This is a genomic window from Streptomyces sp. NPDC059248, from assembly GCF_042753905.1.
Lineage (GTDB): Bacteria > Actinomycetota > Actinomycetes > Streptomycetales > Streptomycetaceae > Streptomyces.
The window spans coordinates 1-57,671 of record NZ_JBHYZV010000014.1 but is presented as its reverse complement, the minus strand read 5'-3'; the positions used below and the strand labels follow the sequence as shown (position 1 = coordinate 57,671).

47 protein-coding genes are annotated in these 57,671 nt (G+C 73.8%); 24 read left to right on the top strand and 23 right to left on the bottom strand.

The genetic code is table 11. The features are described 5' to 3' along the window. Positions 1–56: 56 nt before the first annotated feature. Together ACFXG1_RS08440 and ACFXG1_RS08435 are read left to right on the top strand one after the other, a co-directional pair. On the top strand, positions 57–932 hold the full coding sequence (locus ACFXG1_RS08440) for a GNAT family N-acetyltransferase (protein ID WP_384717841.1): 876 nt from the start codon (positions 57–59) through the stop codon (positions 930–932). A 228-nt stretch (positions 933–1,160) separates the two neighbouring features. Then, positions 1,161–2,435, top strand: a complete 1,275-nt coding sequence (locus ACFXG1_RS08435) for a streptophobe family protein (protein WP_384717843.1) — start codon at positions 1,161–1,163, stop codon at positions 2,433–2,435. A 323-nt stretch (positions 2,436–2,758) separates the two neighbouring features. Here ACFXG1_RS08435 and ACFXG1_RS08430 read toward each other — a convergent pair whose 3' ends face one another. From ACFXG1_RS08430 to ACFXG1_RS08410, 5 genes are all read right to left on the bottom strand, one after another. Next, positions 2,759–4,105 carry a 6-phospho-beta-glucosidase gene (locus ACFXG1_RS08430; RefSeq protein WP_384720497.1) on the bottom strand — a complete coding sequence of 449 codons (1,347 nt, stop codon included), beginning with the start codon at positions 4,103–4,105 and terminating at the stop codon, positions 2,759–2,761. A gap of 115 nt (positions 4,106–4,220) precedes the next feature. Next, positions 4,221–4,814, bottom strand: a complete 594-nt coding sequence (locus ACFXG1_RS08425; RefSeq protein ID WP_384720494.1) for a putative glycolipid-binding domain-containing protein — start codon at positions 4,812–4,814, stop codon at positions 4,221–4,223. 294 nt (positions 4,815–5,108) lie between these two features. Beyond that, positions 5,109–6,098 carry a methylmalonyl Co-A mutase-associated GTPase MeaB gene (gene meaB, locus ACFXG1_RS08420; RefSeq protein ID WP_384720491.1) on the bottom strand — a complete coding sequence of 330 codons (990 nt, stop codon included), beginning with the start codon at positions 6,096–6,098 and terminating at the stop codon, positions 5,109–5,111. A gap of 121 nt (positions 6,099–6,219) precedes the next feature. After that, positions 6,220–8,424, bottom strand: coding sequence for a methylmalonyl-CoA mutase (gene scpA, locus ACFXG1_RS08415; protein ID WP_384741725.1), 2,205 nt, complete (start codon positions 8,422–8,424; stop codon positions 6,220–6,222). Then, positions 8,421–10,322 carry a methylmalonyl-CoA mutase family protein gene (locus ACFXG1_RS08410; RefSeq protein ID WP_384741723.1) on the bottom strand — a complete coding sequence of 634 codons (1,902 nt, stop codon included), beginning with the start codon at positions 10,320–10,322 and terminating at the stop codon, positions 8,421–8,423. The genes scpA and ACFXG1_RS08410 overlap by 4 nt, the downstream gene beginning before the upstream one ends. Before the next feature lie 805 nt (positions 10,323–11,127). Here ACFXG1_RS08410 and ACFXG1_RS08405 point away from each other — a divergent pair. The 5 genes from ACFXG1_RS08405 to ACFXG1_RS08385 all read left to right on the top strand — a co-directional run bounded on the left by ACFXG1_RS08405 (position 11,128) and on the right by ACFXG1_RS08385 (position 15,176). After that, positions 11,128–11,511 (top strand): VOC family protein, encoded by a 384-nt coding sequence (locus tag ACFXG1_RS08405; RefSeq protein WP_384719925.1) that lies wholly within the window; start codon positions 11,128–11,130, stop codon positions 11,509–11,511. A gap of 143 nt (positions 11,512–11,654) precedes the next feature. Next, positions 11,655–12,449, top strand: a complete 795-nt coding sequence (locus ACFXG1_RS08400) for a carbon-nitrogen hydrolase family protein (protein WP_384719927.1) — start codon at positions 11,655–11,657, stop codon at positions 12,447–12,449. A 15-nt stretch (positions 12,450–12,464) separates the two neighbouring features. After that, positions 12,465–13,247 carry a DUF6629 family protein gene (locus ACFXG1_RS08395; protein WP_384741721.1) on the top strand — a complete coding sequence of 261 codons (783 nt, stop codon included), beginning with the start codon at positions 12,465–12,467 and terminating at the stop codon, positions 13,245–13,247. Continuing rightward, a complete protein-coding gene (locus ACFXG1_RS08390) occupies positions 13,244–13,618 on the top strand; it encodes a hypothetical protein (protein WP_384719931.1) in 375 nt (124 codons plus the stop codon). The genes ACFXG1_RS08395 and ACFXG1_RS08390 overlap by 4 nt, the downstream gene beginning before the upstream one ends. A gap of 163 nt (positions 13,619–13,781) precedes the next feature. Beyond that, complete coding sequence (locus ACFXG1_RS08385; protein ID WP_384741719.1) at positions 13,782–15,176, top strand: NADP-dependent succinic semialdehyde dehydrogenase; 1,395 nt, start codon at positions 13,782–13,784, stop codon at positions 15,174–15,176. Here ACFXG1_RS08385 and ACFXG1_RS08380 read toward each other — a convergent pair. From ACFXG1_RS08380 to ACFXG1_RS08365, 4 genes are all read right to left on the bottom strand, one after another. Further along, positions 15,148–16,653: a globin domain-containing protein gene (locus ACFXG1_RS08380; RefSeq protein WP_384741717.1), complete on the bottom strand. Its 1,506-nt coding sequence runs from the start codon at positions 16,651–16,653 to the stop codon at positions 15,148–15,150. The genes ACFXG1_RS08385 and ACFXG1_RS08380 overlap by 29 nt on opposite strands. A 246-nt stretch (positions 16,654–16,899) precedes the next feature. Further along, positions 16,900–17,682, bottom strand: a complete 783-nt coding sequence (nagB, locus tag ACFXG1_RS08375; protein ID WP_384721522.1) for a glucosamine-6-phosphate deaminase — start codon at positions 17,680–17,682, stop codon at positions 16,900–16,902. A 157-nt stretch (positions 17,683–17,839) separates the two neighbouring features. After that, entirely contained in the window at positions 17,840–18,355 is a 516-nt protein-coding gene (locus ACFXG1_RS08370; RefSeq protein ID WP_384741715.1) for an SRPBCC family protein, read from the bottom strand. Between the two features lie 117 nt (positions 18,356–18,472). Beyond that, positions 18,473–18,688, bottom strand: coding sequence for a hypothetical protein (locus ACFXG1_RS08365; RefSeq protein ID WP_384721517.1), 216 nt, complete (start codon positions 18,686–18,688; stop codon positions 18,473–18,475). Between the two features lie 471 nt (positions 18,689–19,159). On the opposite strand from ACFXG1_RS08365, the gene ACFXG1_RS08360 reads away from it, so the two are divergent. Next, positions 19,160–22,540 carry an ATP-binding protein gene (locus tag ACFXG1_RS08360; protein ID WP_384741713.1) on the top strand — a complete coding sequence of 1,127 codons (3,381 nt, stop codon included), beginning with the start codon at positions 19,160–19,162 and terminating at the stop codon, positions 22,538–22,540. A 52-nt stretch (positions 22,541–22,592) separates the two neighbouring features. Here ACFXG1_RS08360 and ACFXG1_RS08355 read toward each other — a convergent pair whose 3' ends face one another. The 6 genes from ACFXG1_RS08355 to ACFXG1_RS08330 all read right to left on the bottom strand — a co-directional run bounded on the left by ACFXG1_RS08355 (position 22,593) and on the right by ACFXG1_RS08330 (position 27,610). Further along, positions 22,593–23,282 carry a class F sortase gene (locus tag ACFXG1_RS08355; RefSeq protein ID WP_384713150.1) on the bottom strand — a complete coding sequence of 230 codons (690 nt, stop codon included), beginning with the start codon at positions 23,280–23,282 and terminating at the stop codon, positions 22,593–22,595. A 16-nt stretch (positions 23,283–23,298) separates the two neighbouring features. Beyond that, entirely contained in the window at positions 23,299–24,018 is a 720-nt protein-coding gene (locus tag ACFXG1_RS08350; protein ID WP_384741711.1) for a hypothetical protein, read from the bottom strand. Between the two features lie 175 nt (positions 24,019–24,193). Then, positions 24,194–24,622: a PTS-dependent dihydroxyacetone kinase phosphotransferase subunit DhaM gene (locus ACFXG1_RS08345; protein WP_384741709.1), complete on the bottom strand. Its 429-nt coding sequence runs from the start codon at positions 24,620–24,622 to the stop codon at positions 24,194–24,196. Beyond that, entirely contained in the window at positions 24,619–25,227 is a 609-nt protein-coding gene (gene dhaL, locus ACFXG1_RS08340) for a dihydroxyacetone kinase subunit DhaL (RefSeq protein WP_384717961.1), read from the bottom strand. Before dhaL ends, ACFXG1_RS08345 begins: the two co-directional genes overlap by 4 nt. A gap of 79 nt (positions 25,228–25,306) precedes the next feature. Beyond that, positions 25,307–26,293 carry a dihydroxyacetone kinase subunit DhaK gene (dhaK, locus tag ACFXG1_RS08335; RefSeq protein WP_384717971.1) on the bottom strand — a complete coding sequence of 329 codons (987 nt, stop codon included), beginning with the start codon at positions 26,291–26,293 and terminating at the stop codon, positions 25,307–25,309. Between the two features lie 402 nt (positions 26,294–26,695). Next, a complete protein-coding gene (locus ACFXG1_RS08330) occupies positions 26,696–27,610 on the bottom strand; it encodes an alpha/beta fold hydrolase (RefSeq protein WP_384717963.1) in 915 nt (304 codons plus the stop codon). Between the two features lie 105 nt (positions 27,611–27,715). Between ACFXG1_RS08330 and ACFXG1_RS08325 the strand changes: the two genes are divergently transcribed. Then, positions 27,716–28,195 (top strand): CGNR zinc finger domain-containing protein, encoded by a 480-nt coding sequence (locus ACFXG1_RS08325; RefSeq protein WP_384717965.1) that lies wholly within the window; start codon positions 27,716–27,718, stop codon positions 28,193–28,195. A gap of 39 nt (positions 28,196–28,234) precedes the next feature. Here the strand turns inward: ACFXG1_RS08325 and ACFXG1_RS08320 are convergent, their stop codons facing one another. After that, the gene (locus tag ACFXG1_RS08320) at positions 28,235–29,167 is read right to left on the bottom strand and encodes an RNA polymerase sigma-70 factor (RefSeq protein ID WP_384717967.1); all 933 of its coding nucleotides are present in this window, start codon (positions 29,165–29,167) and stop codon (positions 28,235–28,237) included. A 184-nt stretch (positions 29,168–29,351) separates the two neighbouring features. Here ACFXG1_RS08320 and ACFXG1_RS08315 point away from each other — a divergent pair, with 184 nt between their 5' ends. Further along, positions 29,352–29,831, top strand: a complete 480-nt coding sequence (locus ACFXG1_RS08315) for a carboxymuconolactone decarboxylase family protein (protein WP_384717969.1) — start codon at positions 29,352–29,354, stop codon at positions 29,829–29,831. A gap of 125 nt (positions 29,832–29,956) precedes the next feature. Then, entirely contained in the window at positions 29,957–31,225 is a 1,269-nt protein-coding gene (locus tag ACFXG1_RS08310) for a cytochrome P450 (protein WP_384741706.1), read from the top strand. A gap of 54 nt (positions 31,226–31,279) precedes the next feature. Here the strand turns inward: ACFXG1_RS08310 and kdpB are convergent, their stop codons facing one another. Beyond that, the gene (kdpB, locus tag ACFXG1_RS08305) at positions 31,280–33,442 is read right to left on the bottom strand and encodes a potassium-transporting ATPase subunit KdpB (RefSeq protein ID WP_384741704.1); all 2,163 of its coding nucleotides are present in this window, start codon (positions 33,440–33,442) and stop codon (positions 31,280–31,282) included. 840 nt (positions 33,443–34,282) lie between these two features. Further along, positions 34,283–34,669 (bottom strand): DUF4267 domain-containing protein, encoded by a 387-nt coding sequence (locus tag ACFXG1_RS08300; RefSeq protein WP_384720323.1) that lies wholly within the window; start codon positions 34,667–34,669, stop codon positions 34,283–34,285. Between the two features lie 112 nt (positions 34,670–34,781). Here ACFXG1_RS08300 and ACFXG1_RS08295 point away from each other — a divergent pair, with 112 nt between their 5' ends. The 4 genes from ACFXG1_RS08295 to ACFXG1_RS08280 all read left to right on the top strand — a co-directional run bounded on the left by ACFXG1_RS08295 (position 34,782) and on the right by ACFXG1_RS08280 (position 39,584). After that, a complete protein-coding gene (locus tag ACFXG1_RS08295; RefSeq protein ID WP_384720320.1) occupies positions 34,782–35,363 on the top strand; it encodes a TetR/AcrR family transcriptional regulator in 582 nt (193 codons plus the stop codon). A gap of 277 nt (positions 35,364–35,640) precedes the next feature. Further along, positions 35,641–37,035, top strand: a complete 1,395-nt coding sequence (locus ACFXG1_RS08290; protein WP_384720317.1) for a hypothetical protein — start codon at positions 35,641–35,643, stop codon at positions 37,033–37,035. 955 nt (positions 37,036–37,990) lie between these two features. After that, positions 37,991–38,299 (top strand): chaplin family protein, encoded by a 309-nt coding sequence (locus tag ACFXG1_RS08285; RefSeq protein WP_384721768.1) that lies wholly within the window; start codon positions 37,991–37,993, stop codon positions 38,297–38,299. A gap of 40 nt (positions 38,300–38,339) precedes the next feature. After that, complete coding sequence (locus ACFXG1_RS08280) at positions 38,340–39,584, top strand: hypothetical protein (protein ID WP_384741701.1); 1,245 nt, start codon at positions 38,340–38,342, stop codon at positions 39,582–39,584. 47 nt (positions 39,585–39,631) lie between these two features. Here ACFXG1_RS08280 and ACFXG1_RS08275 read toward each other — a convergent pair whose 3' ends face one another. The 3 genes from ACFXG1_RS08275 to ACFXG1_RS08265 form a co-directional block, all read right to left on the bottom strand. Next, entirely contained in the window at positions 39,632–41,164 is a 1,533-nt protein-coding gene (locus ACFXG1_RS08275; RefSeq protein WP_384741699.1) for an MFS transporter, read from the bottom strand. A 239-nt stretch (positions 41,165–41,403) separates the two neighbouring features. Further along, entirely contained in the window at positions 41,404–42,312 is a 909-nt protein-coding gene (locus ACFXG1_RS08270) for a 3-hydroxyacyl-CoA dehydrogenase family protein (protein WP_384741698.1), read from the bottom strand. 82 nt (positions 42,313–42,394) lie between these two features. After that, positions 42,395–43,618, bottom strand: a complete 1,224-nt coding sequence (locus ACFXG1_RS08265) for a thiolase family protein (RefSeq protein ID WP_384741696.1) — start codon at positions 43,616–43,618, stop codon at positions 42,395–42,397. Positions 43,619–43,862: 244 nt separating this feature from the next. Between ACFXG1_RS08265 and paaI the strand changes: the two genes are divergently transcribed. From paaI to ACFXG1_RS08250, 3 genes are all read left to right on the top strand, one after another. After that, entirely contained in the window at positions 43,863–44,351 is a 489-nt protein-coding gene (gene paaI, locus ACFXG1_RS08260) for a hydroxyphenylacetyl-CoA thioesterase PaaI (protein WP_384716288.1), read from the top strand. Continuing rightward, positions 44,351–45,727 (top strand): phenylacetate--CoA ligase PaaK, encoded by a 1,377-nt coding sequence (paaK, locus tag ACFXG1_RS08255; protein ID WP_384716279.1) that lies wholly within the window; start codon positions 44,351–44,353, stop codon positions 45,725–45,727. Before paaI ends, paaK begins: the two co-directional genes overlap by 1 nt. Before the next feature lie 151 nt (positions 45,728–45,878). Beyond that, complete coding sequence (locus ACFXG1_RS08250; RefSeq protein WP_384716282.1) at positions 45,879–46,853, top strand: helix-turn-helix domain-containing protein; 975 nt, start codon at positions 45,879–45,881, stop codon at positions 46,851–46,853. 103 nt (positions 46,854–46,956) lie between these two features. On the opposite strand, the gene ACFXG1_RS08245 is transcribed toward ACFXG1_RS08250, so the two are convergent. Together ACFXG1_RS08245 and ACFXG1_RS08240 are read right to left on the bottom strand one after the other, a co-directional pair. Next, complete coding sequence (locus ACFXG1_RS08245) at positions 46,957–48,216, bottom strand: acyl-CoA dehydrogenase family protein (protein ID WP_384741693.1); 1,260 nt, start codon at positions 48,214–48,216, stop codon at positions 46,957–46,959. Between the two features lie 129 nt (positions 48,217–48,345). Further along, on the bottom strand, positions 48,346–49,788 hold the full coding sequence (locus ACFXG1_RS08240) for an aldehyde dehydrogenase family protein (RefSeq protein ID WP_384723684.1): 1,443 nt from the start codon (positions 49,786–49,788) through the stop codon (positions 48,346–48,348). Positions 49,789–50,158: 370 nt separating this feature from the next. Between ACFXG1_RS08240 and ACFXG1_RS08235 the strand changes: the two genes are divergently transcribed. The 6 genes from ACFXG1_RS08235 to ACFXG1_RS08210 all read left to right on the top strand — a co-directional run. Beyond that, entirely contained in the window at positions 50,159–50,983 is an 825-nt protein-coding gene (locus tag ACFXG1_RS08235; RefSeq protein ID WP_384741691.1) for an IclR family transcriptional regulator, read from the top strand. A gap of 605 nt (positions 50,984–51,588) precedes the next feature. Further along, positions 51,589–52,311 carry an aspartate/glutamate racemase family protein gene (locus ACFXG1_RS08230; RefSeq protein ID WP_384717286.1) on the top strand — a complete coding sequence of 241 codons (723 nt, stop codon included), beginning with the start codon at positions 51,589–51,591 and terminating at the stop codon, positions 52,309–52,311. Positions 52,312–52,375: 64 nt separating this feature from the next. Continuing rightward, a complete protein-coding gene (locus tag ACFXG1_RS08225) occupies positions 52,376–53,359 on the top strand; it encodes a dipeptidase (RefSeq protein ID WP_384717289.1) in 984 nt (327 codons plus the stop codon). A 36-nt stretch (positions 53,360–53,395) separates the two neighbouring features. Continuing rightward, positions 53,396–55,003 (top strand): phytoene desaturase family protein, encoded by a 1,608-nt coding sequence (locus ACFXG1_RS08220; RefSeq protein WP_384741689.1) that lies wholly within the window; start codon positions 53,396–53,398, stop codon positions 55,001–55,003. Then, positions 55,000–56,643 carry an ABC transporter substrate-binding protein gene (locus tag ACFXG1_RS08215; RefSeq protein ID WP_384717298.1) on the top strand — a complete coding sequence of 548 codons (1,644 nt, stop codon included), beginning with the start codon at positions 55,000–55,002 and terminating at the stop codon, positions 56,641–56,643. Before ACFXG1_RS08220 ends, ACFXG1_RS08215 begins: the two co-directional genes overlap by 4 nt. 13 nt (positions 56,644–56,656) lie before the next feature. After that, on the top strand, positions 56,657–57,671 hold a 1,015-nt coding region (locus ACFXG1_RS08210; RefSeq protein ID WP_384741687.1), incomplete at its 3' end, for an ABC transporter permease.

Here is a 57,671-nt window from a genome sequence, read left to right as displayed (position 1 = left end):
GCCCCGACGCCCGCGTATCCCCCCGACACCGACCTCCTTGAAGGGACGCATCCCCCATGACCCACCCCCTCACCGGCACCCAGGACACCACCGGCCTCACCGTCGCCCCGGCGACCCTGGAGGAATGGCGCCGGATCGCCGAATGGTGCGCCGCCGAAGGCTGGAACCCCGGCGACGGCGACCCGGCCTGCTTCCATCCCACCGACCCCGAGGGCTTCTTCACCGGCCGGCTCGACGGCGAGCTGGTCTCCGCCGTCTCCATCGTCCGCTACGGCACCGACTACGCCTTCCTCGGCCACTACCTCGTCCGGCCCGATCTGCGGGGCCGCGGTATCGGCCTGGCGACTTGGCGCGCCGCCCTCCCGCACGCCGGAACCCGGCTGATCGGCCTCGACGCCGTCCCCGCCCAGCAAGGCAACTACGAGCGCTCCGGCTTCGGCGCCGCGCACAACACCCTCCGCTACGGCGGCGTGCCCCGGCGGACCGGCGGCGTCGCGCCCGGCGTCGTCCCCGTCACCGCCGATCTGCTCACCGCGATCGGCGCGTACGACCGCACCTGCTTCCCCGCCGAACGGGACGCCTTCGTCGCCCGCTGGCTCACCGCCCCCGGGCACACCGCGTACGCCCGGCTCGACCGGGGCCGGGTCACCGGCTACGGGGCGATCCGGCCCGGACACGACGGCCACCGGATCGGCCCCCTGTTCGCCGATACCACCGACGACGCCGAGGCCCTCTTCGACAGCCTGACCGCCGGGCTCGACGACGGGGACGCCGTCGCCGTCGACGTGCCCGAACCCCACCGGGAGGGCGCGGCGCTCGCCATGAGCCGAGGACTGACCGCCCAGTTCCCCACCACCCGGATGTACACGGGCCCCGCGCCCGCCGTACGGACCGAACGGGTCTTCGGCGTCACCAGCCTCGAACTGGGCTGACCCGCCACCGGCCGCCCCGGCTCACGGCGCCGAAGCCACCGGCGCCGTGCCGGGCGACCGCCCGGCGAACAGGGCTGCTCGGGTGGCCGCGGCGGTTCAAGCGCTCACGGACTCTCCTCATCGTGGGCTTTCGCGGAGACACATCCGCGAGCCGGTACGGACCGTCGGCCGTACGCGGTCGGACCTTCCCGGCGGGCGGTCCGCGCTGGCGCTGCGTAGCGTGACGGAGTGACCCAGCAGCCGGCCCCCGGGCGCCGCCACCCGCCCCCCTTCCCCGCGGGCCGTACCCCGTACGGCTGGATCCAGGCGTTCCTCGCCGTGGCCGCCGGACTGGTGGCGCTCGTCGTCACCGCCGCGCTCGGCCTGTGGGCCGCCGGCGCCACCGACCTCCCCGACGGCGCGTTCCCCGGTGTCGTCGCCGCGGTCGCCGTCCTCGGCGCCGGCGGTACCGTCGAACTCACCGGCTCCGCCGGACCACTCGCCGTCGGGGGCGGCGTCGTCGATGTCGTCCCCCTCTCCGTCACCCTCGCGGGCGCGCTCGTCCTCGCCCACGGCTTTCTGCGCCCCCTGCGCCGCCACGCGGTCGTCGGCACCCGCGAACTCGCCGGGTGGGCCGCCCGGCTGGCCCTGCTGTGGGCCGTCGTCCTCGTCGGACTCGCCGCCGCCGCACGGCACACCTTCGACGTCACCCCCGACGGCACCATCGGCGACCTCTTCGGACTCGGCGCCTCCGCCGGATTCGCCGCCGACGTACCGCCGAGCCTGCTGTACGGGCTCCTCTGGCTGGCGGCCCTGCTGCTGGTGGCCCTGCTCGCCTCGTACGGCGCCGCGCTCCCCGCCCGGCTGGTGCGCCCGCTCGCATCCGTCCGGCCCTTCGCCCACGCCATGGTGGTCCTGCTGCTGGCGTACGTCGCCCTGGCCCTGGTCGCCGGGCTCGTCACCGCCGCGACCCGGGGCCACGCCGCGGAGACCTTCGCCGTGATCCTGCTCGGGCTGCCCAACCTCGCCTGGCTCGCGCTCACCCTCGGCCTCGGCGCCGTCTGGGACGGCGCTGTCGCCGGCCCCTTCGGGCTGCCCGTGCCCCGGGTCCTGGACACGGTCCTGCGCGAACCCGGCGGTACGACCCTCGATCTGCGGACCCTCGCGGCGGAGGAGAGCGGTGCGTGGTGGCTGCCGGTCGCGGCGGCCGTCGGGGTGACCGTCGCGGCGGCGCTCGCCCGGCGGCGCTCCCCGGCGGGTACGCGCCCCTGGCAGCACGCCCTGCGGACTGCCGCGGCCCTGGTCCTCACGGTCCTGACGGTCTGTCTGCTCTGCCGGATCGACGCCCGCTACGGCCTCTCCCTCCTCGGCCTCGGCGACATCGGCGGCGACCTGTCCACCCGGGTCCACCTGTCTCCCCGCTGGTGGACGGCGCTCCTCGCGGCCGCGGCATGGGGCGCGGCCACGGGCCTCCTCACGGGCGCCCTGACCAGGCGCCGCACCACCGGCGTCCCGCGCCTCTGAAAGCCCTTGAGCCGACCGTTCATGTCCGTCGTCGTGAGGAGGGGGGTTTCGGGGTTGCCCCCGCAGCCGTCGGCGGGGTGCAGCGGTGACCGCTTCCGAGGGCCCGAGTTCCGCCGATGGCGAGGAGGCAACCCCGGAGACGCCCGACCAACCCGCGCACAGCAAGGACCCGCAGGGTCCAGAGCAGCGGTCTGCCGACAAGACACACAAGACCCCGCGCCCCACCCACAACGTGAACCACGGAATCCAGGGGCGAGAGGAACCGCGCGAGCAACCACCCACCACCCCGCACCCGACAACGAGACGCGGCGGGCCGCCGAACGTCAGGGCCGGAGGTACGCCAGCCCCGGATGGGCGGCCCTGTACGCGTCCACCAGGCGACGGGCCACCGTCACCGAGTCCACCAGGGGATGCGTCGCGAACGCCGCCACGGCCCGGTCGCGGGCCCCGGACTCCGCCGCCGCCAGCACCTCCCGCTCCACCGCCTTGACCGCGCCCACCAGGGCCGCCGCATGGCCCGTCAGCGGGGAGACGGCGACCGGATGCGCTCCGTTGCCGTCGACCAGACACGGTACCTCCACCACCGCGTCGTCGTCCAGCGACGGCAGGGTGCCCCGGTTGCGGACGTTGAGGATCAGGGTGGCGCGCTCGTCCCGGGCGACGGCCCGCATCAGCGCCAGCGCCACCCGTTCGTAGCCGCCGGACTCCAGATCGGCGGCCTCCCGTTCGCCCGCGCCCGCCGCCTCCCGGTTGTGCGCCATATAGGTCGCCTCCCGTTCGGCCCGGGTACGGTCCCAGGCCGCCAGCGCCGGTACGCCCCCGGGCCCGGCCATCGCCGCGTAGAACCGGGACTGCTGCTCGTGGAGGAACGCCCCCCGGGTCCGTTCGGCGCTCCGGTAGGCGGCCACCGCCTCCCGGTTGAAGTAGTAGTAGTGCAGATACTCGTTCGGGATCGCCCCCAGCGACCGCAGCCATTCCGGCCCGAACAGCCGGCCCTCCTCGAAGGAGCCCAGCAGCTCCGGATCGGCCAGCAGCCGGGGCAGCACATCCCGCCCCCCGACCCGGAGTCCGCGCAGCCAGCCCAGATGGTTGAGCCCCGCGTAGTCGGCGAAGGCCGTCCCGGGATCGGCACCCAGCACCCGGGCCACCCGCCGCCCGAGACCGACCGGCGAATCGCAGATCCCCACCACCCGGTCGCCCAGCACCCCGGCCATCGCCTCGGTGACCAGGCCCGCGGGATTGGTGAAGTTGATGACCCAGGCGTCCGGCGCGAGGCGCGCGGTCCGCCGCGCGATCTCCACGGCGACGGGCACGGTCCGCAGCCCGTACGCGATCCCGCCCGCGCCCACGGTCTCCTGGCCGAGCACACCCTCCGCGAGCGCGATCCGCTCGTCCGCCGCGCGCCCCTCCAGACCACCCACCCGGATCGCCGAGAAGACGAAGTCCGCCCCGCGCAGCGCCTCGTCGAGATCGGTCGTCACCCGGACGGCGGGCGCGTCCGGCACCCCGGCGGCCTGGTCGGCGAGCACCCGGGCCACGGCGGCGAGCCGGCCGGCGTCCACGTCGTGGAGGACGACCTCGGTGATCCGCCCCTCCGCCCGGTCGCCGAGCAGCGCGCCGTACACCAGTGGCACCCGGAACCCGCCGCCGCCGAGGATCACGAGCCTCATACGACCACCCCCGGGGTGCGGGCCGCGCGCGGGGCGCGGCGGTGACACGGGGACCGGAGGTCGGATCGTCGCTCACTCAGCACACCGCGCACGCTACCCGCCGCGTTTCGCGTCTTCACCCCCGGGAGCCGCGGCCGATCAGATACGCCAGATCCGGGTAGTCCACGACGAAGCCGTCCGCGTCGAACTCGATGTCGCGGCGGAAGTCCCCCGCCTCGTACCGGACGAGCGCGCCGCCGTCCTCCGTCGGCCCCAGCGGGGTGTACGTCTGCTCCGAAGCCCGCACCGTCAGATCGGGCACCGACACCCAGGCCATGGTGAAGGCCCGCTCGTCGTCCCCGGCCCGGTGCAGCCCGTGCCGGAGCACCGGCATGGTGTTGGTCAGCGGACAGAGCCCCAGATCGCAGTCGAGCGCGCCGTCGAGATCGTGCCTCGGCTCCCCGTCCACGGTCCACGCGCCCGCCCCGTCGTGCGCCAGGACCAGCTCCCGGACCCCGTCCGCGGTCTCGGCGGTCACCCGCAGCTCCCGGGTCACCCAGTCGTCCCCCGTCCTCAGGGCATAGGTGATCCAGTACGGCTCCGGCGCGATCCCCACGGCCCGCCCCCGGGCCTCCAGCACCCCGTCCCCGAGCCCCACCCAGGCGGTCTCGTACCCCTGGTTCTCGACGATTTCCCAGGTCAGGACGTGCGGTACGGGGGAGTGGCTCATAGCGGCAGGCTAACGCGGAACACCACACATCGCCCGTGAGGGTGACCCGTACGGACGCATGTTGACGACGTGTCGGGCGCGCGCCGAGGACCTTCTGGTCCGGATCGCGTGGAAGCTGGGGAGGTGGTTGAAGGGCTGATCTGAGCCCCCAGATAAGAGGCTCAGATCACGCTCGCTTCACCGCGTGGGCTCCCGCCCTATGGATTCCTGGTCCTGGGCGGGGGCTCACCTCATTACTTACTACACCTCCGGGCGCCGGGCAAACATCCCCGGGGCGGCGAAGCGTTCCGCCCCTCAGCGCGGCTTCTCGAACGCGTCCAGGATTCGCCGTGCCGCCAGGGTCGCCGTCAGTTCGCCGTCGCGTACCGCGCGCTCCACGTCCGGCACCGCCTCCCGTACCGCCGGATGGGTGCGCAGCCGCTCCGTCAGCTCGTCGTGGACCATCGACCACACCCAGTCGATCTGCTGGTCACGGCGTTTCGCCGCCAGGCGGCCGGTGGAGGCCAGCAGCTCACGGTGCTGCTCGACGCGCTCCCACACCGTGTCCAGGCCCGTCGCGTCGCGGGCGCTGCACGACAGCACCGACGGGGTCCAGGCCGCGTCCGCCGGGTGCATCAGCCTGAGCGCCCCGGCCAGTTCGCGGGCGGCGGAGCGGGCGTCCCGTTCATGAGGGCCGTCCGCCTTGTTGACCGCGATCACGTCCGCCAGCTCCAGCACCCCCTTCTTGATGCCCTGGAGCTGGTCCCCGGTGCGGGCCAGCGTCAGCAGCAGGAAGGTGTCGACCATCTGGGCCACCGTGGTCTCCGACTGGCCGACGCCCACGGTCTCCACGAGCACCACGTCGTACCCCGCGGCCTCCATCACCACCATGGTCTCCCGGGTCGCCTTCGCCACCCCGCCCAGCGTGCCCGCCGACGGTGAGGGCCGGACGAAGGCCGCGGGGTCCGTCGACAGCCGCTCCATACGGGTCTTGTCGCCCAGGATGGAGCCGCCGGTACGCCGGGACGAGGGGTCGACCGCCAGGACGGCGACCCGGTGCCCGAGGCTCGTCAGCGTCGTGCCCAGCGCGTCGATGAACGTCGACTTGCCCACCCCGGGCACCCCGGAGATACCGACCCGGCGGGCGGCGCCCGCCGACGGCAGCAACTCGGTCAGCAGCTCCTGCGCGAGGGCCCGGTGGTCGGGGCGGCGGGACTCGACGAGAGTGACGGCGCGGGCGACATGGGCCCGCGAGCCCTCCCGTACCCCCTTCACATAGTCGTCCAGGTCGATCCTCACCGGCATCGCGGCCCGGTGTTCACGCCCTGCCCGACGGACCGCTCCCCGGCCCGCCGGCCAGGCTCCCGTACGGACCGCTCCACGCCCCGCCGGACGGACCGCCCGACGGTCCGCCCCGTCCCCGGCCTCACGACGCGTGGCCCAGCGTCGCGGCCAGCGTCGTCACCAGGTCGTGTGCCGCGTCCGGGATCACCGTCCCCGGCGGGAACACCGCGGCGGCGCCCGCCTCGTGGAGCGCGGCCACGTCCTGCGGCGGGATCACCCCGCCCACCACGATCATGATGTCCTCCCGGCCCTGTGCCGCCAGCTCCTCCCGCAGGGCGGGTACCAGCGTGAGATGCCCCGCGGCCAGCGACGACACCCCGACGATGTGCACATCGGCCTCCACGGCCTGCCGCGCGACCTCGTCCGGTGTCTGGAACAGCGGGCCGACGTCCACGTCGAACCCGAGGTCCGCGAAGGCCGTCGCGATCACCTTCTGGCCCCGGTCGTGCCCGTCCTGGCCCATCTTGGCCACCAGGATCCGCGGCCGGCGGCCCTCCGCCTCCTCGAACCGGTCGACCAGGGTCCGGGTACGCGCCACGGACGGGGACTGTCCTGCCTCACCTCGGTACACACCGGAGATGGTACGGATCTGGCCCGAGTGGCGCCCGTACACCGCCTCCAGGGCGTCCGAGATCTCCCCGACCGTCGCCTTCGCCCGCGCCGCCGCGACCGCCAGCGCCAGCAGATTGCCTTCCAGATCCGGTCCCGGCGACGAACCGGCCGCCGCCGTCAGGGCCCGCAGCGCGTCCCCGCACACGGCCTCGTCCCGCTCATCGCGCAGCCGTCGCAGCTTCTCGATCTGCCGCTCCCGCACCGCCGAGTTGTCGACCTTCAGCACCTCGATCTGCTCGTCCGACTCGACCCGGTACTTGTTGACCCCGATCACCGGCTGCCGGCCCGAGTCGATCCTGGCCTGGGTACGGGCCGCCGCCTCCTCCACCCGCAGCTTCGGGATGCCCGCGTCGATGGCCTGCGCCATTCCGCCCGCCGCCTCGACCTCCTCGATGTGCTGCCAGGCCCGGCGCGCCAGGTCGTACGTCAGCCGCTCCACATAGGCGCTGCCGCCCCACGGGTCGATCGCCCGGGTCGTGCCGGACTCCTGCTGGAGCAGCAGCTGTGTGTTGCGGGCGATCCGGGCCGAGAAGTCCGTCGGCAGCGCCAGCGCCTCGTCCAGCGCGTTGGTGTGCAGCGACTGGGTGTGGCCCTGGGTGGCCGCCATCGCCTCCACACACGTCCGGGTCACATTGTTGTAGACGTCCTGCGCGGTCAGGGACCAGCCGGAGGTCTGCGAATGCGTCCGCAGCGACAGCGACTTGGGGTTCTTCGGATCGAAGGTGCGGACCAGCTTCGACCAGAGCAGCCGGGCCGCCCGCAGCTTGGCGATCTCCATGAAGAAGTTCATCCCGATCGCCCAGAAGAACGACAGCCGCGGCGCGAACGCGTCGACGTCGAGACCGGTGTTGATCCCCGCCCGCAGATACTCCATGCCGTCCGCCAGCGTGTACGCCAGCTCCAGATCGGCCGTCGCCCCCGCCTCCTGGATGTGGTACCCGGAGATCGAGATGGAGTTGTAGCGGGGCATCCGCCGCGAGGTGAACGCGAAGATGTCGGAGATGATCCGCATCGACGGCTTCGGCGGATAGATGTACGTGTTGCGGACCATGAACTCCTTGAGGATGTCGTTCTGGATGGTCCCGGCCAGCTTCTCCGGCGCCACCCCCTGCTCCTCGGCCGCCACGATGTACAGCGCCAGCACGGGCAGTACCGCGCCGTTCATCGTCATCGACACGCTCATCCGGTCCAGCGGGATCCCGTCGAACAGCTGCCGCATGTCGTAGATCGAGTCGATCGCCACCCCGGCCATCCCGACATCGCCGGTGACCCGCGGGTGATCGGAGTCGTACCCCCGGTGCGTGGGCAGGTCGAACGCGACCGACAGGCCCTTCTGGCCGGCCGCCAGATTGCGCCGGTAGAAGGCGTTGGACTCCTCGGCGGTGGAGAACCCGGCGTACTGGCGGACCGTCCAGGGCTGGTTGACGTACATCGTCGGGTACGGGCCCCGCAGGAACGGCGCGACCCCGGGGAACGTCCCCAGGAAGTCCACCTGGGCGAGATCGTCCGCCGTGTACAGCGCTTTGACGGGGATACCCTCCGGGGTCTCCCACACCAGATCGTCGACGTCCCGCCCGGTGGCCTCCTTGACCGCCCCGCGCCAGCGGTCGGCGTCGGCGTCGGCGCCGGAGGCGCCCCGGCCCAGGGCGATCCCGGTGAAGTCGGGGATGGTCACGGCGCCACTCCGATCAGATCGAGGGCCCGGCTGAGGACGTCCACGGCGTCACCGCCCGCGAACACGAACTCGTCCACCCCGGCCCTTTCGTACGTCTCCCGCAGCTCACCGGGGCGCCCGGCGAGATAGATCCGGCGCGCTCCCGCCGCCTTCAGCGCCTCGGCGACCGCCGCCGCCTGTTCGGCGTACAGGGTGTCGCTGGAGCAGAGGCAGACCAGTTCGGCGCCGGACGTGGCGAACGCGCCGGCGGCCGTCGCCGCGTCCACCGTCACCGGGTCGTGGACCGGTTCGATCCCGCCCGCGGCGAAGAAATTGGCGATGAAGGAGGCCCGGGCCGTATGCACGGCCGCCGGACCCAGCGCCGCGACGAAGACCCGCGGCCGGGACCCGGTCCCGGCCAGGAACGCGTCCGAACGGGCCCGCAGCTCCTCGAACAGCTCGTCACGGCGGACCCGCGGCAACCCGCCCGACGGGCGGGCTGGCGCCGGTTCCCGGACCGGCGGCACCTCGGAGAGCAGCGGGAACTCGCTCACCCCCGTGATCGGCTCCCGGCGGGTCGCCAGCTTCCTGCGGCGGCCCTCCCAGACCGCCCCGATCCGCGTCCCCACCAGCCCCGAGCGGAGCGCGGCGAGCTGACCACCGGCTCCCTCCAGCTCCTGGAACCAGGCCCAGGCGGTGTGCGCCAGATCGTCCGTCAGCCGCTCTACGTACCAGGAGCCGCCCGCCGGGTCGATCACCCGGCCCACGCCCGACTCCTCCAGCAGGATCGTGGAGGTGTTGCGGGCGATCCGCCGGGCGAAGGCGTCCGGCAGCCCCAGCGCGTGATCGAACGGCAGGACCGTCACGGCGTCCGCGCCGCCGACCCCCGCCGCGAGCGCGGCGACCGTGGTGCGCAGCATGTTCACCCACGGATCACGGCGGACCATCATCACCGGGGAGGTGACCGCGTGCTGGCGCTGGGCGCCCGCCGCGGGACCGGCCCCGCACTCCTCGGCGACCCGCGCCCACACCCGGCGGGCGGCCCGCAGCTTCGCGATCGTCAGGAACTGGTCGGCGCCGGCCGCGTAACGGAACTCCAGCTGCCCCAGGGCCGCTTCGACCGGCAGCCCGGCGGCCGTCAGCTCCCGCAGCAGCGCCACGCCCGTCGCCAGGGCACAGCCAAGCTCCTGCGCGGCCGAAGCCCCGGCCTCGTGGTACGGCAGCGCGTCCACGGTCAGCGCGCGCAGCCCCGGATACCGCTCGTGGCAGCGGCGGGCGAGCCCCGCGGCGGCCCGCAGCCGGTCCGGTACGTCGTCGTACGCGCCGGTACGGGCCGCGTGGCCGAGCGGATCGGCGCCCAGATTGCCCCCGGGCCCGGGCGACACGTCCCGCTCGCGGAAGAGGCCGAGCAGGGCGGTCGCCGCCTCGTCGAAGGCGTCCCCGGCGTCGAGGACGACCGGCGCGAGATCGAGCAGGACGCCGTCGAGCGCGGCGGCGAGCCCGTCGGCGGGGAGACCCGAAGCGCCGACGGTCAGCCACAGGGACGTCGCCCCGTTCTCCAGATCGGTGAGTACGGCCTCGTTGGCCGCGGCCGGGTCGGGCCCGTCGTGCCGCTGCCGTACGTCCCATCCGGCGACCGCGCCGCCCTCGGGGCGACCGCCCCGGGTGAAGGGCGCGAAGCCGGGGAAGCCCGCGGTGTCCGCGGAGTCGGGAGCGGTGTCCGCGGTGTGCAGCGGACGGACCGTCAGGCCGTCCTCCACGAGCGTGGCGAGTGTGTCCTCCGCCGCGGTCTCGGGAACGTCCTTGCCCGCCTTGCGGAGCACACCGGCGACGAGCCGCCGCCACTCCTCGTGGGTGGCGTCGGGAAAGTCGCCGGCCAGGGTGAACCCCTCGAAGGGGTGTTCGGGGAGCGCGGTCATGACCGGATGCTAGGACATCCGCCCACACGCGCAGCAGATGCGCCAAGTGTGAGCTTGCCCTCGGTCGGTCGATCGCCCTTGCCCAGGACGCCGGTTGCCCCGCAGGTGATCGTGGTGCCGGGGGCCCCGGCCGCCGGTCCCGCGGCCGTTCGGGTGGCGGGGCGACTCCAGCGGCTCACCAGCCGTACACCAGTGGCGGCACAGCCGCAGCGGGCCCGCGGGACCGCTCCTGCCGTCGGCCGCGGAGACCGCCGGGGTCCCCCGAGCCCGTCCCGGCTCGTCCCGTGATCCGCACCGTGCCGTAACGCCGGGACAGGGACCCGTCCACCGTTCCGCCCCGCGCGGGGCGGCGGACAGCTACCGGCCCCTGCCGGTGCCGCCGCACGGATCGCGGAAGGCGCGGAAGTCGCTGCTTTCAAGGAGTGTCACCCTGCTTCGTCGTTGCTCGGTCGGTGCCTTTGGTGCCTTCGGTGCCGGTTCGCCGGCCGCGGGGCGCTCGCCCACGCGGGATCGGGACCCGAGGGTCCGGGCGTCGCGGGTACCGACCCGCGGCGGCCGGTTCTCGGCCACGGCGCACGGGTACGGAGAACCGCCCCGCGGAGTAGGTCCTGGCCCCGGGACGGCGGTCCCACCCTGGTCCGGCCGCCGCCGGGCGTCAAGATATATCCGCGGAGATAGGGGTGATTAAGGGGTGGTACCCGGCCCGGACGGTTCGGGTGCGACCGGCCGCCGTCGCCCGTACGGTGGAGGGGACCGCGACGACGCGGCCTCGCGCGCAAGGCGCGGAAGGTGAGGTGCCCGTCCGATGACCGGTGAGATCTCCTTCGTCGAACTCGGCGTGGCCGACCCGGACAAGGCGCGGACGTTCTACGGAACGCTCCTCGGCTGGTCCTTCGGTCCCGGCAGCGGCGACGGCGGCGGCTACGAGGTCCGGACGCCGAACGTGCCGGGCGGGATCCACGGCGGCGACCCCGGCGCCGGAGCGTACGTCTTCTACCGCGTCGACGACATGACGGCCGCGCTCGCCCACGTCGTCGAACTCGGCGGCCGCGTCGACGAACCCGACCTCGGCCAGGACGAGGAGAGCACGGCCCGCTTCGGCCGGTTCACCTTCTGCCACGACGACCAGGGCTCCCCCTTCGGCCTCCACGAACCGCCCACCGGCCGCCCGCCCGACCCCGCCGCCTGACCCCCGCACGGGCACACCGTTCCCGGGGCGTCCGGCCGCGCGGGACCCGCCCCCGTGGACCGCCGGGCACCGTACTGGAGCATCCTGGGGGTGAGACCCGGGCCGACCGGACCGGACCGCCGCGACCCTTCTGGGGGACGTCCATGCGCATCGCCCTGAGCCAGCTCACCACCGGACCCGACCCCGTCCGCAACCTCGGACTCGTCCGGGAACAGGCCCGGCTCGCCGCCGACGCCGGAGCCGGGCTCGTCGTCTTCCCCGAGGCCACCATGGCCTGCTTCGGCACCCGTCTCGCGCCCCTCGCGGAGCCGCTCGACGGGCCCTGGGCGACCGAGGTGCGGCAGATCGCCAAGGAAGCCGGTCTGGTGGTCGTCGCCGGGATGTTCACCCCCGCGGACGACGGCAAGGTCACCAACACCCTGCTGGCGACCGGGCCCGGTGTGGAGACCTCGTACGACAAGATCCATCTGTACGACGCCTTCGGCTTCACCGAGTCCGCCACCGTGGCCGCCGGGTCGCGGATCGTCACCTTCGACGTCGACGACGTCCGCATCGGCCTCGCCACCTGCTACGACATCCGCTTCCCCGAACTGTTCCGGGCCCATGCCGACGCCGGGGCCGTACTGTCCCTGCTGCCCGCGTCCTGGGGCGCGGGAGAGGGCAAGCGCGACCAGTGGGACCTCCTCGTCCGCGCCCGGGCCCTCGACGCCACCCTCTGGGTCGCCGCCGTCGGCCAGGCCGACCCGGCCGCGTCCGGGACCGAAGTCACCGGGAAGGCCCCCACCGGCATCGGCCACAGCGCCGTCGTCGGCCCCGACGGCACCGTACGGGAACGCCTGATGTCCGGGCCCGGGCTGCTGGTCGCCGATATCGACCCCGACGAGGTCGCGACCGTACGCGCCACCATTCCCGTCCTCGCCAACCGCAGGCTGCGGTAGCCACCGGGCCGCGCCGTGTGCTGGAGCGCCAACGCCGACCTCGTGGCGGGCACCGCGATCGGGGCCGTCGGCATCGTCTGCGCGGTCCGCGTACTCCGCGGCGACCCGGCCCGCCGGGCCCGTGAGCTGCCGCTCGCCGCCCTGCCCCTGCTCCTCGGCGCCCACCAGATCGTCGAGGCGGTGGTCTGGCACGGCGGGGGCGGCACCGGAGCCGCCGTACTCGTCTGGGCGGTGATCGCCCTGCCGCTGCTGCCGCTGTACGTCCCCCTCGCCGTCGCCGCCGCGACCCCGCCCCCTGCCGGGGGCGCCCCCGGGCGCAGGCGCCGGATACCGCCGCGTTCCGCCGTCCTGCTCGCCGCGGGTGCCGTCACCTCCGCCGCCCTCGGGTACACACTCGCCACCGGGACCGTGACCGCGGAGATCCACGGGCGGACCGTCGGCTACGGAACCGGCCTGTCCGCCTCCGCCCCCGCCGTCGCCGCCGTGCTCGCCGGATATCTGCTGGCGACCGTCGGGGCGCTGCTCCTCTCCGGCGACCGGGTGCTGCGGCTGCTGGGCGCCGTCACCGGCGTCGGGGCCGTGGTCTGCGTCCTGCTGTGGCGGAACGCGTTCGTCTCCACCTGGTGCGCCCTGGCGGCCGTCGCCTCGGTCCTGATCCTGGTGTGGACGGGCCGCGACCCGGGTACCCGGCCCGGGACCGGCGCCCGATTCGCCTCCCGGGGCGGGGCGCGCGAGGCTGGAGACGACATACCCCGGCGGGGAGCGCGGAAGCCCGTAGCGGAGGAGGAACCACCGTGAGCAGTGCCGATCAGCAGACCGAACCCGTCGTGGTGTCCATCAGCGGCTGCGCCAAGGAGGACGCCCACGCCGTCTTCGAGGCGCTGCGGCACTCCTACGACTGCGACCGCGGCGCCGGTGACCGCCCCGACTACGTCTCGGCCGGCCACCCCACCGTGTGGACGGCGACCTTCGACGCCGCCACCGCCCGCGACCCGGCAGGGCCCGTACCGCTGACGACGGCAGTGGACGCCGAGATGCAGGGCGGCTACTGGGCCGTCGACCGGATGACCGAGACCCTGTCCGCCGTGTTCCGGGTCGAGCGGCAGGGCTCGGCCGCGGGCGACCAGGAGAAGGACGTCCAGCTGCGGCTGCTGAGCCGGGCCGGCTGAGCGGACCGGGGCGCCGTACGGGATCCGCCGCCGCGTTGCGGGGACGGGCCCGGCGGGCGAGGGTCGAAGGGCGCCCGCGGGGTACCCGTACGGCGCGCCCACCCCCGACCCGTGCCGGACGCGCGCCGGCCACCGCCCCCGCAGCACCCAGGAGGACGACGCCATGCCCATCGCCACGGTGAACCCCGCCACCGGGGAGACGCTCGGCACCTTCGAGCCGATGGGGCCCGGGGAGATCGAGGAGCGGCTCGCCCTTGCCCACGAGGCGTTCGTCGGCCAGCGCTCCACCGGCTTCGCCGACCGGGCCCGGCTGATGCTGCGTACCGCCGGACTCCTGGAGGAGGACGCCGAGCACATCGCCCGCACCATGACCACCGAGATGGGCAAGCCGCTGACCCAGGCGAGGGCCGAGGCGGCGAAGTGCGCGCGGACCATGCGGTGGTACGCGGCCCGGGCCGAGGGACTCCTCGCCGACGAGCACCCGGACCCGACCGACGTCGCCGACTCCGGCGCGGCGCGCGTCGTCGTCCGGTACCGGCCGGTGGGAACCGTCCTCGCGGTGATGCCGTGGAACTTCCCCCTGTGGCAGGTCGTACGGTTCGCCGCGCCGGCCCTGATGGCGGGCAACACGGCCCTGCTCAAACACGCATCCAACGTGCCCCGGACGGCCCTGTACCTGGAGGAGCTGTTCCGGCGCGCCGGCTGGCCCGCGGGCTGCTTCCAGACCCTGCTGATCGGATCGGACGCCGTCGAGGGCGTGCTGCGCGACCCCCGGGTGGCCGCCGCCACCCTCACCGGCAGTGAACCGGCCGGGCGGGCCGTCGCCGCCGTCGCGGGCGACGAGGTGAAGAAGACCGTCCTGGAACTGGGCGGCAGCGATCCCTTCCTGGTCCTGCCGTCCGCGGACCTCACCCGGGCCGTGGAGACCGCCGTCACCGCCCGGGTGCAGAACAACGGCCAGTCGTGCATCGCGGCCAAGCGGTTCATCGTCCACGCCGCCGTCCACGACGCGTTCTGCGAACGGTTCGCCGACGGGATGCGCGGTCTTGTCGTCGGCGACCCCATGGCGGAGACGACCGACGTCGGGCCGGTCGCCACCGAACGGGGCCGGGCCGATCTGGAGGAGCTCGTCGCCGACGCCCTGGCCCTCGGCGCCCGGGCCCTGTGCGGCGGGGCCCGCCCGCCGGGAGCCGACCGCGGCTGGTTCTACGAACCGACCGTGCTCACCGGCGTCGGCCCGGCGATGCGGATCCACCGCGAGGAGACCTTCGGGCCGGTCGCCACCGTCTACCGGGCGGCCGATCTGGACGAGGCGATCGCCCTCGCCAACGACACGCCGTTCGGGCTCAGCTCCAACGTCTGGAGCCGCGACGAGCGGGAGATGGCCCGCTGCGTCCGGGGGATCGAGGCCGGTGGGGTGTTCTTCAACGGGATGACGGCCTCCCATCCGGCCTTCCCCTTCGGCGGAGTCAAGCGCTCCGGCTACGGCCGTGAGCTGTCCGGCCAGGGCATCCGCGAATTCTGCGAGGTCACCACGGTCTGGTACGGCCGCCCCTGACCCCGGTCCGGCCGGGCGGCGCGCCGGGGGCGGGAGCGGGGAGCGCGCCGGGGGACGGAGCGGGCGCGGCGGCCCGCGCCGGCGAGGGAGCGGGGTCCTGGCGCGCGGGCCCGTCATCGGGAGCCGCCCCGTCGGCGGCCGTGAACGGCCGGAGCCGGGCGTCCGGGTCGATCCATCGCACCGACGGCGCGTCGAGGCAGGCCTCCGCGTGCGAGACATGGCCCCGCCGCCCGGCCGGTAACGGCTGGGGGTCGCGGATCAGGGACCCCTGCGGCAGCCCGCAGGCGAAGAGCAGATCGGCCGTCTCCTGGACGAACCCCGCGGGCCCGCAGAGGTAGACGCTCTCACCCGGCCAGTCCCGGCGGGCCCGCAGATGCTCGTGGAGCCGTTCGGCGGCCCGGATCAGTCCCTCGCCCCGCTCCTCGTACCACCAGTACGCGCTCAGCCACGGCCGGTCGCGCAGCAGCCCGTCGAGGAACGCCCCGTCGTAGAAGTGGGCCTCGCCGCTGGCGACCGCGTCCACCCGGACGCGCGGCGCCGGACGGCGCCGCAGCAGCTCGGCGAGGACCGGCTTGACGGGCGCCCAGCCCGTCCCGGCGGCGATCAGGGTGACGGTGGGGGTGCCCGGCGGCGGGGCGAGCGCCGAACCCGACGCCGGGCCCAGCCGCAGGCGGTGCCCCGGCCGGGTCGCGTCGCACAGCACCCGGCTGAGCCGCCCGCCCGGGACCCGGCCGATATGGAACTCGAGGACGCGCTCCCGCTCGGCGGCGCCCGCGGGGGTCGGCCGGGCCACACCCGCCAGCGAGTAGGGCCGCCACACCCCGGGCAGATCCTGGTGCTCGACGGTCGCGTACTGCCCCGGCAGCCAGGGGTACGGGGTCCGGACGGCGGCCCGGATCACGGCCGTGTGATCGCCGTGCAGCCGGTGGGTGAGGACCGTCGCCTCCCAGTACGCGGGCTCCCGGGCGGCGGCGGAGCGGCGCGCCCCGGCCGCCATGTGCAGGGCGATCCCCTCGTACGTCCGCAGCCAGGCGGCCTCGGTCCGCGGGTCCCAGGTGGCCTGGGAGTGGTGCCGCAGGGCGGCGACGAGACTCGCCCCCACCGCCGGATAGTCGGCGTCGGCGACCCCGAACCTGCGGTGGTCGCGGCCGAGCCGCTCCAGCCGGGCGGGCAGACCGGGATGCGACAGATGGTCCACGACATGGACGAGGGCGGAGAACATCCGCTCGTACTGATCGTCCATCACCTCGGGGAACAGGGCGCGCAGATGGGGATGGCGGCTGAACAAATGCGCGTAGAAGTACCGGATCACATGTCCGGCCCGGCGCCTGACGCGCTCCAGACTCGTCCGGACCGCGGCGATATCGCCCTCGCCGCCGGTCGCGACGGTCGTGCCCCGGCCGGGCGGGCCTGGTGGGCCGGGCGGTACCTCGGGTGTTCCGGACCGGTCGCCGGGCCCGGCGTTGTCGTCGTCCATGTGGTTCCCCCCGGGGCCGCACGTCGTACGCCGCCCGGCGCGCGCGGGCGGCGCCGGGCCAGCGCACCGTATCAACCCTCGGGCCGAGAAGGGCCGTTGAACGCTGGATTTGTTTTGGCCGGGACGAAATCGATACACCCGGCGGCCCACCGGTACGTCAAGTCGGTTACGCGCCGAAGCCGACCGGTTCCCGCGGCGGACCGACGGGAACCGGTCGGTGGCCGCAACCGGCCCCGACGGGGTGGATCAGATCCCCTGCCACGCGGGCTTGGCCGCGTAGGTGGCACGGAAGTAGTCGCCCAGCTTGAGGCGGGACGCCGCCGCCTCGTCGGCCACGATCGTGGCATGCGGGTGGAGCTGGAGCGCCGAGGCCGGCACCAGGGCCGACAGCGGCCCCTCGACGGCGAGGGCCACGGCGTCGGCCTTGGCCTCGCCGGTCGCCAGGAGCACGAGGTGGCGGGCGTCGAGGATGGTGCCGATGCCCTGGGTGATCACATGGTGGGGCACCTCGTCGATGTGGTCGAAGAAGCGCGCGTTGTCCTTGCGGGTCTGCTCGGTGAGCGTCTTGATCCGGGTCCGGGACGCCAGCGACGAGCAGGGCTCGTTGAAGCCGATGTGACCGTCGGTGCCGATACCGAGGAGCTGGAGGTCCACCCCGCCCGCCTCGGTCAGCGCCAGGTCGTAGGCGGCACAGGCGGCGGCCACGTCGTCGGCGGCACCGTCGGGGCCCATGAAGGACGCCTCGGGCAGCCCCAGCGGCTCCACGACCTCCCGCAGCACCACCGAACGGTAGGACTCGGGGTGCCCCGCCGGAAGGCCGACGTACTCGTCCAGCTGACATATCCGGGCCCCGGACACCTCCACCTCGCCCGCCCGGACCTTGGCGGACAGCGCCTGGTAGACGGGCAGCGGCGTGGAACCGGTGGCGACGCCCAGCAGGGCCTCGGGCTTGCGCCGCAGCAGGGCGGCCATGGCTTCGGCGATGAGTTCGCCGCCGGCGGCGGCATCCGGAACGATGACAACTTCCACGGAAGTCCCTGTCTGTGTGTGCGCACGCTGGGTGGCAGTCGGTCTGCGCAATGGTGTAGACCAATCTACCGGGTGGGAGGGCGTGCTGTCGCGTATCCCGGCGGGAAAGCCACCAGGTCATCGTGACCATGGAAACGGGATGCCGCCGGTCCGGTTCTCAGCCGCCGGAGCGCGCCAGCTCCTCGTAGTACCCCCGCAGGGCCGGGTAGTACGTCGCGAAGACGGGCAGCGGCACACCGGCGAACGAGGCCGTGAACATGTCCAGGTAGTACTCCCAGCCGGGGCCGATCTCACCGAGGCCCGTCACCGGCCCCCCGGGCAGATGGTGGCGCAGCTCCACCGCGGTCCGCCCGCCCCCCGACGAAAGCGACGCCTCCAGCCGCCACGCCGCGGCGTCCGTCCCCGCCGTCACCAGCAGCCGCCGCGGCGGCTCGCACACCTCGATGGTGAAGGGACTCCAGCCGTCCCCCTCCTCGAAGGCCGTCCGCACCTCCACCACTGCCCCGGGGCCCGGCTCGCCCCGCCACGGCCCGTACCAGAGCGCCGTACGCGCGGATTCCGTCAGATGTGCCCAGACCTCGTCCGGCGCGGCGGCGAGGGTCCGGGCCAGCACGAGCGCCGTGCCGCCGTCGCCGTCCGTCAGCAACCGGCCGGTGGGAACGGGAGATGCCATGACTCTGCTCCTTCACTGGGGTGCCCCCACGCTAGGACCCGCCACTGACAACGGCCCCGGACAGCGCCCCTCCACGGGTCTGAACAGCGGGTCTGAACAGCGGGTGAGAGCAGCGGGTCAGAACAGCGGGAGCTGGCCCGGGAACACCGGCACCGCCACCCCGTCGAGCGACGGCTGAAGCGCCGACTCGTACGGCGCGACCAGCCGCGACCCGGGGCACGACACCAGCTCGGCGCCGGTACGGGACGCGGCCGGGTCGTGCCGGGCGAACCGGCCCGCGACGACGGCGATCTCACGACGGCAGACGGGACACGAGCGACGACGAGCGACCATGGGACCAGTCTCCCCCACGGGTCCGACATCGCCGCCCACCCCGGGCCGGTACCGGCCCGGGGGTATCCCGGCCCGGCGGCCCCGGGGACCCTCCGACACCCTGATCCAGCCGGATCCCGCACCAGGCCCCGGGTGCGAACAGCACCACCCGGGGTGCCGATCCGCTCGGGCTCCTTCACCGGGCCGCCGACCGTGGCCACGCGGGGAACGTCGTCCGCCCGGCCGGGTCATGAGCATCGTGCGGGAGTACGGCGAGGCGCGCCCGGGCCACCCGATCACGGGGGGACTCCCGGCCGGCCCGAACCGCCCCATCGCCCGGGTCCGACGCCCTGCCGGGCCCGGCACGGTGCTCAGGACGCCCTGTCCCCGGCGGACCGGCCGCAGCCCCGGGCCGTCCGCGGGCGGCGCCCGACGAACGGCCGCGCGGCCCCGGAGCCCGCGGCGTCCCGCGGCGGGCAGAATGGGCCGGTGATGCTCCGCTACCACGTACTCGGCCCCGCCCGCGCGGTCCTCGGCGACGGCACCGAAGCGGTGCTCGGCGGGCCCCGGCTGCGGGCCCTGCTGACCGCGCTCGCCGCCGCGGGCGGCCGGGCCGTGGCGCCCGGGGAGCTGGCGGAGCGGGTACGGGGTGAGGGCGGCCGGACACCCGACGGCGACGGCGGCGGGCTCGCCGCCCTGCAGGCCCTGGTGGGACGCCTGCGACGGGTGCTGGGACGGGATGCCGTCGAACTCGCCCCCGGCGGATACCGGCTGGCCGTCGAGCGCGACGCCGTCGACGTGTTCCGGTTCGAACGCCTCACCGCCGAGGGCCTCGCCGCCCTGGAGGGCGCCCGCCCGGCCGACGCCGCCCGACTCCTCGACGAGGCCCTCGCCCTCTGGCAGGGCCCGCCGCTGGCCGACCTCCCGGACGGGGCGACCTACCCCCTCGCCGTCCGCGCCTCCCGCCGCCGTACCGAGGCCCGGCTCGGCGCCGCGACCGCCGCCGTCGCACTCGGCCGCGCCGCCGCGGTCCTCCCCGATCTGGCCGCGCTCACCGCCGCGGCGCCCCTCGACGAACCCGCGCACGCGCTGCGTATCCGAGCCCTCGCCGAGACCGGCCGCGAAGCCGAGGCGCTCGCCGCGTACGAGGAGGTACGGGTCCGGCTCGCCGACCGGCTCGGCACCGGCCCGGGACCGGAACTGCGCGCCCTGCACGCCGCCCTCCTGACCGGTGGCTCCGCGCCCCGTACCACCCGAGGCGACGCCCCGGCCGCAGCGCACCGCCCGCCCGCGCGGGGCAACATCCCCGCCCGGCTCACCTCCTTCGTCGGCCGCGGCGACGACCTCGGCGACGTGGCGGCGGCCCTGGCCGCCCGGCGGCTGGTGACCCTCACCGGCCCCGGCGGCGCGGGCAAGACACGTCTCGCCGTCGAGGCCGCCGACGGCACGGACCCCACCGACTACCCGGACGGCGTATGGCTCGCCGAACTCGCCCCGGTCCGTGACGAGGCCGCCGTGGCCGACGCCGTCCTCACGGCGCTCGGCGTCCGCGAGCCGGCGATACCGCCGCATCCCTCCGCCCCGCCCGCCGCCCGGCTCACCCGGCTCGTCGACCACCTCAGGCAGCGCAGGCTCCTCCTCGTCCTCGACAACTGTGAGCATGTGGTGGGGGCGGCGGCTGTGGTGGTGGAGCGGGTGCTGGAGGGGTGTGCGGGGGTGTCGGTGCTGGCGACGAGTAGGGAGCCGTTGGGGGTGCCGGGGGAGGTGGTGCGGCCGGTGGGTCCGCTGGCGCCGGGGGCGGCGCTGCGGTTGCTGGGGGAGCGGGGTGCGGCGGCGGTGCCGGGGTTCGTTCCGGGGGTGGACGGGGAGGCGTGTGCGGAGATCTGCCGGCGTCTCGACGGGTTGCCGCTGGCGATCGAGCTGGCGGCGGCCCGGCTGCGGATGCTGACCCCGCGCCAGATCGCGGACCGGCTCGACGACCGGTTCCGGCTGCTGACCGGCGGAGCCCGTACCGTACTGCCCAGACAGCAGACCCTGCGCGCCGTCGTCGACTGGTCCTGGGACCTCCTCGACCACGCCGAACGCACCGTCCTGCGCCGTCTCTCCGTCTTCGCCGGCGGCTGCGACCTGCCCGAGGCCGAGGCCGTCTGCGGACGGGACGCGACCGGTACCGGTGGCACCGGCGGCCCCGATGTGCTCGCGGCCCTCGCTGCCCTGGTCGACAAGTCCCTGGTCGTGGCGGCGCCCGGGGACCAGGACGGCGCGGGTATGCGGTACCGCCTGCTGGAGACCGTCGCCGAGTACGCCGCCGAACGCCTCGACGCCGCCGGTGAGCGCGGTGCGACCGAACGCCGCCATCTGCGCGCCTACCGCGAACTCGCCCGCGTCGGCGAACCCGGTCTGCGGGGCGGCGAAGGCGCGGCCGGGCTCGCGCGGTTCGACACCGAACTGGGCAACTTCCGGGCGGCGCTGCGTACCGCCGTCGACCACCGAGAGGAGCAGGAGGGCCTCTGCCTCGTCCTCGCCCTCGGCTGGTACTGGCAGTTGCGGTCCCACGCCGGCGACGCCCGGGTCTGGGCCGCGGCCGTCGCCGGGCTCGGCCCCGATCCCTTCGCGGACCCCGTACGGCCCGCGGAGCCGATGCCCGCGCGCTGCACCGCCACCCCGCCGCCCTGGTCCGACCCCGTCCGGTGGGAGGCCCGGCGCGGTGTCCACCTCACGGCGCTCGCCGCCGGAGGCGCGGACGGTATGGCGGTGAACCGGCCCGAGGCCGCCGACCGGCTCCGGAGGATCGTCGCCGCCTACCGGCCGGGACTGCCGCAGCTGTCCCGCCAGCCCGCCGCCATGTGGTACTTCTGCCGGCTGATCACCGGCGGCTACCCCGGGCTCGACGAGACCGCCGACGCGATCGTCGGCGAGTGCGAGGAGCACCACGCCCGGGGCGTGGTGGACGACTGGGACCTGGCCTTCGTCCTGCTGACCCGGGCCCGGCTGCGGGGACACGACCCCAGGACGCCGGGACCCACCGCCTCCCCCCTGGCCCCGCGTCCCGGCGGGGACGCGGACCTGGCCCTCGCGCTGTTCGAGTCGACCGGGGACGACTGGGGGATCGCCGAGTCGTACGCGGCCCGCGGCGAGCACCACGAGTGGTACGGACGGTACGAGGAGGCGGCCGTCGACTACACCGAGGCCCTGCGCGTCTTCGCCCTGAACGGCTCGCCCACCCAGACCGCCGTCTACCAGGCGCGGCTCGTCTTCCTGCGGCTGCGCACGGCCACCGACGACGCCGAGCGCGAGGCCGCCGAACGGGAACTGCTGCGCGCCGCCCGGGAGTCCGGCCGGGGCGCCGGAGAAGCCGACTACCTCGGTGTGCCCCATATGCTGCTCGCCCGCCACTACGGCGGCACCGGGCGCACCGGCCTCGCCCGCGCCGAACTCGACGCGATGGACCGGGAGCTGAGTACCGAGGCGTCCGGGCTGTTCCGGGGCGTGATCGCGGGGATGCGCGCCTGGCTCGACTGCCTGGACGGGGAGTACGGCCGCGCCCGCGCCCGGGTCCGGGGCGCGATCCGGCGCTTCGATGGCCTCGGCCACTTCGCCACCCGGCAGACGGTGGACCAGTTCCTCTGCGCGGCGTGGGCGATGGCGCATCTGGGAGACGCGGCCGACGCGGCCCGGCTGCTCGCCGTCTACGACGCGTCGGGACGGCACCCGGACGGCGGGGGCGCGGGGTTCCAGCCCTTCCACGACGAGGACCGGACGCGCCGCGCGGCCGGTGACGCGGCCCTGGCGGCCCTGGGCGACTGCGGGTGGCGGCGGGCGTACCGGGAGGGAGCCGGACTGGAGATCCCCGACGCGGTCGGCCTGATCTGAACGTCGGCGGTCGGCGGTCGGCCGTCGGCGGTCAAGCGTCGGCCGTCGGTGGTCAGCGGTCGGCGGTCAGCCGGGCGAAGACCACCACGTTCTCCTCGTAGCCGGTCTCCGCCGACCAGCGGCCCCCGCAGGTGATCAGCCGCAGCTCGGGCACCGGGGCGTCCGCGTACACCCGTTCGGCGGGAAAGCCGTCGCGGGGCAGCGACTCGGTCCCGTACACGGTGAACACGGCGGTACGGCCGTCCTCGCGGACCACCTCCACCCGGTCACCCGGCCCGAGGGCGCCGAGCGAGTAGAAGACCGCCGGACCCCGTGCCGTATCGACATGGCCGACCAGGACGGACGTACCGCGTTCGCCCGGCGACACCGATCCCCGCCACCAGCCCGCCGGATCGGCGTCGTCCGGGGGAGGAGGCGCGATGGCACCGTCCCGGTCCAGTCCGACGCTCCGTACGGGGGCGTCCACGCGCGTGGTCGGGGCGACGACGCGGCGGGGCGGGGAGTGGGGCAGCGGGTCGGGTGCCACCGGGGGGACATCGGCGGCGGCCCGGACCGGAGCCGCGGACGGCGCGGGACGCGGCGGACCGTCGGCCGCCGTGCGGCCAGGACCCGGACTGCTCGCCCCCGCTCCCGTCCGCACCAGGAACACCCCCAGCAGCAGGACGCACAGCAGCGCGCACCACGATCCGTGGCGGGGAGGGCGATGGACCGGCGGGGGAGCGGGCGGCGGGACGGCGGACACGATGCTGTACGGCGCCTCAGCCGCGGGTCGCGGCGCGCCGGCGGCGTACCGCGAAGAGGACGATCCCGCCCGCGGCGGCACCCGCGACCAGGGCGGAACCGGCGGCGATCCGTTCGGTGCCGGACTCCGGCAGACTGCCGCCCGCGCCGGCGCGCACCCCGCCGTCCGGCTTGAGCGCCGGATCCGAGCGGTCGGCGGCGGTGCCGGTCGTGTCGTGGGCCTCGGTACCGGTACCGGCCGTGTCGTGGGCCTCGGTGTCCTGCGCCGAAGGGACGTCCAGCGGTTCGTCCAGCGGTTCGTCCAACGGGTCGGCGAGCGGATCCTCGACCGGGTCGGCGGCCCTGGTGTCCCCGGCCCTGGTGTCCCCGGCCGCGGCACCCGCGGCCTTCGCGTCGATCAGGAGCCGCGCCGTGCCCCGTTCGCCCTGGCAGTCGAAGGTGACGTCGTACGCGGCACCGGGCCGGGCGTCCGGGTCGACCTTCGCGGTGGCGGGCAGACTCTCCGTCAGGGTGACCGGTGCGAAGGCGTCCGACGACGCGGTCACGGACGGCGCCTGACACTCGGTCGCCCGCAGGGTCACCGTGCCACCGGGCTCGACGCTCTCCGGGGTGACGGTGAACCCGAACGAGGTGACGGCGTCCGGCGCGGGCGGAGCGACGGCGACGGCCGGGAACGCGACCACGATTCCGGCGGCGGTGACGAGGGCGGTGAGCGACGCGAGTCGTATGGCACGCATGGTCAAGTCTTCCGACGGGAACGAGGGGGCGAACACCCCATCGCGACCGACGCTAGGAGCCCGCGGGGGCCCTCGCCACCGTTGCGCCGCCGAACGGTCGGGCCCGTCACCCCGTCGCCCCGTCACCCCGTCGCCGGTGCGACGACGGAACCGGCCGCCCGCCTCCGACGACCGGCTACGCCTTGCGGTAGCCGTACGCCTCCCCGGCGGCCGCCTCCACCGAGGCCAGATCGCCCCCGGCCGCCGCCGTCACCACGGCGGCGATCGCGCCCTCCAGGAACGGCGCGTCGACCAGTCGGGTGTCCGGTGGCAGTTCGTCGCCCTCGGCGAGCATCGCCTTCACCGTCAGGACTGCGCTGCCCAGATCCACCAGGACGGCGACGCCCGCGCCCCGGTCCACCGCCGCCGCCGCCTCGGCGATCAGCTCGGAACTCGTCCCGAGCCCGCCGTCGGGGGTGCCGCCCGCCGCCGCGACCGGCGCGTCCGGGCCCGCGCCCGCCAGCGCCACCGCCAGTTCGGCCGACGCCCGGGCGACCGGCCCGCTGTGCGAGACGAGCACGATCCCGACAGGGCCCGTCGCCCCGGTCCCCGGTGCCGCGGTCACCGCCGCACCGCCCCGGCGAGCGCGGCCAGCAGCAGCGCGGACGACGCGGCGCCCGGGTCCTCGTGCCCGATGCTCCGTTCCCCCAGATAGCTGGCCCGGCCCTTGCGGGCGAGCAGCGGTACGGTGTCCAGCGCGCCCCGCTCGGCGGCGTCCCGGGCCGCCGCGAAGGTGTCGGTCGAGTCCCCGAGTGCGGCGACGGCCGGTTCCAGCGCGTCCAGCATGGTCTTGTCCCCGGCCTTCGCCCCGCCGAGCGCCGCCACCGCCGCGACCCCGGCGCCCAGCGCCGCCGCGAACTCGCCGGGCGTGACCTCGGCCGCGTCGCCCAGGGCCTTGCCCGTACGCCGCAGCAGGGTGCCGTACAGCGGCCCGGACGCGCCCCCGACCTTCGAGATCAGCGCCTTCCCGGCGGTGACCAGGACGGCGCCCGGCGTCGCCGGGGCCTCGTCCGCCAGTACCTGTGTCACCGCCGCGAACCCCCGCTGGAGATTCGCCCCGTGATCGGCGTCCCCGATCGCCGAGTCCAGCTCCGTGAGCCGCCCGGCCTCCCGGTCGACCAGGCCTGCGGCGTCGGTGAGCCAGCGGCGGAAGAATTCGGCGTCGAGCACAGGCCCTCCCGGGTGCGATGGTCGTTCGTTCGTACGTACGAAGTCGGTCTCGGGCGGCGGTACGGCCCGGGGGCTCGCCTCAGCCGCCCCAGCGCAGCGCCGGGGTCCGCACGGGCGCGTCCCAGAGCCGTACCAGTTCCTCGTCGGCCTGGCACAGCGTCACCGAGCAGCCCGCCATGTCCAGGGACGTCACATAGTTTCCGACGAGGGTACGGGCCACGGACACCCCCCGCTCCTTGAGCGCCCGGTGCACCTCCGCGTTGAAGCCGTACAGCTCCAGCAGCGGAGTCGCGCCCATGCCGTTGACCAGCAACAGCACCGGACCGGTCGGCCGCCGGTCCGTCACGAGGGCGTCCACCACGAAGTCGGCGATCTCCCCGGACGTCATCATCGCCCGCCGCTCCCGCCCCGGCTCGCCGTGGATCCCGATCCCCAGCTCCAGCTCCCCGGACGGCAGCTCGAAGGTGGGGCTGCCCTTCGCGGGAGTGGTCACGGAGCTGAGGGCCACCCCGAAACTGCGCGACACCTCGTTCACCCGCCGGGCGATCTCCGCCACCCGCTCCAACGGAGCACCCTCCTCGGCGGCGGCCCCCGCGATCTTCTCCACGAAGAGCGTCGCCCCCGTACCCCGCCGCCCCGCCGTATAGAGACTGTCCGTCACCGCCACATCGTCGTCGACCAGTACTCTCGCCAGCCGTACGCCCTCGTCCTCGGCCAGCTCGGCGGCCATCTCGAAGTTGAGGACGTCCCCCGTGTAGTTCTTGACCACGAACAGCACCCCCTCCCCACTGTCCACGGCGACGGCGGCCCGGACCATCTGGTCCGGAACCGGGCTCGTGAATACCTCGCCGGGGCAAGCGGCGGAGAGCATCCCCGGCCCCACGAACCCGCCGTGCAGCGGCTCGTGCCCGGACCCGCCCCCGGACACCAGCCCCACCTTCCCGGCCACCGGCGCGTCCCGCCGGACGATCACCCGGTTCTCCACATCCACGGTCAGTTCGGGATGAGCGGCGGCCATCCCGCGCAGGGCGTCGGCGACGACGGTCTCGGGAACGTTGATCAACATCCTCAACGGTATCTCCTCGGCAGCTGGGCAGGCGGGCCTATGCGTTGTGTTCTTGCAGGTCAGGGCTTGTATGTCCAATGAGTGATCGTGACGGTCCGCGGCGGTCCCGGGCCGGTTCCGGCGGAACTCCCGCCGACCTGACGCCGACTTTCCTGATGATATGTCAGGGTGCGCCGTCGGGCTCGGGTTCCCGGACGCGAACACTTGGACCCATACCAGGCCCGCCTTACCCGGTGGTGCCCCTCGCCCGTGCGACGCGCTGTCGGGCGGCAGGGCGCGGGTCGTGGGGGGAGAGGAGCCCCTCGGGCGGCGAGGAGGACGAGGTCGCCCGGACGGGCGACGCCCTTATGTGCCGGTGATCATCGAGAAAGCGCTCCGGCGGCAGTTCGGCCGGGACGTCCGTCAACGCCCCGCCGAAGGGCTTGTCCACCGCCGCGCGCCGTCTCGATGATCGTCCAGAACTCGTCCGAGGAAGCCGCGGAGGTAGCCGGCGACGACGTCCAGGTGGCTCTCCAGGAGGAAGTGGCCGCCGTTGATCAGGTGTACCTCCGCGTCCTCGGCGTCACGGGCGAAGGCGCGGGCGCCTTCCGGGCCGAAGATCTCGTCGTTGCGACCCCACACGGCGAGCACCGGGACCTTGCTGGTGCGCAGGAATTCGTGCAGCAGCGGGTAGAGCGGGCGGTTGTTCCGGTAGTCGCGGAACAGCGCGAGCTGGATCTCGTCGTTGCCCTCGCGGGAGACGAGGGCGACGTCGTGCTCCCAGGTGTCCGGGCTGACCAGGCTCGGGTCGGGTACGCCGTGGAGGTACTGCCAGCGGATGGCGTCGTGGCTCAGCGCGGTGCGGACGGCGGGTTCGGTGTCGGGGCCGGGGTTCGCCCCGTAGGCCCACAGGCCGTTCCAGAACGACTCGACGAAGCCTTCCTCGTAGCCGTTGCCGTTCTGGGTGACGACGGCGGAGATCCGTTCGGGGTGCTTGAGGGCGAGGCGCCACCCGATGGGGGCGCCGTAGTCCTGGACGTAGAGGGCGTAGCGGTCCAGGCCCAGCTGGTCGAGGAGTCCGGAGGTGAGGTCGGCGAGGGCGTCGAAGGTGTAGTCGAACTCGGTCGCGAGGGGGGCGTCGGAGTGGCCGAAGCCGAGGTGGTCCGGCGCGATGACGTGGTACCTGTCGGCGAGCAGCGGGATGAGTTCGCGGAACATGAACGAGCTGGTCGGATAGCCGTGCAGCAGGACGATCGCGGGAGCGTCGGCGGGGCCGGCCTCGCGGTAGAAGATCCGGTGGCCGTCGACGGTGGCGGTCCGGTAGTGCACCGAGCTCATATCTAACCCCTTTGAACGTTCAATACGGTTAGTCCTCCGCCATGCTAAGCGCAGGAGGCGCTAACCTGTCAAGTGACTTCATCCGGTTAGAGAGAGGGGTGGTCTGTGGACGCGCTGCTGGACCTGCTCAACAGCAGGCCACTCGTCGACGGCGAGGAACGGGACGCACTCGGCGACCCGGCCGACGGCAGGCGCTGGGCGCGGGAGCACGGCGGCGACGGCAGCCTCGCGGAACTGGCGCTCCTGCGCGCGGCGCGGGACCTCCTGCGGGACGTCGTGTGCGGAGAAAGGCCGCCCGCCGTGCTGGGCCCGCTACTCGAAGGGGTCCACCGGACCCCGGAGATCACCTCGGACGGCATCCGGTGGACCCTCGGGACTCCGCCGCACGCCCGGCTGGCCGTCGAGACGGTCCTCGCCTGGGCCGCCACCGAGGAACGGATGCCCGGCCGGCTGCGCCCCTGCGCCAACACCGCGTGCCGGCTGTTCCTCCTCGACCGCAGCCGCGCCAACCGCGCCCGCTGGTGCTCGATGGCCGTCTGCGGCAACCGCGAGAAGGCGCGCCGCCACTACGAACGCACCCGCTGACCCGCCCCGGGCCCGGTTGGGACGGGTCTTCTTCGGGCTTCAGCGGCGCAGGGTGGTCTCCCGCTCCAGATGCGAGAACTTCTCGGGATTGCGCACGGCGTAGAGCCCGGTGACGAGGCCGTCGTCGATACGCATCGCCATGACGGTGTCGATCTCGCCGCCCAGCCGGACGATCAGCGCCGGGTCACCGTTGATCTGCGCCGGACGCAGTGACATCACGCCGGCGATCCCGCCCAGCACCCGGGCCACTCGGTCGGCCCCGACGACGGGCGCCAGTGCGGCCCGCACGACTCCGCCGCCGTCGGTCAGCAGGACGACGTCCGGGGCGAGAAGTCCGAGCAGGCGTTGCAGGTCGCCCGTTTCGACCGCCTGCCGGAACGCCTCGACGGCGCTGCGCGTCTCGGCTGCCGACGGGGTCCCCCGTGGTCGGCGCGCGGCGACATGGGCCCGTGCGCGGTGGGCGATCTGGCGTACCGTGGCCCGGCTCTTGCCGACGGCCGCGGCGATCTCGTCGTATCCGAGGTCGAACACCTCGCGCAGCACGAACACCGCCCGCTCGGTCGGCGCGAGGGTCTCCAGCACCAGCAGCATCGCCATCGAGACACTGTCGGCCAGCTCGACGTCCTCGGCCACGTCGGGCGTGGTCAGCAGAGGCTCGGGCAGCCAGGGACCGACGTAGGACTCCTTGCGCCGACCGAGTGTGCGCAGATGGCTCAGCGCCTGCCGGGTGGTGATCCGGACCAGGTACGCGCGCTGATCCCGCACGGTGCCGGGATCCACGGCCGCCCATCGCAGCCAGGTCTCCTGGAGGACGTCCTCGGCGTCGGCGGCCGAGCCGAGCATCTCGTAGGCGACGGTGAACAGCAGATTGCGGTGGGCGACGAACGGCCGGGTGACGCTGTCCATGCCGTCGCCACGACCGACCGGCCCGGATATGTCCCTCGCCCCGTCGCTCGTGGTCCGGTCGTCCATCGCCGTCTCCTGTCCGTTGACTCTCGACTGCCGTATGTGCACCAGACGCCGGCCGCCGCCGCTTTGTGACACCCGCGAACGGTGACGGACGCCACACCTCCGCGTCGTCACGGGGATCGGGCGGCCGGCGTCTTGTGGTCGTCCGGTGCCGATGCCGGCAGACACCACGAGTGAGGACGACGTCATGGAATCTCGTTTCAGCCTGTTCGACAGCCCCACCGCCGCGAAGGTCGCCAGGCGCTTCTACAACACCTCGTTGGTCCTGGAAGGGTCGACACTGCCGAAGACCTTGCGGGAACTGGTGGCGCTGCGGGTCGGCCAGATCAACGGCTGCGGCTTCTGCGTCGACGTCCACACCAAGGAGGCCGCGGCCGCCGGTGAGACCGCGCTCCGGGTCGACTTGGTCGCCGCCTGGCGGCACAGCACCGTGTTCACCGGGGCCGAACGGGCCGCGCTGGCGCTCGCCGAGGAGGGCACCCGGCTCGGTGACCACGGAGTGTCCGACGAGACCTGGGCCGAGGTACGCGAGCACTACGACGACGACCAGGTCGGCGCGCTGGTCTGTCTGGTGTCCCTGATCAACGCGGCGACCCGTATGAACGTGATCGTGCACAACCCGGGGGGCTCGTACGAGCCCGGCGCACTCGCCGGCACGTCGGGCTGACCGGAGGCGGACCGCGGCCGCCCCCGACGCGCCGACGGAGGACGGAGTCCGTGGGTGTGGGCGCGGCCGGGTGGGTGGATGCCCGGCGTGGACTTCGGGCAGAAGGAAGGGGGGAGGTGGCGCCGATGGGTGGTGAGTCCGGTGGGTTCCCCGACGAGGCCGAGGCCGGGACCGGGGCGGACCGGGGATTCGGGTTCCGCAGGATCGAGCGCGACACGGCGGCGGCGGAGTGTCCCGTCGTACGGGGCGCTGACGGGGTGTGGGAGGTGCGCGGGTTCGGCGAGGCGCGTGCCGTGCTGCGCAGTACGTCGACGGTGCAGGCCGGGCTCGGGGTCGAAACGGTGTCGAAGCTGCCGAAGCGCGTCCGGCGGCCGGTCCTCTACCGGAACGGCCCCGAACATCGCGAACACCGCCGTCAGACCGCGCGGTTCTTCACCCCGCGCCGCGTCGACGAGCACTACCGCGAAGTCATGGTCCGGGTCGCCGAGGCCCGGATCGACCGGCTCCGGGCCGACGGGCGGGCGCGGCTCTCCGATCTCGGCTTCGATATCGCGATCGAGGTGGCCTGCGCGGTCATCGGCCTGACGGACAGCAGGCCCGGTATCGAGGAACGGCTGGAGCGCTTCTTCCCGGAACGGTTCGGCACCCCGGGACTGACGAGTCCGCGCGGCATCTACTGGGCACTGCGGCAGAACACCAATTGGCTGCGGGTGTACGTCGGCGATGTGCGCCCGGCGGTACGGGCCCGCCGCCGCGCCCGGCGGGACGATCTCATCTCCCACCTCATCGACGACGGCTGCTCGAACGCGGAGATCCTCGGCGAGTGCCTCACCTTCGCCGCGGCGGGCATGGTCACCACCCGCGAGTTCATCGGCGCGGCGGCCTGGCACCTCTTCTCCGACGCCGGTCTGCTGGCGCACTACCGGGCGGCGGACGAGCCGGGCAGGCTCGCGGTGCTCGGGGAGATCCTGCGGCTCGAACCGGTCGTGGGCCGCCTCAGCCGACGCACCACCGAACCACTCGACCTGCCCGGCGCCGACGGCGGGATGCTGACCGTCCCGGCCGGCGACCGGATCGACATCCTGGTCGATCACACCAACATCGACGAAAGGACCGTCGGGGCACGACCGCGGTGCCTGCGCCCGGGACGCGCCATGAAGGACGCCGGTGCGCCGGGGCTGGCCTTCGGCGACGGCCCGCACAAGTGCCCGGGGCTGCATATCGCCCTCCTGGAGACGGATGTCTTCCTCAGTCGTCTGTTCGCCCTGCCCGGAGTGCGGATGGCGAGCCCGCCGACGATCGGCTACCAGGAGGCCATCGGGAGTTACGAGCTGCGGCACTGCGTCCTGGAAGTGTCCGCGGTGTCCACCGTGGACACCGCGGACAACGGCTGACCCCGGCCCGCGCAACCGGCCCGCGTCACCGGCGCGCGCCCACCGGCGCGCCGGTCAGCGCAGGCCGGGAACCGTGGAGACGGCCAGGTCGATCAGTTTGATGCCGACGAAGGGCAGGACGAGGCCGCCGAGGCCGTACACCGTCAGATTGCGGAGCAGGAGGTCATGAGCCGAGGCGGGGGTGTAGCGCACACCCCGTAGCGCGAGCGGGATCAGTACGACGATGATCAGGGCGTTGAAGATGATCGCCGAGGTGATGGCGGACGTCGGGCTGTGCAGGCCCATGATGTTGAGCGCCTCCAGGCCCGGGTAGGTCCCGGTGAACATGGCGGGGATGATCGCGAAGTACTTGGCGACGTCGTTCGTGATCGAGAAGGTGGTGAGGGCTCCTCGGGTGATGAGGAGCTGTTTGCCGATCTCGACGATCTCGACGAGTTTGGTGGGGCTGGAGTCGAGGTCCACCATGTTCCCGGCCTCCTTGGCGGCGGAGGTGCCGGTGTTCATCGCGACACCGACGTCGGCCTGGGCGAGGGCGGGCGCGTCGTTGGTGCCGTCGCCGGTCATCGCCACGAGCCTGCCCCCCTCCTGTTCCCTCCTGATGAGGGCGAGCTTGTCCTCGGGGGTGGCCTCGGCGAGGAAGTCGTCGACTCCGGCCTCCCGCGCGATGGCGCGGGCGGTCAGCGGGTTGTCGCCCGTGACCATGACCGTACGGATACCCATCCGGCGCAGCTCCGCGAACCGCTCCCGGACGCCGTCCTTCACCACGTCCTTGAGATGGACGGCGCCGAGGACGCGCGGTCCGTCCCTGTCGTCGACGGCCACCAGCAGAGGCGTGCCACCGGACGCGGCGATGGTGTCGGAGAACCACCGGGCCTCGGCGGGGACGGTGCCGCCCCGCATCCGTACCCACTCGGCCACCTCCGCCGCCGCGCCCTTGCGGATCCGGCAGGCGGTCTCGTCACTCCACCACAGATCGACCCCGCTCATCCTGGTCCGCGCGCTGAACCGTACGAACCGGGCCCGGCTCAGTTCCCCGTCGACGGGCTCTCCCAGCCCGTACTTCCGTGCGGCGAGAACGACGACGGACCGGCCCTCGGGGGTTTCGTCGGCGAAGGAGGCGAACTGGGCCGCCGTGGCCAGGGACAGCTCGTCGACACCGGGCAGCGGGACGAAGCCGGCCGCCTCACGGTTGCCGAGGGTGATGGTGCCCGTCTTGTCGAGCAGGAGGGTGCTGATGTCACCGGCCGCCTCGACGGCCCGGCCCGACATGGCGAGGACATTGCGTTGCACCAGCCGGTCCATGCCCGCGATGCCGATGGCCGAGAGCAGCGCCCCGATGGTCGTCGGGATCAGTGTCACCAGCAGAGCGACGAGGACCGTCGTGGACTGGGTGGCACCCGCATAGGCGGCCATGGGCTGAAGGGCCAGGACCACAAGGACGAAGACGCAGGTCAGGGCGGCGAGCAGTATGTTGAGCGCGAGTTCGTTCGGGGTCTTCTGCCGGGACGCGCCTTCGATCAGGTCGATCATCCGGTCCAGGAAGGACCGGCCCGGGCGCGCGGTGACCCGTACGACGATTCGGTCGGAGAGCACGGTGGTCCCGCCGACCACTCCGGTCCGGTCGCCGCCCGACTCCCGGATGACGGGCGCGGATTCGCCCGTGACGGCTGATTCGTCGACCGCCGCGACACCGTCCACGACCTCGCCGTCGGCGGGGATCAGCGCACCGGCCTCCACGACGACGAAGTCGAAGGGCTGGAGATCGGTGGCGGCGACGGTCTCCGTCACCGCGGAGGCGATCTGCGTACCGATACGCCAGTTGTCGCGCAGCCGGACCGCGACGGTGTCCGTACGCGCCCGGCGCAGGGATTCCGCCTGCGCCTTCCCCCGGCCCTCCGCGACGGCCTCCGCGAGATTGGCGAAGATCACGGTCAGCCAGAGCCAGACACTGATCACCCAGGCGAAGACGGAAGGGTGGAACAGCGCGGAAAGGGTCGTGAGCAGCGCCCCGGACGCGACGACGAACAGCACCGGGTTCCTCGCCAGCGCCCGTGGCCGCAACTTGTGCAGGGCGTCGGGGAACGACGTCAGCAACTGCACGGGATCGAAGAGACCGCTCGCCCCCCGCCGCCGGGCGGCCCGCCCACCGCCGCCTCCACCTCCGGGTACGCGGGCCCGGGAGGCGGTCGGAGCCTTCTGACGAGTGGCTGGAGACATCGCGGCGACCTTCTGATGGTCCGGTACGGAGGGTGTGGAGGGCCGCTCCGGCCGCGCTGTCACCGGGGGAGCGGTGACAGCGCGACCGCACGCGGAAGGCCGGCGGGGAAGAACCGCCAGGTGTCCGACCGGAGGGGAGCGTCGGCTGCCGTCATGCCACTGACGGGTGCTTTCCGGAGCGGCCGAAGGGGACTCTAGGCCCGGTGGTCCGGCCGGACGGCCGACCCGTCAGGGAATTGACGGCCCCCTGACAGGGACCGCTCCCGGGCGTCAAACACCCGCCAAGAGCGGCACGATGCGCGTCAGAGGACCGTCAAACCTGCGCACGGGCACCGAGGGGGGAGTGCGGGTGCGGACCCCGGCCGCGGCTCGCCGAGCCCGCGCCCGCCGGATGACAGCCGCGTCACCAGGCGCGGCCCCGCCACTCCTCGGCGGGCAGGGGGCCTTCGGCGGTGTCGCAGCAGCGTTCGGCCCAGGCGGAGGCCACCAGTACCGGCCTGCTCAGAACGACGTGCCGCGCACGCCAGGCGGCCGGTGTCGTAGTAGGTCGTCAGCGCGGGCGCGCTCGGCGCGCCGAGGATGTCGAACTCCGAACTCACCGCGGTGCCGTTCCGGTCGCCATGAGTGGAGGAAATCCTCAGTACGTCCGCGACCGCCGCGGTCACGTCGTCGTGGGACATACCGAACCGCAGTGGCCCGACCGCCTCACCTCGATCACTCGGCAGTCCGCCGGGTCGCACAGGCTATCGGGCTCCCTCGTGCCCGTACGCGGACGTACGTGGTGGGGGCGGCTCGCGGCTCCGGGGATCGATACGGGAGCGCTCCCGCCGGTGGCCGCGGTCAGGACAGCAGCAGTACGGCACCGGCGGCGGCCATGACCGCGGCGGTGCAGCCGTGGATGCCGTAGTACGCCGTGGCGGGGCCGCCGCTCAGCTTGGTGATGAGCGCGTCGCCCAGCGCTATCGACGAGCCGGCCAGCATCATCCAGCCGTGCAGCCGGGTGCCGCCGCCGAGCAGCACGATCAGCAGGAAGAGTCCGGAGCCGATGTCGCGGACGGCCTTGACGGAGAGCCAGGCGCGGAAATTCGGATCGTCGGTACGGGTGCCGGGGATGCCGAAGTCCGCGGCGGCTCGCGGAGCCCACAGACAGCGGGCGCCGATGACCATGATCCCGACGGCGGTCGCCCAAGTGATGACCGTGGCGGCTGTGGTGGCGACGACAGGCATGGCGAATGCTCCCCTCCCTCGCGGCACCGACCCTCTATCGAGCGCCGCTCCTTCTTCTAGCGATGCTAGATGTAGCGTCGGCCGAATGTCTAGCAATGCTAGGATCGATCTCATGTCGATCACCCGGGACCGTCGCGAGCGGGAGCGTGCCGAGCGCCACCGCCTGATCCTCGCCGTGGCGCGCGAACTGGCCGAGGCCGAGGGCTGGGAGGCGGTCACCACCCGCCGCCTCGCCGAGCGCGTGGAGTACAGCCAGCCGGTGCTCTACAGCCACTTCAAGGGCAAGGACGCCATGGTCGCGGCCGTCGCCGAGCAGGGCTTCGCCGAGCTGGCGGAGTTGCTGAGCCACGCAAGGACCGCCGCCCGGGGGCGCGGGTCGCGGCGCGGTCTGCGCGCCGTGTGCCAGGCCTACTTGCGCTTCGCCGTCGAGCACCCGGCTCTCTACCGGGCGATGTTCGTGATGCCCACACGGTTGAAGTTCGCCAGTGAGGAAACGCCCACGGCGCTGCGCACCGCCTTCGACGCCATCGTGGCGGCGTTCCCCGAGGAGACCGCGGAACGCGAGGCGCGGGCCGAACTGCTGTGGGCCGCCCTGCACGGGATCTCCGCCCTGTCCGCGACCGGCCGCGTACCGGCACACGGCGAGAGCACCCGGCTGGACCTGCTCATCGAGGGGATCGCCCCGAGCGGGTAACCGGCGAGACCCCGCGACCGGGCGATCGGACGGCGGCGAGGACCGCCGCCGGAGACCGCGACGGCCGGGGAGCGCGCCGGGGACCCTCCCCGCCGACAGCGGCCCCCGAAGGACGGGGTGGTGATCTCGGGATCGGGGTACCACCCCGATGGCCCCGTGGGCCCGGCGAAATCCACCGGACACGGTCCGGGCCCCGGGCCGCGCACCGTGTACCGAGACATCGCCCGTGCCGGGACGGTCCGGCACCGGGACGAGGCCGATTCCCGGGGGTGGCGCCATGGCACGCAGTCAGCCCAACCGAAGCCTCGCCGCCCTGCTCCGCGAGGCCGACTGGAACGCGGCCGAGCTGGCGCGGGCGGTCAACGAAGGCGGCAGGCTGGAGGGTCTGGTCCTGCGCTACGACCGGACCTCGATCGCCCACTGGCTGACCGGCTCCCGTCCCCGGCCGCCCGTCCCCGATCTGGTCGCCGCGGCCTTCAGCCGCCGCCTCGGGCGCCTGGTCGCCGCGGGGGACACCGGTCTCGCCCGGCCCCGGCGGACCCTCGGGGAACCGGCGCCCACGGTCGGTACCGAGCCGGACGACGCCGTGCACCGGCTGACCGTCCTGATCCGCGCGGACGTCGATCCCGTACGCCGCGTACCGCTGGTCGACTCCGTGTACACCCTGCCCGCCGACGCGGGCGTCCCGCCCGTCCGCGAGCCCCGGCGCGCCGGACGCGCGCGATCGCGCGGTACGAGGACCCGGGTGACGGCCGAGGACATCGGGATGCTGCGGGAGATGTCCCGGCTCTTCGCGGACCTCATGGACCGGCACGGCGGCGCGCACGCGCGTTCCGCCCTGATCGCCTATCTCGGCGACGACATCAGCCGCCTCCTGGTCGCGTCCGCCGGGTCCGCCAGCCGCCGGGAACTCCTCACGGCCACGGCGCAGCTCACCCACCAGCTGGCCCGGATGACCATGGACGCCGGACATCCCGGTCTCGCCCAGCGCTACTTCACCGTCGCCCTCGGCCTGGCTCGTGAGGCGGACGACTGCCGTCTCTACGCGATCACCCTGCGCGCCATGAGCCTCCAGGCGCTGCACCTGGGACTCCACCAGCAGGCATGGCAGCTCGCCGACACCGCCGTGCGGACCGCGGGGCCCTCCACCGACCCCGCCACCCTCGCCTTCCTGCTCAGCCAGCGCGCCGTCACCTGCGCCTACACCCGGCAGCGCCGGCAGGCCGTCCGCGACCTGGTGACCGCCGAGGCACGGCACGAGCGGGCGACGAGCCCTCCCGGCCCTTTCACCTCCTATCCCCGCCCCGGCCTCGACTTCCAGCGGGGTCTGGCCCTGCACGCGCTCGGGGACTCGGTCCTGGCCGTACACGCCCTCGCGGCCTCGGTCGCCGCCCGACCCGCCGACCGGCACCGGGCCGGCGCGCTGACCCATGCCCGGCTCGCCGCGACCCTGCTGCCCCTGGGCCGCCTGGAGGAGTCGTGCCACCACTGGCACGCCTTCCTCGACCACTATCCGTACCTGCGCCTCGCCCCGGCGGACCGGGCCCTTTGGCATCTGCGCGAGTCCCTGCACGGCTTCCGGCGCCAGCCGCAGGCCGCGGCGGTCCTCCACCGGGCACGAGCCGCGCCAAGGGCGAAGACCGGGCCTTCAGGGGGCCGGGGCCCGGTCTGACGGACCGTCGTCGCCCGGGTCCGGCTCACCACCTCCCGCTCCGGGTGGCCGGTCGGCGCGGTGGTGCCTGAGCCAGTCGCACGGTACGTCGCACCCGGCGGGGCACTCCGTCCCCCTGCCGGTGTCTCCGGCGCCACCGCAGGGTTTCTCCGCCGCTCCCAGCGGGCTGAACGCAAAAGGATCATCCATGCCCGATTTCTAGCGCGCGGATCTTGGTGCCTGCACTCACCTTTCCGGAAGGGAAAGGGAAGAGCACCTGAAGAACCGATTCATGACTGGGCCGTAGGGGTAACGACATGCGTCGGGCAGGGTGCCTTCCCTACCCTGAGGAATAGGGGAGAGGAATGGATAATCCATTCTTCGAACGGCGGTCGCCGGGGGTCCCGGGGCGGGCGGCGGACGTGACCCGGGCGGGCCTCGGCACCAGGATTCCCATCGCCCCGGGGCGTTCCATACGGCCCGGAAACCTGCGGGCGAGGAGTTCGTCGTGGTGGAATCCCCGTTCGACACGTTTCGAACACGGTGGTGACGGCCTATCAGCGGATCGGCCGTGCCATGCCGTTCCGGGAAATATCGAGGTGTACGGCTTCTCGGCCGTGGCGGGTGATATCGCCGACCACGATGTGCGCGATCCGGCGCAGTTCCTCGTGAGCCGGGCGCGATTCTTCCGCCCCGCCCCCGGGCCACGCCCGCGTACGGCAGGTGCTCACCCGCTTCCGCATATGCGCCGCGGTCGAATTCCATCGCTGGTACGTCCCCGGACCCGCGCGGGCGCACGTCCACCCGTCGTCGGATCCGCCAGCGCGCCCGAGTGCTTCGGGCCGCGAACGCGCTCCCCGCCGGCGTCGCGTGTCGCGGGCTGTGCCCCCTCGTTGACCGTGGTGCGGTGGGTCCGGTCAGGGCGGGCCGGTACCGGTGGACGGGGCGCGGCCCCCGAACGGACGAGGAGAGATCCATGGGCGAGGTCATGCGGGGCAGGGGCGGCTTTTCGGGACGCAGGGGTGCGAGGGCCGCGGTGCTCGGCGCGGTGGCCGGTGCCGCGCTCCTGCCGGCCGGAGCCGCCCACGCGAGCATCATCGGCGTCGGGAACGCGGCCTTCGGCAACACCTGTGCCAACGGGGGCGACGCCCGCTCCGCGGGCGCCACGGTCGCCGGGAGCGGGGTGGGCAGCGGCAACCAGGCAGGGCTGCCGCTGAGCCTGACCCGCAACCAGTGCGGCAACAGCGGCATCGTCTGCACCGCCCTGATCCGGCCGAGCGTATGACGACGCGAGGACCGGGGGAGCGGAGCCCGGACGGCCGGCGATGACGGCGGCGACGCGGGAGGCGCCGGTACGGGACCGGGCCGTGACGGAGCTCCTCGCCCTCGGCGGGCGGGTGCTGCCCCTGCTGCGACAGTGGGTGGCCGCCGAGCCGGAGTGCGGCACGGCACGGGCGCTGCTGCTGCTGATGACCGCCGACCGGCTCGACGACGCCACGCTCAAGGAGGAGCTGGCGATCGCCTACCGGTACGCCGCGGCCGAGGGCGAGCGCGAGACCAGCCTGGTGTACGGGGTGTTCCTCCATACGCACCGGCAGTACCGGATGACGGCCGATCATCTGATGGCCCATTTCGCCCGCTGGCCCGCCGACGAGACGGCCGGGCTCCTGCTGGGCGCCTTCCCCTCCTGCGAGGACGCCGCCTACCGCGCGTACGGCGACGCCCTCGTGGAGGAGCACGCCGCGCTCGCCGGTCCCGACAACTGGCCCTGGACGGGCTGGCTGGCCGTGACCCGGGCCGAACAGGGCCGTGTACGCGAGGCGTACGACCTGGCCGAACACGCCCTCGACCTGCATCCCCGGTCGGGCGTGGCCGCCCACGCCCTCGCCCATGCCGGGCACGAGCTGGGGACGGGACCCGTTTCCGTCGCCTTCCTCGACGAGTGGCTCGCGGTGGATCCGCAGGCCGTCCAAGTACGTCATCTGAACTGGCACGCCGCCCTCCAGTCCATCGCCTGCGGCGACTTCCCCGAAGCACGCCGCAGGGCGGACACGGCACTGTCGCGTACGGACGTCGGCATGCGCGCCGCGACGAACTGGCGGCTGCTCCTCGTCGGCCAGGACCCCGCCGGCCGCAGCGACCCGGCACACGTACGGGAACTCCTCGCCGAACCGGGCGGCACGGCGGAGATCTTCCACACCTTCAACCTCGCCCTCGCCCTGGCGGTGGAGGCCGCGACCGACGACCTGGACGCACTGGCCCGCCGGGCCGCCGCCGACGACCGCCCCGACTACCGCGATGTCCTCGCCCCCGTCGTCCGCGCCCTCGCCCATATCACCGCGGGCCGCCCCCGCGCGGCCGTCGGCCTGCTGAACGCCCTGGGCGAGAAGGCGGAACGGATCGGCGGCGTACGCGTGGAGCGCGAGATCATCCAGGACACCCTGGCCCGCGCCCTGGTCGACGCGGGCGAACCCGAACGCGCCGCTACCCTGCTCCACCACCGCACGACCACCCGCCACCACCACACGTACGAGAGCCTTCTGCTCACCGAACGCCCTCCCGTCCCATGACCGGCGGCCGCAGGCCGCCGTTCCGGTGCGCGATGCGGGGGCCGTCGTCAGTGGGCGTGGCCGGCGGGCCGGATACCGCGGGGGACGTACGCCCATACGGTGGCGGCCGCGGCCAGCGCCAAGGCGGCACCGACGGCGAACGCGGGCGTCATCCCGTGGGTGAAGGCGCGGGCCACCTGGTCGAGGAGTGACGCTCCCGCCGCGCCGCCCAGTTCCTGGGCCGCGTAGGCACCTTCGCCCACCGAGCCGCGGGCGACACCGGTGACGGCCTTTGGCAGATTGCCCTGGTAGAGGGCGGTGGCGAGGGAGCCGAGTGACGCGACACCGAGCGCGGCGCCCAGCTCGTAGCAGGTCTCCTCGATCGCGGCGGCCCCGCTGACGTGCTCGGCGGGGGTGGCCGCCATCAGGGTCACCGATGCCACCGTCATGGCCAGACCGGCACCGAAGCCGATCAGCGCGAGCGCGATCGCCATCGTCGGATAACCGAGGTGCCCGTCGGAGCCCTGGGCGAGCCACGGCAGGGCGAGACCCGCCGCCATCAGGACCAGACCCGAACCCATGAGGTGCCGGACCGGCAGGGCCCGCATCAGCGGCGGGGCGAGCAGCGATGTGACGACGAGGGCGAGCGGCGCGGGCAGCACCCGCAGGCCGGCCTCCAGCGGTGAGTAGCCCAGGGCGTACTGGAACCACTGGGTGAGCAGGAACAGCACGGCGCCGAGCGCGATCATGCCGAGCAGCAGGGCCGTGGCCGAGACGCTGAAAGCACGGCTCGCGAAGAGGCGTATCCGGAGCAGCGGGGCGGCCAGCCGCAGCTGGCGGCGGACGAAGAGCGTCAGGACGACGGCGGCGAGCAGCAGCATCAGCCACGGCAGGGGCTCGGTGAACCCCTGCTTGCCGAGCTGCTTGATACCGGCGACCAGCGCGACCATACCGACGACGGACTGCGCCACACCCGTCCAGTCCCAGCGCCCGGCGCGCGGCGCGTACGACTCGGGCAGCAGCCGGGAGCCGAAGGCGATGACGGCCAGGGCGACGGGGATGTTGAGCAGGAACGCCGACCGCCAGCCGTGGTCCTCCACCAGGAGTCCGCCCACCACCGGGCCGAGCGCCATACCGCCGCCCATCACGGCCGCCCACACGGCGTAGGCGAAGGCCCGCTCGCGGGCGTCGGTGAAGACATGGCGCAGGATCGACAGGGTCGCGGGCATGATCGCGGCGCCGCCGACACCCAGCAGCGCACGGGCGGCGATCACCTGCCAGGCCTCGGTGGCGAACACCGCGCCGAGGGAGGCCAGGGCGAACAGGGCGAAGCCGCCCAGGAGCAGCCGCTTGCGGCCCCACCGGTCGCCCAGCGCGCCGGCGGTCACCAGCAGTCCGGAGAGCGCGAGGGCGTAGGCGTCGATGATCCACAGCTGCTCCACCGAGCCCGGCCGCAGATCGGCGACCAGGGACGGGAAGGCGACATTCAGGATCGTGGTGTCCATGGCGATCAGCAGCAGGCTGCCCGAGAGGATCGCGAGGACGATCCAGCGGCGCGCGTGGACAACCTCCGCGACCAGGGTCGCGGCGGGGCGGGACATGAGGGACTCCAGACCGGATTGAGACGTGACCATTCAAAATGAGACGCCAGCGTATCATTTTGGAGTCGTGGGGCCGACGCAGGGTGTTCGTTGGGGTCTGTGGGGCACAGGGGGTGCAGGGGGCGACCCGGCGGACCGGCGGCCCCGGACGGGGCCCTCGCATCGGCCGGCCCGCCGCGCCCCGGGAGCGCGTACGGGCAGCCGGGCCGTCCGCACCCCCCCCGGCCGCCCGCCCGTGATCAAGGCCAGGTGTAGAAACCCTGTCCGCTCTTACGGCCCAGTTCGCCGAGCGCGACCTTGCGCCGCAGCAGCTCCGGCGGGGCGAAACGCTCGCCGAGTGTGGCGTGCAGATGCTCGGCGATCGCCAGCCGGACGTCCAGGCCGACCAGATCGGTCAGCCGCAGCGGCCCCATCGGATGGCGGTAGCCGAGCCGCATCGCGTCGTCGATCGCCTCGGGGGCGGCGACGCCCTCCTCCACCATCCGGATCGCCTCAAGGCCCAGGGCGAGGCCCAGCCGACTGCTGGCGAAGCCGGGGGAGTCGCGCACCACGACGTCCGTCTTGCCCAGGGAGCCGGTCCACCGCCGTGCCGCCCGTACGGTCTCCGGATCCGTGTCCGGCGCGACCACGATCTCGACCAGCGCGGACGCGGGCACCGGATTGAAGAAGTGCATCCCGATGAAGCGCCCGGGGCGGGCGAGCGCCGATGCCAGTTCGGTGACCGGGAGCGAGCTGGTGTTGGTCGCGAGCACCGTGGACGGAGCCACCGCGCGCTCCGCCGCCGCCAGGACACGGGCCTTGAGCGCGGCGTCCTCGGGGACGGCCTCCACGACGAGGTCGGCCCCGCCGGGCAGCGCCCGTACCGAATCCACCACGGCGACCCGGGCCAGAATGTGCTCCGGCGGCTCGGCGAGCACACCGCGCTCCGCCGCCCGCCGCAGTCCGGTGGTGATGCGCTCCAGCGCCGCCGCCGCGGCTTCGGCGCCGCCCTCGACGACCGTCACCGCCGAGCCCGCGACCGCGAACGACTGGGCGATCCCGGCCCCCATCCGGCCCCCGCCGACGACCCCTACGACGGCGGGCGGCCGCTCCTCGTCCGGGGCGTCGGCGCCCTCGGGCCCGTTCCGGTGATCCGTACCGTCGCTCATGTCCCGCTCCTCTCGGCGGAGTCCGGCCTCCCGGTGTCCTCCGCTTCCGTTCGGTGGATGGCCCCCTGCTCCGGCACTCCGCTCACACCCGCTCCACCAGCATCGCGACCCCCTGGCCCACGCCGACGCAGAGCGTCGCCAGACCGCGCCGTCCGTCCTCGCGCTCCAGCCGGCCCAGGAGGGTGAGCAGGATCCGGGCGCCCGAGCAGCCGAGGGGATGGCCGAGCGCGATGGCTCCGCCGTCGGCGTTGACGCGTTCCTCGTCCAGCTCCAGCCGCCGGATCACGGCGAGCGCCTGCGCGGCGAACGCCTCGTTCAGCTCCACCGCGTCGACGTCCCCGAGCCGCCAGCCGGCCCGGGCCACCGCCTTCTCGGTGGCCGGTACCGGGCCGAGGCCCATCAGCTGGGGCGGGACACCGGCCGACGCCGAGGTGACGATCCGGGCCCGGGGCGTCAGCCCGTACCGTCGTACGGCGTCACCGCTCGCCACCACCAGCGCCGCCGCGCCGTCGGAGAGCGGTGACGCGGACCCGGCGGTGACGATCCCGTCCGGGCGGAAGATCGTCCGCAGCCCGGCGAGTCTCTCCGCGGTGGTGCCGGGACGCGGCCCCTCGTCCCGGGTGACCTCCCCGTCCCGGACCGGTACCGGCGTCAGTTCGCGGTCGAACCGCCCGGCCTCCTGGGCGGCGACGGCCCGGCGGTGGCTGCGGAGCGCGAAGGCGTCGGAGTCGGCGCGGGTGATGCCGTCGAGAGCCGCCACCTCCTCCGCGGTCTCGCCCATCGACAGGGTGACCCGTACGGTCTCCGGTCCCGCGCCGGCGGCCACCGCCCGGTCCGCGGCCGTGAACCGGGGGTTGGTGAACCGCCAGCCGAGCGATGTGTCGTGGACCTCGCCCGGCTTGGCCCAGGGGGTGCCCGGCTTCGCCATCACCCACGGCGCCCGGGTCATCGACTCCACCCCGCCCGCCACCACCACGTCCGCCGCGCCCGCGCGGACGGCCTGCGCCGCCGACGCAACCGCGGTCAGCCCCGACGCGCAGAGGCGGTTGACGGTGTAACCGGGCACGGTGTGCGGCAACCCGGCGAGCAGGACCGCCATCCGTGCCACGTCCCGGTTGTCCTCCCCGGCCTGGTTGGCCGCGCCGAGCACCACCTCGTCGACGGCGTCGCCCGGCACCCCCGCGCGCCGGACGGCCTCGCCGACCACCAGGGCCGCCAGATCGTCCGGGCGTACGGAGGCGAGCGCGCCGCCGTACCGGCCCTGCGGGGTACGGGCGCCGTCGATCAGGAACACCTCGTCAGACACGGGCGGTCTCCTTCGGGGAGGCGGCGGACCCGCCGCGGGGGCGGGCCGCGCGACGGACGAGCGGGGAGGCCGGTCGGACGGGGCGGTCGGGGGGCATCGGTTCCACCTCTTGACAGGCAAACGGTGCGGCTGGATTACTGGGCGTGCCGCACGCTAACCGAATGGTCGGTCGGGAAACAAGGGTGGTGGAATCAAGGTGGTGCAATCGGTGGCACGGACCACTGACAGGACCCCCGCCGAGGAGATGCTCGCCGCCGACGAGGCGTCCCGGGCCCTCGGTATCGAACTGCTCGAACACACCGCCGGCGCGGCCCTGGTACGGATGACGGTGACCCCCGCCATGGTCAACGGACACGGCATCGCCCACGGCGGCTACCTCTTCCTCCTCGCCGACACGGCGTTCGCCTGCGCCTGCAACGGCCACGGCCCGGTGACCGTCGCGGCGGGCGCCGACATCGTCTTCGTCGCCCCGGCGTACGAGGGCGACATCCTCACGGCATGCGCCGGGGAACGGGTCAGATTCGGCCGCAGCGGGGTCTGCGACGTGACGGTACGGCGCGGCGACGAGGTGATCGCGGAGTTCCGGGGACGCAGCCGTACGGTCCGGGGCGCGCCGCCCGACCCCGGCGACGCGGACCCCGCGGGGCGCGCCGCCGGGCCCCGCGGACCGGACGCGCGGCAGGAGACGGACGGTGCGCGGCGTACCGGGCACGGGAGAGTTGAGGAGAGCTGATGAGCAGCGAATCGACGGCCAGGCCGAACCCGGTCCCGGGCGGTGCGCCCGAACCCCCGGGACCCGGCCGCACGGGCGAGCCGCTTCCGCCCGGACTGCTGGACGACGCCGAGCGCCTGACCCGCGACCAGCTGCGCGAACTCCAGCTCGACCGGCTGAGGGCCACCCTGCGGCACGCCTACGAGAACGTGGAGCTGTACCGCCGCAAGTTCGACGAGGCGGGAGTACGGCCCGACGACTGCCGCTCCCTCGGCGACCTCGCCCGCTTCCCCTTCACCACCAAGGCCGATCTGCGGGACACCTACCCGTTCGGCATGTTCGCCGTCCCCATGGCCGACGTCCGCCGGATCCACGCCTCCAGCGGCACCACCGGCCGCCCCACCGTCGTCGGATACACCGAGAACGACATCTCCCTGTGGGCCGACGTCATCGCTCGTTCGATCAGGGCGGCCGGCGGTCGCCCCGGCCACAAGGTGCACATCTCCTACGGCTACGGCCTCTTCACCGGGGGCCTCGGGGCCCACTACGGCGCGGAGCGCGCGGGCTGTACCGTCATCCCGGCCTCCGGCGGTATGACCGCCCGTCAGGTCCGGATCATCCAGGACTTCCGCCCCGAGATCATCATGATCACCCCGTCCTACATGCTCACGCTCCTCGACGAGTTCGAGAAGCAGGGCATCGATCCCCGTACCACGTCCCTGCGGACCGGTATCTTCGGCGCCGAGCCCTGGACGGAGGAGATGCGCCGCGAGATCGAGGAACGCGCGGACATCCACGCCGTCGACATCTACGGGCTCTCCGAGGTCATCGGCCCCGGTGTCGCCCAGGAGTGCGTCGAGACCAAGGACGGCCTCCATGTGTGGGAGGACCACTTCTACCCCGAGGTGGTCGATCCGCTCGCGGACACCGCCCTTACCGACGGGGCGGAGGGCGAACTCGTCCTCACCTCCCTCACCAAGGAGGCCATGCCGGTCATCCGCTACCGCACCCGCGATCTGACCCGGCTGCTCCCCGGCACCGCCCGGCCCGCCTTCCGCCGGATCCGGAAGATCACCGGACGCAGCGACGACATGATCATCCTGCGGGGTGTGAACCTCTTCCCCGGCCAGATCGAGGAGATCGTCCTGCGCACCCCGGACGTGGCACCCCACTTCCGGATCGAGCTGACCCGGCGCGGCCGGATGGACCATATGCACATCCTGGTCGAGGCGGGGCCCGCGACCGGCGGCGACCGGCGGGAAGCCGCGGCCCGGGAGATCGCCCGGGGCGTCAAGGACGGTGTGGGCGTCACCGTGGAGGTCACGGTCGTGGACCCGGAGAGCCTGGAACGCTCGGTCGGCAAGATCCGCCGGGTGAAGGACCTCCGCCGGTCGTGACCGGGTCCGGCCGCGCCGCCGGGTGACCCGGACGCCGGGGCGGGACCGCCCCGGCGTCCGGAACGGTCGTTTCACCGCGACGGACTCCACGGCACCTCGCCGGACGGCCGGAGCGCCCGACACAATGAGGTGAGCGGCGAAGGAGGCGGCGATGGCCGGAGTGAGGGAGTCGCCCGAACGGGGCGAGCACTGCGAACGGCTGGCGTCCGCCGCCTCAGCCGCCTTCGCCCCGCTGCGGATCCGCCCCGACGCGTCCGACGGCCCCGCCGTCCGCCCGGGACTCTCCGGCACCCTGCGCAGCGCCCGGCCGGGCGAGGTGCTGGTGGCCCGGATCACCGGCGGCCCGTGCACCGTTGAGCGCCCGTCGTCCCTGATCGGCTCCGCCGATCCCGAACTGGTGAAGGTGGCGCTCCACGGCTCCGGCCGCGCGGGCGTCGAGCAGGACGGCAGGCAGTGTCTGACGGCTCCCGGGGATCTGGTGGTCTACGAGACGACCCGCCCGTACGAACTCCGTTTCTGGGACCCGTTCGACCTGATCGTGCTCGGTATCCCGCGCGCGCTGCTGGGCCCCCACAGCGATCCCCTCGCCGCCCGTACCGCGTCGGCCGTGCCGACCGACGGGGGCGGCCGGCGGCTGGCCGCCGCCCTGCTCCGGGAGGCCGCGGGCGATCTCGACACCTGCTCCGGCGACGGCGCCCCGCATCTGGCCGACGCCCTGGTCTCGGTGGTGCTTTCGGCCCTCGCCGAACAACGGATCACCCCGCGCCCGGCGGACGACCTCGCCGAGCGCATCCTCACCCACTGCCTCGGCCGGCTCGCCGACCCCCGCCTCTCACCGGAGTCGGTGGCCCGCGCGCACCACATCTCCGTCCGCTATCTGCACAAGGTGCTCCAGCGGCGCGGGGTCTCCCTCGCGTCCTGGATCAGAAGCCGCCGTCTGGAGCGCATCCGCCGCGACCTGGCGGACCCGGCGCTCGCGGACCGGAGCGTCTCCGTGATCGCCGCCGGATGGGGCTACCTCGACGCCACCCATCTCAGCCGCGCGCTGCGTGCCGCCTGCGGGCAGAGCGCGGCGGAGATCCGCCGGGAGGCCGCCCGCCGCTCCGGCCCCCCGGCCGCGCCCTGACACGCCCTGACGCGCCCCGGCCGCCGTGACCCGTCCACGGTCACGACGGCCCCCGGCCCTCCGGCCGGCCGTCGACCGGCCGGTACGCCCCGCACCGGCTCCGCTACCCGGCCGGTGCCGCGTGGGTGGCGTCCGGGTCGTAGGCCGGGTCGGCGAGCAGGGTGTGCAACTGGCGGCGGCGCACCCCGATGTTTCCGCCGTCGAAGAGCGGATAGACCAGCGCGTCCTGGAGGATGCCCGCGATCGGGTTCTCGTGGCTGTAGCTCTCCATCCCGACCACCCGCATCAGATCGGTGATGACCCGGACCGCCGTCTCCGAGCCGAAGACCTTCGCGTGCAGGGCGAGTTCGGCCGCCGCCGGGCTGCCCGAGTCCAGGGCGTGGCAGGCCCGCCAGGAGAGGTACCGTACGGCCTCCATCGCCGATTTGGCGTCGGCCAGCGCGTACCCCACGGCCTGGTGTTCCACGATCGGTACCGCCCCGGCGCGCCGCTCCCGTCGGGCGAAGTCGAGCGCGAACCCGAACGCCGCGCGCATCTTCGCCAGCGCGAAGACCCCGACGAGGGCCGCGGTCGGCACGAAGCTGCCCGCGACGATCGCCCGCCCCGCGCCCGGCCCGCCGAGGACGTTGCCCCGCGGCACCCGGACGTCCCGGAGGGTGATCGTGGGGGTCTGATGGGCCCGGTGGCCCAGCAGATCGAGGCTGCCGTCCAGGGTCAGTCCCCGGACCGGGCCCGGGACCAGGAGGACCGAGAGCGCCTCGTCGGGCGGGGCGGTCGTACTCGTACGGCAGACGACGGCCAGCAGGTCGGGGCCCGCGCCGTCCCAGCCGCCCGCGCTCGACACCCACCGCTTGGAGCCGTTGATCACCCACTCGTCGCGCCGCTCGTCGAGTACGGCGGTGGTCCGCACACCGTCGGCGGGCGCGGGCGCGTCGTAGTTGGCACTGCCGCCGGGCTCGCTGAAGGCGAAGGCCGCGAGCGGGGCCCCCGAGGGCCGGAGGAAGGGGCCGAAGTGCTCCGCCACCTGCTCCGGGCTCCCGGCGGCCATCAGCGGGGTGAGTCCGAGGGTGACCGCGAACAGGGTCAGGGACACATTCGCGTCGACGGCGACGAACTCCTCCGCCACCAGCGCGAAGTCGACCATGCCCCGGCCCTCGCCGCCCAGCGGCTCGGGCAGGATCCGGCGCAGCCAGCCCTCGGCCACGGCCCGCTCGTAGACCGGCCGGGTGGCCCGCCACCGCTCCTCGGGGTCGCTCATCAGCCGGGTCGCGGGGCCGACGCCCGACAGGCACCGGTGCGCGAACTCCCGCGCCGATGAGCGGAGTTCGCGCTGTTCGGGGGTGAGAGTGAAATCGATGGCCATACGGGGCTCCTCACGGGTGCGCCGTGCCGCCGGGCGCCTGGCACCGGCGGCACGGAGGAACATGTCGTTCACGGCCGGGGGCGCCGGTCCGGCCGGCCCGCCCCGCCCGCTCGATGTGCGCAGGTGTGCTCAGATGTGGCTGGTCCAGACGCTTTTGACCTCGGTGTACGCCGCGATTGCCTCCCAGCCCATCTCGCGGCCGATACCGGAGGACTTGGTGCCGCCCCAGGCCGCCGCAGCGTCGAGCCCCTGCATCATGTTGATCCACACGGTGCCCGCCTTCACCTGCCTGGCCAGCCGGTTGGCGGTGGCGATGTCCCGGGACCAGACCGAGGCGGCCAGCCCGTAGTCGGAGTCGTTGGCGAGGCCGGCCAGCTCCTCCGGATCGTCGTACGGCAGCACCGCCAGCACCGGGCCGAAGATCTCCTCCCGGGCGATCCGCATGTCCTGTCCCACGCCCGCGAAGACCGTCGGCTCGTGAAAGAAGCCCCCGGCGGGTACCCCGTCCGGACGGCCGCCGCCGGTCAGCAGCTCGGCGCCCTCCTCCCGGCCCGCCGCGACATAGCGCGCGGTCTGCTCCACCTGTTCGGCGGAGACCAGCGGACCGAGCTGGGTCCCCGGATCGAGCCCGTCGCCCAGCCGCAGGGACGCCGCCGCCCCGGCCAGCTTCTCCGCGAACTCGTCGTGCCGCCCGCGGTCCACGTAGAAGCGGGTGTACGCGGCGCATACCTGGCCGGAGTTGAGCAGGCCGCCCAGCAGATTGCCCCGTACGGCCGCGTCGATGTCGGCGTCCGCGGCTATCACGCTCGGCGCCTTCCCGCCCAGCTCCAGCGACACCTTCTTCAGCGCCCTGCCGCACTCGGCGCCGATCTCCCGGCCCACCGCCGTGGAGCCGGTGAAGGAGATCTTCCGCACCAGCGGGTGGCGGACCAGCGCCCGCCCGGTCCCGGGGCCGCCGGTGACGACATTGACCACCCCGGCCGGGACCCCGGCGAGCCCGATCAGCTCGGCGAGCCGCAGGGTGGAGAGCGGGGTCTGTTCGGCGGGCTTGATCACCACGGTGTTGCCGGTGGCGAGGGCGGGCGCCAGCTTCCACACCAGGATCATCAGCGGGAAGTTCCACGGGGTGATCAGACCGCAGACACCCAGGGGTTCCCGTACGGTCCGGTGGTCCGCGTCCGGTACGGAGAGCGGCGACGACACCCCCGTGATCTTGGTGACCCAGCCGGCGTAGTAGCGGAAGTGCTCCACCGCGTTGGGCACCGAGAACCCGGCGCTGACCCCGAGCGGCTGCCCCTGGTCGAGGGTCTCCAGCCGGGCCAGTTCGTCGCCGTGCTCCTCCAGCAGGTCGGCCACCCGCAGCAGGAGCCTCGCCCTGGCCGCGGGCAGCAGCCCGGCCCACGCGGGTGAGACGAACGCGTCGGCCGCGGCCCGTACGGCGGCGTCCACATCCGCCTCCGTGGCGTCGGGCAGTTCGGCGACGACCTCGCCGGTCGCCGGATTCAGGGTGGGGAAGACGGTGCCGCCGGTTCCCGCGGTCCACTCGCCGCCGATGAGCATGTCGGTGCGCATAGCTGTTTCGCTCCTCCGAAGGGCTGTCCTGGTGGAGGCCGGCGGATGCGGGGTATCGCGGTGCGCGGCCGGGCGGGACGTCGTCGCCTGGCGGGAATCTAGGCTCGGCCGCGCCGCCAGGTTCGCCTCCGGACGCACGGGCAGTCGCCGATGAGCGCCCTCCGCGGACGGCCTCGGGCGGGAGGCGCGGCCCCGGGCCCCGGGCCGGTCCCGGCGCTTTCGCCCGGGGGAGTGTTGTGGCCTGTCACACGGGCTGTGTGATACTGCCGTCTCGGTGGATCACGGAGACCGGCGCGCCCTCGCGGGTACGCCACCGCGGCGCACCCCGTCGTATTTCCGTCCGTGCTCATGAGGGAGAAGGCCGCGTCCCATGTCGACAGCACCCGATTCGGCGGCCGACGAGGCCGACCGGTCCGCCGGCCTCGGCGGCCGTGACGACGCGCCCGGCTCCGAGCCGCGGGCCGCGAGTACGGTGCAGATCGTCGACCACGCCCTTCAGGTGCTCAAGGCGGTCGCCGAGGCGGACCGGCCGCGCGGGGTCCGGGAGCTGAGCCGCGATCTGGGGATCAGCAAGAGTTCGGTGCAGCGCATCCTCGCGTCGCTGGAGCGCGAAGGGCTCGCCGTCGCGGAGGAGAGCAGCCGGAAGTACGTCATCGGGCCCGCCGCGCTCACCCTCGCGTGGAAGCACGCGGCCAACAGCGACCTGGTCGGGGCCGCTTCGGCCACGGCCTCCCGGATCGCGGCCATGACGGGTGAGACGGCGTGCGTCTCCACGGTCGTCGACGGGCGCCGGGTCACCGTCTACGAGGCGGAGAGCCCCCAGCCGCTGCGGCTGATCACCGGAGTGGGCCGGCCCTACTCCCTCTTCTCCGGCGCCACCGGCCGGGTCCTGCTGTCGATGCTGCCTCCCGAGTGGCTCGACCGGCTGCTGGAGGAGTACACCGGCACCGATACCGAGGTGGTGCTGAGCCGGGTCGACGCGGCGCGCCTGGACGGGTACGCGATCAGCCGCGAGGAGTGGATCCCGGGCGGCTGCGGAGTGGCCGTTCCCATCGGCACCCAGGGCCGGGTCGTCGCCGCCCTGAGCATCTACGGGCCCGAGGCCCGGCTGTCCGCCGAACGTACGGCCGCCCTGGTGCCCGTGCTGCGGGCCGCGGCGGCGGAGATCACGGTCCGCTGGCGGCAGCCCGCCTGACGTCCTTCCGCCGGGTGCGGCCGGACCGTCCGGCCACGGCACCCGGTGTCCGCCGTTCCCCGTGGCGCGCCGGGCCCGTGATGCCTCCGGCCGCACCGGATTCCCCGATACGTCCGGTACGGGCCCTGCCCCGCCGGGCGGCCCCGTCCCCGGCGACGGCGCCCGAGGTTTGACTCCCGCGCCCGGGGAACCGGGCTTCCCGCCTTCTCGGCGCCCCATCCCCGCCGCCCGGCAAGGGCCCTGACGGATCGTCATGGGTCGGCCGTGCCCGGCCGCCCCGTTGCCCCGCCGTTCCGATGCTCAGGCCCGGGTACGGCCCGGATCCGGTATGGCCGGAACATGCCGTCGGCATGGCGCGTTCAGAGCTTTCCGTCACCCCATTGACCCGCCTCGATTTCGATGGGTACGTTGTCCCAACAGAGCTGGTCCACTGTCCCAGATTGATTCGCGGAGCCCGTCCGGAGACCCCGGCGGTACCGCTTTCCCCCTCCCCGGACCCCGATGCGCGGACCCTTTCGCCGGGTCCGCCCCGAGCCGATCCGACGGCGATCCGCCCCCTGCGGCCGACCGCGGACCTGTATACGACCGAGAAAGAGGTACTTCCCATGATGCTGGGATGGCGTGCCCGAATTGGGCAAATACGTCCGGCTACCGCCATCGAAGGTGCCGAGGAATGGCGCTCGGTGGCCCCCACGGGTGTGGCCTTCGCCGACGCGCGCACCATCGTTCCCCGGGTGGACGCCGAGGGGCTGAAGACGATGATGTCGCAGGTACTGGAGGCCTCGCGGCAACTCGCCACCGCGAAGGTGGACCTCATCGTCCAGTGCGGCGCGCCCGGCACCTTCATCCCCGGACCCGGCACCGACGAGAAGGTGACGGACGAGATCACCGCGGAGACCGGGATCCCGGCCATCACCATGATGCAGGCGCAGGTGGACGCCCTGCGCGCGGTCGGCGCCGGCTCCGTGGCCGTCGGCAGCATCTACACCGACGAGGTCAACGAGGCCCTGCGCGCCTATCTCGTCGCCGTCGGATTCGAGGTCCCCGTGGTCGAGGGCCTCCAGATCACCGACCCGTACGAGGCCAGCGTCCACGACGCGGACAGCGCCTACCGGCTCGGGCGCCGGCTGCACCGGGCCGCCCCCGACGCGGACGCCCTGCTCATCTCCTGCGGCACGTTCCGGACCTTCGAGGTGCTGCCCTATCTGGAGATGGACACCGGACTGCCGGTGGTCACCAGCAACCAGGCGTCCCTGTGGCGGGCCCTGCGCGAACTCGGCCTGCGGGACGAGATCCCCGCACTCGGCCGGCTCGGCGGCATCTCCTGACCGTCCGCCGCCGCCGGGAACCGCAGGTCACCCCCGTACCCATCGAACAGAGGAGAAGGAAGACGTGCTCGTCGACGCACTGCAGTTCGTGAAACCGTCCCGGGAGCGCTTCGAGGAGTGGCACGCCGCGGGGATCACCGCGATCCACGCCACCCTGGCCATCTGGGAGGACTCCACCGAGACCATGCGCGAGGTGGGCCGCTGGCAGCGACTGCTCGCCGAACACTCCGATCTCCTGTGCGAGGGCCGCACCGCCGACGACATCCGGCGCGCCGAGACCGAGGGCAGGACCGCGGTCGTCCTCGGCTTCCAGAACAGCAGCCCCTTCGAGGACGACCTCGACCTGGTCGGCGCGTTCCACCGGGCCGGGGTCCGGATCGCCCAGCTCACCTACAACACCCAGAACTCCGCCGGGGCGGGCTGCTGGGAGGGCGAGGACGCCGGGCTCTCCCGTACCTACGGGCTCAACCTCATCCGTGAGATGAACCAGGTCGGCATGGTCGTCGACATCTCCCACTGCAACGAGCGCACCTCCTTGGAGGCGATCGAGGCGTCCGAGCGGCCGGTGGCCGTCACCCATGCCAACCCCCGCGCGTTCGTGGGGGAGGACGTGGAACTGGCGATCCGCAACAAGTCCGACACCGTCCTCAAGAAGGCGGCGGAGTCCGGCGGGGTCGTCGGTCTGAGCATGTATCCGAGAATCGCCCCCGACGGCGTCGACTGCACCGTGGACCGCTTCTGCGACATGGTCGCCTACACGGTCGAACTCATCGGTGTCGAGCATGTCGGCCTCGGCTCCGACTACTACGCGGGCCAGGGCGACGAAGAGCTGCACTGGTGGCGGCAGGGCCGCTGGAGCCGTACCCCGATGGTGCCCATCTCGGGACCGGTCGAGTTCCCGGGCTGGTACGCGGCCGGAAAGGGCTACGACGCCGTACGGCGGCGGCTGCTGGAGCGCGGCTTCACCGCGGCCGACGTCGAGCGGATATCCGGCGGCAACTGGGTGGACCTGTTCGACACCGGCTTCACCGCCGCCCCCCGCCCCTGATATGCGCACCCACGGCTGCGGGAGGACGACCCGGAGATGAACCGCTACGACGCAGTGATCGTCGGCGGTGGCCACAACGGACTGGTGACCGCCGCCTATCTCGGGCGCGCCGGGCTGAAGGTCGCGCTCCTCGAATCCCGGCCCCAGCTGGGCGGCCCGTGCGGGGCGTACGAGTTCCTGCCCGGCCGGCGCCTGGCCTTCACCAACTCGCCCGGCTCGCTCAATCCGGCCGTCGTCGCCGAACTGGGCCTCGCCCGGCACGGCCTGCGGTTCGTACGGGTGGACCCGACCGTGGTCCACCGGTTCGACGAGGGCTGCTTCATCGGCTGGCGGGACCCGGCCCGGGTGGACGCGCAACTGGACGCCTTCGCACCGGGCGAGGCGGCCCGCTACCGCGCCCTGATCGAGGGCCTGGAGCGGCTGGGCGCCCGGCTCGGCGTCCTCCCGGACCGTACGCCGCCTCCCGTGGACGTACTGAAGAAACGTTTGTCCGATCCCTTGGACATCCGGCTCTTCGAAGCGGTCTTCGAGGGCGGACTCACGGCGCTGCTCGACACGCACCTCCGCTCCGACCGGGCGAAGGCGCTGCTCATGATGCTCGCCCTCAACGCCCAGCTCGTCCCGCCCGGCACCCCGGGCAGCGCCGTGGGACTGATGATGCGCCCCTTCGCACTCGCCGCCACCGGCGGCGGGGGCCCGGACGCCGCGGAGCGCGTCGCGCTCCGCGGCTCCACCGGACTCCCGGTCGGCTCGATGAGCGCCATCGTCGACGCCCTCGCCGGAGCCTGCCGGGAACACGGCGTGGACCTGCGCACCGGCACCCCCGTGGCCCGGGTCCTGCACGGCCCCGACGGGGTCGGCGGTGTCATCACCCCCACCGGTGAGGAGTTCCGCGCCCCCCGGGTGATCTCCACCGTCAACCCCCACCACCTCTTCCGCGACCTCCTCGCCGACGGGGCGATGGACCCCGGCATCCGGGACACCGTCCTCGCGGAACCCATGCGCGGCTCCGCCTTCAAGGTGGTCCTGGAAGTCGACTCGCTCCCGCCCTACGCGGGGCTCCCGAAGGACGCCGACCCCGAAACCGTACGCGCCTGCCAGTTCCGGTTCGGCTCCTCACCCCGGACCATCGAGAACGCGATCACCGAAGCGCTGGCCGGCCGGACCGGTGACGAGATCCTGATGTGGGGACTGACCCCCACCCTCACCTCACCCGCACTCACCCCCGGCACCACCCACCTGATCAGCCTCAACGCCTGGCACGCGCCCTACCAGCCGCAGGACGGCCCCTGGGACGCCGCGCGCACCGAACACTTCGGATACCGCTGCGTCGCACAACTCGGCCTGCTGATGCCCGGCATCGCCGACCGGATCGTGGCCCACCGCTTCATGAACCCCGTGGAGATGGCGGCCGAACTCGGCCTGGCCGGCAGCAACATCACCCACGGCGACATGCTCCCCGCCGGGCTCTTCGGCGCCCGCCCGCACCCCGCCCTCGCGGACCACCGGACCCCGCTCCCCGGCTTCTACGTCGGCGGCAGCGGAACCTGGCCGGGCGGCTACGTCACCGGCACCCCCGGCAGGAACACCGCCGCCGCGGTACTGCGCGACCTCGCCCACGACGAACAAAGGCCGCACCCATGAGAACTTCGCCCCGTAGCGGGCCGCCCCGGCCGCCCCGACCACCCCGGGCGACCCTCCGCCGTGCCCTCGGCGCGATCGCCGTCGCCGGGCTGCTGCTCACCGGCTGCACCTCGCCGCCCGCCTTCGGCCGCGACCCGGGCACCCTCGTCGTCGGCGCCGAGGGCGAGATACCCGTCCTCGATCCGCACCGGCTCTCCGGCACCGTCGGCCTCCGCGTCGTCGACGCCCTGTTCGACCCCCTCATCCGCGAGGACCTCACCACCAAGACCGACCGGGCCCCCCGGCTGCGGCCCGCCCTCGCCACCTCCTGGCAGGTGTCCCCGGACGCCCTCACCTACACCCTCGCCCTGCGCACGGACGTCACCTTCGCCGACGACACCCCCTTCGACGCCGCCGCCGTGAAGCTCAACTTCGACCGGATCACCGACAAGAAGTCCCCGGTGTACGACGCCACCGCCGCCGGGAACATGAAGTTCCTGACCCGCTGGATCGACCGGGTCGAGGTCCGCGGACCGCATACCGTCACCCTCCGGCTCACCGAGCCGTACACCGGTCTGCCCCGGGTCCTCACCGACCGCCGGATGTCCCTGATCAGCCCGGCGGCGCTGCGCGCCCACGACCCCGACGACGTCGGACTCCACCCCGTCGGCACCGGCCCCTACCGCCAGCGCTCCGCCGACCACGGCAAGCGGGTCGTCCTGCAACGCAACACCGCCTACTGGGGCGGCGTCCCCAGGACCGAGTCCATCATCGTCGAATCCGTCAGCGACCCCACGACCCTCGCCATCGCCGCCCAGACCGGCGAGGTGGACGCCATCCTCAGCGCCGGGGCCCAGCAGGTACGCCAGCTCGCCGGCCGGGGCACCATGACGGCCCAGTACCCGGAACCCGCCAACCAGTACTTCCTGCGGCTCAACACCCGTACCGCCCCCACCGACGACGCCCGCTTCCGCCGGGCCCTCAACCACGCCGTGGACCGAGACGCCATCGCCACCCTCACCGCGGGACAGATCGCCCCGTCGCACGGCCCGCTGCCCCGCGGCAACGAGGCGTACCGGGCATCCGCCGCCGGCGACCGCTACCCCCACGACCCCGCCCTGGCGAAGCGACTGATCGCCGAGAGCGGCGTCCGCACCCCGGTGACGCTGCGGCTCCTCGCCCCCGACAGCGGCCCCGGCTTCTCCCAGGCCACCGAGATCATGTCGCTGATCCAGCAGGACCTGAAAGCGGTCGGCGTACGACTGGAGGTCCAGTACATGGAGTTCGCGTCGCTCGTCGCCGAGGAGGGCGCCGGATACAAGAAGGGCGTCCACGGCTCCTTCAACGGCTGGACCACCGGCGCCGACGCCGGGGACTTCCTGGAGCGGATGTTCGGCGGCGAACTGCACCCCCCGAACGGTGTGAACCGGGGCTGGTACGCCAACCGGACCGTCGACGCCCTCCTCGACGAGGCCCGCGCCGAACCCCGCGAGGAGACCCGGATGAACCTGTACCGCAAGGCCGCGGACACCATCGCCGCCGACGCGCCGTGGGTCTTCCTCTACCAGGACCGGCTGCCCCGGCTGCTGAGCCGCAAGGTCGAGGGAGTCGTCGCGGCACCCTCCGCCTACATCGACTACACCACCATCCGCCGCCGGTGAGGAGACCCCAGCCATGAAGGCCACAGCGGCACCCGTTCCCCGGGCCCCCTCCCGCGCGCCCCTGCGCGACCGGCTGCGCGCGATCGGCGGCGGCAGTACCACCACGGTCATCGGCGGCGCCGTCGTCGGCGTCACCGTCCTCGTCGCCCTGCTCGCCCCCTGGATCGCCCCGGCCGACCCGCTCGCCACCGATCCGGCGGCCATCGGCCTCGCCCCCCTCAGCGACGGCCATCTCCTCGGCACCGACGAGGTCGGCCGCGACATCCTGAGCCGGCTCATGCACGGCAGCAGACTCGCCCTCCTCGTCGCCGTCGTGCCCACCCTGCTCGCCCTGCTGATCGGCGGCCTCATCGGCCTCGTCTCCGGCTATGTCGGCGGCTGGCTCGACAGCACCCTGATGCGCCTGTTCGACGTGATGTTCTCCTTCCCCGGCATCCTGCTCGCCCTCGGGATCGGAGTCGCCCTCGGACCGGGACTCACCTCCATGGTCATCGCCATGGTCGTGGTCACCGTCCCCGAGTTCGGCCGGATCGTCCGCGGCTCCGTCGTCTCCCTGCGGCAGGAGCAGTACGTGGAGGCCGCCGGAGTCCTCGGCTACGGACACCGCCGCATCGCGCTGCGCCACATCACCCCCAACCTCCTCGGCGGACTGACCGTCTTCGCCACCCTCCAGACCGGACGGAACGTCATCCTCGGCGCCAGCCTCGCCTTCCTCGGGCTCGGCGCCCAGCCACCCGCCCCCGACTGGGGCCAGATGCTCAGCGGCGGCCGGGCCCTGCTGGTCACCTCGCCGCATGTGGCGACCGTCCCCGGGCTCGTGATCGTCGTCCTGGCCGTCGGATTCAACCTCCTCGGCGACGGCGTACGGGACCGTCTCGACCCCCGCAGCCGCGGGAACCGGCCCGCGCGGAGCGCGGGCCGCCGCCCCCAGACCCACCGGCGGAGCCGGTCCTGTCTCTTATACACAAAACCGAGCCCACCCGACCTTCGTCTATCTAGAAAGCCGTCTACTGAAAGAAAAAGGAGGG

Coding starts and splice junctions, on each gene's coding strand:
- ACFXG1_RS08440 (WP_384717841.1), top strand. CDS start 57: ATGACCCACCCCCTCACCGGCACCCAGGACACCACCGGCCTCACCGTC.
- ACFXG1_RS08430 (WP_384720497.1), bottom strand. CDS start 4,105: ATGAGGCTCGTGATCCTCGGCGGCGGCGGGTTCCGGGTGCCACTGGTG.
- ACFXG1_RS08425 (WP_384720494.1), bottom strand. CDS start 4,814: ATGAGCCACTCCCCCGTACCGCACGTCCTGACCTGGGAAATCGTCGAG.
- meaB (WP_384720491.1), bottom strand. CDS start 6,098: ATGCCGGTGAGGATCGACCTGGACGACTATGTGAAGGGGGTACGGGAG.
- ACFXG1_RS08410 (WP_384741723.1), bottom strand. CDS start 10,322: ATGACCGCGCTCCCCGAACACCCCTTCGAGGGGTTCACCCTGGCCGGC.
- ACFXG1_RS08405 (WP_384719925.1), top strand. CDS start 11,128: ATGACCGGTGAGATCTCCTTCGTCGAACTCGGCGTGGCCGACCCGGAC.
- ACFXG1_RS08400 (WP_384719927.1), top strand. CDS start 11,655: ATGCGCATCGCCCTGAGCCAGCTCACCACCGGACCCGACCCCGTCCGC.
- ACFXG1_RS08385 (WP_384741719.1), top strand. CDS start 13,782: ATGCCCATCGCCACGGTGAACCCCGCCACCGGGGAGACGCTCGGCACC.
- ACFXG1_RS08380 (WP_384741717.1), bottom strand. CDS start 16,653: ATGGACGACGACAACGCCGGGCCCGGCGACCGGTCCGGAACACCCGAG.
- ACFXG1_RS08370 (WP_384741715.1), bottom strand. CDS start 18,355: ATGGCATCTCCCGTTCCCACCGGCCGGTTGCTGACGGACGGCGACGGC.
- ACFXG1_RS08365 (WP_384721517.1), bottom strand. CDS start 18,688: ATGGTCGCTCGTCGTCGCTCGTGTCCCGTCTGCCGTCGTGAGATCGCC.
- ACFXG1_RS08360 (WP_384741713.1), top strand. CDS start 19,160: ATGCTCCGCTACCACGTACTCGGCCCCGCCCGCGCGGTCCTCGGCGAC.
- ACFXG1_RS08350 (WP_384741711.1), bottom strand. CDS start 24,018: ATGCGTGCCATACGACTCGCGTCGCTCACCGCCCTCGTCACCGCCGCC.
- dhaK (WP_384717971.1), bottom strand. CDS start 26,293: ATGTTGATCAACGTTCCCGAGACCGTCGTCGCCGACGCCCTGCGCGGG.
- ACFXG1_RS08330 (WP_384717963.1), bottom strand. CDS start 27,610: ATGAGCTCGGTGCACTACCGGACCGCCACCGTCGACGGCCACCGGATC.
- ACFXG1_RS08320 (WP_384717967.1), bottom strand. CDS start 29,167: ATGGACGACCGGACCACGAGCGACGGGGCGAGGGACATATCCGGGCCG.
- ACFXG1_RS08315 (WP_384717969.1), top strand. CDS start 29,352: ATGGAATCTCGTTTCAGCCTGTTCGACAGCCCCACCGCCGCGAAGGTC.
- ACFXG1_RS08310 (WP_384741706.1), top strand. CDS start 29,957: ATGGGTGGTGAGTCCGGTGGGTTCCCCGACGAGGCCGAGGCCGGGACC.
- kdpB (WP_384741704.1), bottom strand. CDS start 33,442: ATGTCTCCAGCCACTCGTCAGAAGGCTCCGACCGCCTCCCGGGCCCGC.
- ACFXG1_RS08300 (WP_384720323.1), bottom strand. CDS start 34,669: ATGCCTGTCGTCGCCACCACAGCCGCCACGGTCATCACTTGGGCGACC.
- ACFXG1_RS08295 (WP_384720320.1), top strand. CDS start 34,782: ATGTCGATCACCCGGGACCGTCGCGAGCGGGAGCGTGCCGAGCGCCAC.
- ACFXG1_RS08290 (WP_384720317.1), top strand. CDS start 35,641: ATGGCACGCAGTCAGCCCAACCGAAGCCTCGCCGCCCTGCTCCGCGAG.
- ACFXG1_RS08285 (WP_384721768.1), top strand. CDS start 37,991: ATGGGCGAGGTCATGCGGGGCAGGGGCGGCTTTTCGGGACGCAGGGGT.
- ACFXG1_RS08280 (WP_384741701.1), top strand. CDS start 38,340: ATGACGGCGGCGACGCGGGAGGCGCCGGTACGGGACCGGGCCGTGACG.
- ACFXG1_RS08275 (WP_384741699.1), bottom strand. CDS start 41,164: ATGTCCCGCCCCGCCGCGACCCTGGTCGCGGAGGTTGTCCACGCGCGC.
- ACFXG1_RS08270 (WP_384741698.1), bottom strand. CDS start 42,312: ATGAGCGACGGTACGGATCACCGGAACGGGCCCGAGGGCGCCGACGCC.
- paaI (WP_384716288.1), top strand. CDS start 43,863: ATGCTCGCCGCCGACGAGGCGTCCCGGGCCCTCGGTATCGAACTGCTC.
- paaK (WP_384716279.1), top strand. CDS start 44,351: ATGAGCAGCGAATCGACGGCCAGGCCGAACCCGGTCCCGGGCGGTGCG.
- ACFXG1_RS08250 (WP_384716282.1), top strand. CDS start 45,879: ATGGCCGGAGTGAGGGAGTCGCCCGAACGGGGCGAGCACTGCGAACGG.
- ACFXG1_RS08245 (WP_384741693.1), bottom strand. CDS start 48,216: ATGGCCATCGATTTCACTCTCACCCCCGAACAGCGCGAACTCCGCTCA.
- ACFXG1_RS08240 (WP_384723684.1), bottom strand. CDS start 49,788: ATGCGCACCGACATGCTCATCGGCGGCGAGTGGACCGCGGGAACCGGC.
- ACFXG1_RS08235 (WP_384741691.1), top strand. CDS start 50,159: ATGTCGACAGCACCCGATTCGGCGGCCGACGAGGCCGACCGGTCCGCC.
- ACFXG1_RS08230 (WP_384717286.1), top strand. CDS start 51,589: ATGATGCTGGGATGGCGTGCCCGAATTGGGCAAATACGTCCGGCTACC.
- ACFXG1_RS08220 (WP_384741689.1), top strand. CDS start 53,396: ATGAACCGCTACGACGCAGTGATCGTCGGCGGTGGCCACAACGGACTG.
- ACFXG1_RS08215 (WP_384717298.1), top strand. CDS start 55,000: ATGAGAACTTCGCCCCGTAGCGGGCCGCCCCGGCCGCCCCGACCACCC.